A 57,671-nucleotide genomic window follows, 5' to 3' on the forward strand; every position below is an offset into this window, starting at 1 on the left:
GCGAAGGTGCCCAGGTCGAAGTTGGGGTTGGTGAACAGCCCGTTGATCACCTGGGCGAGCAGGATCAGCACGATGATCGACGCGATCCACCGGCCGATCGGGCGACGCTCGACGATCGTGAACGCCTCGGGCTGGGTATCGGGCGGCTCGGCCGCAGGGCTGCGGTCGGAGGTGAGCGAGGCGGTCATGGGCGACCTTTCGGACGACACGAGGGGCGGTCGGCGCGCAGCGGGGAGCGGCGAACCAAGGTGGGTGGCGGTGCGGATCCCGGACCGGCGACGGTTTCGTCGCGGTGGGAGGTGGGGCTGCAGGTTGGGGGCGCCGGGGGCGCAGCGCTGCAGGTCAGGAACGCGGAAGGGCGCGGTGGACCGGTACGGAACATCGACCACGGACTCGTGCGTATGCGCGCGTCGTCGTCATGGGCCCGTTTCCGTTCCTCGGTATCCGTCGACGACATCTGCGGTCGACCGGCGCCTGTGCGCCTCTATCGAGGAAACCCGGTCCGGCCGATTCGGTGAAGGATTCCAATCCGCACGATTCCGATTCGACCATCCAACGCGGGGTTTGCCGGATCAGCATGAACGCTTGCCGCTGCGTCCGGCGGGGAGCACAGTCGAGGCATGAGCGACACCGACGCAGCGACCACCCACCGGCACGGCGACCACCACCACGGATCCGAGTCCGGCGAGCGGGGACATCAGTCCGGTAGCCACGGGCATCACCACGGCAAGGCGAGCCTCGGCGACTTCGATTGGAACGCCGCGGCGGAGATGATCGACGTCGAAGCGCGAGCCTTCGGTCCCTATCCCGTGGAGGCGCTCGGCCCGCTCGACCTGTCGCCGGCGCGGGTGCTCGACGTCGGCTCCGGCACCGGCTGGGCGGCCCTCGAATTCGCCCGGATGTGGCCGAACGCCGAGGTCATCGCGGTCGACGGTGCCCGCGCGCTGCTCGATCACGCCGAACGATCCGCCCGCGACGCCGGGCTCGACCTCACCACGATCGAGGCGCAGTTCCCGGAGGACCTGTCGACCCTCCCCGAGGCCGATCTGATCTGGTCCGCGCAGGTCGTCCACCATGTCGGCGACCAGCTCGACGCCCTGCGCCGGCTGGCGCAGCGGGTGCGCCCGGGCGGCACGATCGCGATCGTCGAGGGTGGCCTGTCCCCCCGCTGGCTGCCGCGCGATATCGGCTTCGGCAGGCCCGGTCTGCAGGCTCGCCTGGACACCGCGGTCACCGACGGCTTCCAGAACATGCGCGCGGACCTGCCGGGGACGGTTCGCGCCGTCGAGGATTGGCCGGCTCTGCTGCGGCAGGCGGGTCTCGTCGACACCCGCACCAGCAACGTCCTGATCGACCGCCCGGCGACCGACGACGTCCGCGCGTGGCTGCGGCATCGGCTCGAGCGGACCCGCGCCGGCATGGCCGACACCCTCGACGCCGAGGACCTCGCGACCCTCGATCGGCTGATCGATCCGACCGATCCCGAGGGAATCGACCTGCGCTCCGACCTCTTCCTACTCGCGGTCAAGTCCGTGCACATCGGCCGTCGACCCACCGGCGAGGACGGATAGCGCCACGACGGTACACATGCGGGGGACGCGTCTATCCGGCCATGCTGCGTGGCTTCGAAAAGGACTGGAAAGCAGCAGCCGGATTCGCCACCGGTGGCGCCTCACCGGCATACCGGTGTCCGGTGGGAGTGGTGATCACGCTTCCATGTCTGCCCGACGGCCCGATCCGACCGCGGGTATGCCAGTTCCGGGCCTGCTTGACGTGGTTGCACGCCACACAGAGCCCCTGGCCGTTGGCGAGCGACGTAGCGCCACCGTCCGCGGCGGGTTGGACGTGGTCGATGTGTCGGATCGGAGCGTCGCAGTAGGGCGTTCGGCAGATACGGTCCCGGATCCGGATCAGTGAGGCCAGGTCCTTCGGGAACAGGCGCGTGCACCGATCCATGGTGACCACCGCGCCCGACTCGGGCACCGAGTACACCTTGCGCAGTCGAGCGAGTCCGGCGGAACCGGCGCGATGGACCAGGTCACGGGCCAGATCCGCGGGTACCGGGCCGTAGCCGTCGACGAATGCGGGATCGGAGCAGTCTCCGAACAGCGCACGGTCCGACACCACCACATTCACCGCCACGGACCCGGTGGGCCGCGATCGAGCGGCGTCGGCGACACCGGCCATGACAACGCGATCGACCCGATGCGGGAATTCGCGGCGGGCGAGCCCGATCTGGGCGGCGATCCCCCGCCCGCGCCGGTCCTCCGGCACGCCGGCGGCCACTGCTTCCACGCGTTCGGCACGATCGAAATCCGCCGCGACCTGCGCCTGAAGACCGGCGGCGGCACAGACCAACCGCTCGAGCCCGCGGATCAGATCGATCCTCTCGGCCACATCGGCAGGTCCGCCGGCCGCGGACAGCATCCGTACCCATCGCCGAACGTCGTCGACGCCCACATCCCCCGATTCGCACATGCGTTCGATTTTACCGGCTCCACGGCTACCGGGAACGCCCAAACCGCAATCTGTGGATAACTCATGACACCCCCGCAATCTGTGGAATTCGGGTGTGCGTCATTCGACTTCGGATGATCGACTGTCACCCATCGACCGGCTGCGAACCGGCGGCGGATCGCGAATCGGCGGCGGGCGGGAGCACATCGCGCCGACTCGGATGGCCCCAGAAACGATGCAGCCCAGCCGTCAACCCGAACGCGATCACGAACCCGGCCAGGAAAGTGAGGTCTCCGATATGCGGCCACCGCTCTGCCACCGGACCGACGTAGAACGACTGATTGGACAGCAGCCAGATCGACAGCACGGCGCCCACCGCCATCGCCACCGGTCCGGCCGGGTTCCGATACGTCCGTGCGGTGTACACCGCAGGGTCGTCGGTGACCCGGCACAACCACAGGTTCGCGAACATCACCCCCAACCACGGGCCGATCCAATAGGCCATCACCAGCAGGAAGTTCTGGAAGGTACCGATATTGGACAGTCCGATCACCGCGATGATCGTGCCGACCACCGCGACGGCGACGGCGAGGATCGCCCGCAGGAAGCGGGTGGAGAACTCGATGCCCAGGGCCGCGAAGGACAGGGCGCTCGAGTAGAGGTTCAGGGCATTGGCGGAGGTCGAGCCCAGGCAGATCGCGATCAAGGTGAGCACCCCCAACCAGACGGGCAGCAGGCCCGCATAGGAGGAGGTGGGGTTGTCGAGGTTCCACAGGCTCACCCCGACGGCGGTGACCGCGGCGGCGCCGGCGATCTGCATGATCGTCGAGGAGACGAATTCCCCCACCGCCGCGTAGATTCCGGCGGCGCGGGAGTCCCGGGGTCGGAAGTATCGCGAGTAGTCCGCGGCCATCGGTGTCCACCCGGCGGTATATCCGAAGGAGGCGCCGACGGCGATCCAGAAGGCCCCCGGCACCGGGTCGCCCGGATCGGTCCAGTCGGCCCGGGTCAACACGATGACGATGCCGATCGCGAAGAAGACCACCAGAACCGGGAAGGCATACCGCTCGAACAGCTGAATCATGTTGTGTCCGAGGACGGCCAGCAGACAGGTCACCGTAGCCGCGAGCACCAGGCACAGTACTGTGCTCCAGCCGGTCAGTTCCGAGAATGCCAGCGCCCCACTGGAGGCGTTGACCGCGAACCACCCGGCGCCGAGCAGCACCGCGTTGAGCCCGGCGGGCAGCAGATTGCCGCGGTACCCGAAGGCCCGCCGACTCTGCATCATCTGCGCCAGACCGGATCGCGGACCGAGCGCGGAGAGCACCCCGTGCGCGAGGCTCGCCAGCACATTGCCCAGCAGGATCGCCAGGATCGCCTGGCCGAGGCCCAATCCGAAGTAGAGCACGCCGAGCGCGCCGACGAAGATCGTCGCGAACTCCATATTCGGCGACGACCAGGTCCACAGCAGTTGAGACGGATGTCCGTGCCGTTGGGATTCCGGGACCGGTTCGGAGCCACCGGGTTCGATCGAGAGGGTCGAGCCGTAGCTGCCGGCGCGGTCGTTCTCGGTTCTCATCGCATCCCCATCCCGGTCACGCGGTCAGCCACCGCGGGCGTTGTAGACGACGACACCGTCCCGATCGACGCCGGTGCGGTAGGCCCGAAATACCTCGAGCGCCTCCTCGCGCAGCACTCCGTCGACCACCCGGATGCCGCGCCGTTCGAACTGTTCGGCCCAGTCGGCGACCATCGGACCCTCGTCGAAGGTGGTGATCTCCTCGAGCTCCGGGCCGGAGCCGGCGACGATCAGCCCGCGCACCCCGGACCACATCGTCGCGCCGTAACACTGGACGCAGGGCCGCCAGTTGACGACCAGTTCGTGGGCCGGCATCCCCGGTCCGCCGAGGTCACGGGAGCCGACGGCGCGCTGCGCGGTGCCGAGGGCGGTGACCTCGGCGTGGGCGGAGGAGACCCCGGACCCGAGCACCACGTTGACCCCGACCGACACGATGCGCCCGGTCTCCGATTCGGCGACCAGCGCCGCGAAAGGACCGCCGTTGCCCTCGCGCCAGTTGCGGTCGGCGAGCCGATGCACCAGGGCCATACGGTCGGCGACGTCGGGGATCGTGTCGGGGACGTCGGACAGTTCGTCGTCGATCCAATCGGGCAATGCGATCGTGTACCCGTGGCTGGTCAGCCGCATGCCGACTCCTTCGCTGCCGTCGTGTGCGCCTCGTCGATCCTCGCCTGTGGTCGGCCGGGGTGCATGTCGAAGCGATGCGGGTCGGGCCCGGTCACCGTGGCGAGACAGGGACGTAACGTGCCGCGCCTAGGGTGGCGCCATGACGACGACCGCGGAGCTCAATCGGCTGCTGGACGTGATCGAGAAGGACATCGCTCCGCTGACTGCGAAGGGTGTCGTCTCCGGCAACAAGCTCTTCGGTGCGGCGATCCTGCGCAAGTCCGACCTGTCGCTGGTGGTCGCCGAGACCAACAACGAGACGCAGAATCCCCTGTGGCACGGCGAGATTCATGCGATCAAGCGGTTCTGGGAGCTGCCCGCAGGCGAGCGCCCGGACCCGAAGGAGTGCTACTTCCTCTGCACCCACGAGCCCTGCTCGCTGTGCCTGAGCGGAATCACCTGGTCGGGCTTCGACGTCTTCGGTTACCTGTTCAGCCATACCGATTCGGCCGAGAGCTTCGCGATCCCGTACGACATCCAGATCCTCAAGGGCGTCTACGCGGTACCCGATCCGGACCGGGATGCGCCGGCGCCCGGCCGGGATCTGTACAACCGGGTCAACGAGTACTTCACCAGCATCAACCTTGCCGAACAGGTCAGCGCCTCGGGCGAACCCGATCTGATCGCCCGGGTGCGGACGATCGGCGAGCTGTACGACGAGTTGTCCGCGACCTACCAGCAGGGCAAGGGCAACGCCGGCATCCCTTTGAGCTGACCGGCCGCGCGGTCGGGGATACCACTGCGTTCCGGGTCGCCGGACACGCCCGTCGAGTGCCCGGCGCACGATCGATGGCGGTGGCAGGCTGGGCACATGGCAACGACGACGCGGGCCACACGACGGGGGTCGTCCACCCGGCGTACGGGTTCGTCCGGACAACACACCCTGATCATCTTCGGCGCCACCGGCGACCTGACCGCACGGCTGCTGCTGCCCGGCGTCGGGAAACTGTTGGCCGACGAGCCGAAACGCGATCTGCTGATCATCGGCGTCGGTCGCGAGGCGTGGAGCGAACAGCAGTGGACCGACCGGATCACGGAGGCCTTCGCCTCCACCCGCAGCCGTTCGCTGCGCAAGGTGATCGCGGACAGCTTCTATCTGCAGGCCGATGTCACCAACGCCGACGACCTGCGCACGGTGCTGGCGCGCGCGTCCGGACCGATCTCGCTGTTCTTCGCGCTGCCGCCGGCGGTGACGATGCGGGCCTGTCGGGCGCTGACGGAGGTCGGGCTGTCGCGGCAGACCAAGCTGGCCCTCGAAAAGCCCTTCGGCACCAACTCCACCGAGGCCACGGATCTCAACGAGCTTCTGCTGCAACTTGTTCCGGAGAACCATATCTTCCGGATCGACCACTTCCTCGGCAAGTCGACGGTGCTGAACCTGCTGGGTCTGCGCTTCGGCAACCGCATGTACGAGCCGCTGTTCTCCTCCGAACACGTCGCCCGCATCGAGATCGTCTTCGACGAGGATCTCGGCCTCGAGGGTCGCGCCGGCTATTACGACACCGCGGGCGCCCTGATGGACATGATCCAGTCCCACCTCCTGCAGGTGTTGGCCCTGACCACGATGGAGCCACCGCCGACATTGGGCGCCGACGATCTGCGGGACCGCACCTCGGAGATCCTGCGGGCGACGCACGTCTGGGGCGACGACCCGGTCACCTACAGTCGGCGCGCCCGATACACCGGCGGCACGATCAACGGCCGGAAACTGCAGTCCTATGCGTCGTCGCCGGGTGTCGATGCCTCCCGCAAGACCGAGACGCTCGCCGAGGTGCTGCTCGAGGTCGATACGTGGCGGTGGCGGGGTGTGCCGATCCTGCTGCGTTCGGGCAAGGCGATCGGTGCGGTTCGCAAGGAGCTGATCGTCACCCTCAAGCCGCCGCCGCGGGTACCGACCGGATTCCGGGGCAAGGCCGAGCCCGAGCAGATTCGCGTCGGCTTCTCCGATCCGGCCGGCGTGGTGATCACCACCAACGTCAACGGTCCGGGCGATCCGTTCCAGCTGGACGTGGTCGACCTGCAGGCGGAGTTGGCGCCGGGTGCGCTGCCGCCCTACGGCGAGGTGCTCGGCGCGGTCCTCGACGGCTCACCCAGTCTGACCGTCCGCGGGGACGCGGCGGTGGACAGTTGGCGCATCGTCGAACCGGTTCCTCGACGCCTGGCGGGCGGACAAGGTGCCGCTCGACAGCTACCGCGCGGGCAGGTCCGGCCCCTCCGCCTGGCGCACCGAACTGGGCGACTGACCACCGGCCATCGCCCCGGCTCTGCACGAAAGGGCCACCCGATTTGCCGGACTCGGTGAGAATGGCTGCAGTTGGAGCCCGAGTACACAAGGAGGCGAACTCGATGGTTCGGAACACCGACGCACGGGTGGCGGAACTGCTGGATCAGTACGACACCACCGACGCCTGCGCCGCCGAACTGCTGTGCGATCGGCATCCCGCCGAGGCCGTCGCCTTCACGGTGATCGAGGACGACCTGTCCTCCCGCGACCTGACCTACGGCGAGCTGCGCGCCGAGTCGACGAAGTTCGCCGCGGCGCTCGCCGATCTCGGGGTCGAACAGGGTGACTGCGTCGCCACCCTGATGGGCAAGTCCGCGGAGCTGGTGGTGGCGCTGCTGGGTATCTGGCGGCGCGGGGCGGTGCACGTTCCGCTGTTCACCGCGTTCGCGGCCCCCGCGATCGCGTTCCGGCTGACCTCGTCCGGGGCCAAGGTCGTCGTCGCGGACCGCAACCAGCTGAGCAAACTCGCGCCGAGTGAGGACATCCCCGCCGACCCGCCGTGGCGGGTGATCGTCGCGGCCGGCACCCCGGAGTCCGAGGATCAGCTGAAGCTGGCGGATCTGCTCGCCGCGCACGCGGCCGACGATCCGGCGGGCGCCGCGGTGACAATCGGCTCGAATGGACCGCTGGTGCAGCTGTTCACCTCCGGCACCACCGGTACCCCGAAGGGTGTGCCGGTGCCGCTGCGGGCATTGGCGTCGTTCCACGGGTACATGGAATTCGGGCTCGACGTGCGCCCGGACGACGTGTTCTGGAATGCCGCCGACCCGGGCTGGGCGTATGGGCTCTACTACGCGTTGCTCGGGCCGTTGGCCACCGGCACCCGCAGTCTGCTGCTGCACGCCGGGTTCTCGGCGGCGCTGACCTGGAAGGTGCTCGACACCTTCGGCGTCACCAACTTCGCGGCCGCCCCGACGGTCTACCGCACCCTGCGCGCCGACACCGGGCCCGTGCCGAAGGGGGTGACCCTGCGGCGCGCCTCGTCGGCGGGTGAACCGTTGACGCCCGATGTGGTGGCGTGGTCGCGTGCGACGCTCGGTGTCGAGGTGCGCGACCAGTACGGGCAGACCGAGCACGGGATGTTCATCGTCAACGCCTGGGCCGACGGCATGCGCGAGGATGTGCCCGCCGGCTCGATGGGTCGGCCGCTGCCGGGTTGGTCGTGTGCGGTCCTGCTCGACGACACCGACGAACCGGCGCCGCCGCGCACCGCCGGTCGGGTCGCCATCGATACCCACAACTCACCGCTGATGTGGTTCACCGGGTACGTCGACGCCCCGCAGAAGACGAAGGAGCGGTTCACCGCGGACGGCCGGTGGTACGTCACCGGTGACGCGGGCAGCACCGACGAGGAGGGGCACTACTTCTTCAGCTCCCGCGACGACGACGTCATCATCATGGCCGGTTACCGCATCGGGCCGTTCGACGTCGAATCGGTGCTGGTCATGCACGAGGACGTCATCGAGGCCGCCGTCGTGGGGCTGCCCGATCAGCTGCGCGGCGAGGTCCTCGAGGCCTTCGTCGTCTTGCGCGACGGTGTCGAGGGCAGCGATCAGCTCGAGACCGACCTGCAGCAGCTGGTGAAGAGCAAGTTCGCCGCGCACGCCTATCCGCGCAGCGTGCACTTCGTCCCGGCGCTGCCGAAGACGCCCAGTGGAAAGGTGCAGCGCTACATCCTGCGCAAGGGCTGACGTCCGGGCGGCTCGGCGCCGGGCCGCCCGGGGGTGCGCCCGTCCGTCCGCCTCGACAACAGCCGGGGACCGGTCAGACGGTGCGCCCCACCTCGGCGACCACCCGCAGATGGTCGAGGGTCGTGCCCATGCCGTCCTCGAGCTCGTCGGCGTGCGAGCCGACCCCACCGAGCAGAACCTTCGAGAACAGCGCCGAGAACCCGCCGAGCGGCTTGCTGGTGGTTCGGGTCTGCACGACACGGGTCCCCGACCCCTGCGGCTCGAGGGTGAAACCCCACTGCGAGGCGCTGGTGGTGGTCGTCCAGACGAGCTGCTGCGGCGCCTCGACCACATCGACGCGGTTGAGGGTCGGCCAGAAGACGACCCCGCGGCGGTTGATGCCGACGTAGCGCTGCCCGGCCCGCAGTCCGCCGGGCCGCAGCGGCACCATCGTCACCAGCTCGGGGCTGGCGTCGGCGAGCACCCGCAGATCGGTCAGCACGGTCCACACCTGCTCCGGGGATGCGTCGATCACCACCTCGGCGACCATCCGGCGGGCCGGGTCGCGCGGCGTCGTGGCGTCCTGCGGTGCTGAAGGAGTCATGGGTCACACCTTGCGGCCCGATCGGGTCGAACACAACCACCCGGGGGTGGATGCCCGACCCTTCGGCGTCCATCCGTGCTGGTTCGGCCGATATATCCGCGCGTTCACGCGAACGGGCACCGGCAGGCAACAGCGACGTTACGGACGCGACCTAGCTTCGGACCCATGCGGATCATCATCATCGGAGCGGGTATCGGCGGTGCCAGCGCGGGAATCGCCCTCGCGCGTCTGGGGCACGAGGTCACGATCTACGACCGGATGCGCGAGAACAAGCCGGTCGGGGCGGCGCTGTCGTTGTGGTCCAACGGCGTCAAGGTGCTCAACTGGCTCGGCCTGAGCGAGCAGGTCGCCGAATTGGGCGGCCTGATGGACACGATGTCCTACGTCGACGGGCTCACCGGTGAAACGATGTGCGCCTTCAGCCTCGCCCCGGTGACCGAGCGCACCGGCCAGCGCCCCTACCCGGTCGCCCGCGCCGACCTGCAGATGCTGCTGATGGAGACCTTCGGTCTGGACAAGATCCACCTGAACATGAAGATGGTGGGCATCGAGGACGACGGCGAGGAGGTCACGGTCACCTTCGCCAATGGGGAGACCGCCACCTGCGACCTGCTGATCGGCGCGGACGGTGCCAATTCGATCACCCGCGACTACGTCACCGGCGGCGGCATCGAGCGCAAGTACTCCGGCTACACCAACTTCAACGGGCTGGTGGCCGCCGACCCGCGCGTCGGGCCGCTCGACCGGTGGACCACCTACGTCGGCGAGGGCAAGCGCGCCGCCGTGATGCCGGTGGCCGGCGACCGCTTCTACTTCTTCGTCGACGTCCCGCAGCCCGACGGCCTGCCCTACGACAAGTCGGAGGGCATCGCCCCGCTGCGCGAGGCGTTCGGCCATTGGACCGGCGGGGTGCAGGCGCTGCTCGACTCGATCGACCCCGCGGTGTCGTTCAACCGGGTGGAGATCTGGGATATCGACCCCTTCCACACCTGGGTGAAGGGTCGCGTCGCGATCCTCGGCGACGCCGCCCACAACACCGCACCCGATATCGGCCAGGGCGCCTGCTCGGCCCTCGAGGACACCTTCGTGCTGTCGATCATGCTCGGCTCGAACACGATCAGCATCGAGGACACCCTCAAGCGGTACGAGCACAGTCGCACCGATCGCGCCGCCGACCTGGTCCTCAAGGCCCGCAAGCGCGGCGAGGAGACCCACGACTACGGCGGCGACCTCACCGAATCCTGGTACGCCTCGCTGCGCAAGGAGTCCGGCGAGAACGTGCTGCGCGGCATCATCGGCAATATCGTCGACAGCCCGATCAACCTCGGCGGCGCCGTCCTCGACTGACCGCATCGGAGTGTTCGGGCAGGCCGGCCACGGCAACACCGTGCGCTACGGGCAGCCCGCTCCCGAGCACCCCACCGGCGCGTCCGGACGCGAATCGAGGGCGTCGACGATCGGGCCGCGCAGCAGCTCGGTCGGGTGATGACCGATTGCGCCGCGGACGGTACGGACCGCCCCGACGGGGCATAGGGTCGGGGCGGTGGAGCGGAATCCGGGCCTGCTCGCTCGGTCGTCGACGCGCGGCCGCCTGACCCTGACGGCGGTCACCCTCGGCACCGGTATCGCGATGCTCGACGGGACGGTCGTCAACATCGCGGTCACCTCGATCGGCCGCGACCTCGGCGCCGGCCTGGCCGCCCTGCAATGGGTGATCAACGGCTACATGCTCAGCCTGGCCGCCTTGATCCTGGTCGGCGGGGCGCTCGGCGACCGCTTCGGCCGCCGCCGCATGTACGTGCTCGGGGTCGCCGGCTTCGCGGTCGCCGGTGGGCTCTGCGCGATCGCCCCGACGGTCGAGATCCTGGTCGCCGCCCGCATCCTCCAGGGCGTCTTCGCCGCCTTGCTGACACCCGGATCACTGGCGATCATCCAGGGCAGCTTCCGCGAACAGGATCGGGCCGCGGCGATCGGCACCTGGGCCGGCGTCTCCGGGGTGGCCTCCGCGATGGGTCCGCTGCTCGGCGGGTGGTTGATCGACAACGCCGGGTGGCGGTGGATCTTCGCGATCAACCTGCCGCTCTGTGCGCTGGTCCTGGTGCTGTGCCTGTGGGTGCCGGACTCGAGGGACAGCGAGGCGCGCGGCGACCTCGACATCATCGGCGCGGTCTGCGGCGTCGTGGCCCTCGCGGGCGCCACCTATCTGTTGACCTCCTGGCGCGATATCCCGATTCCCGCGGCGATCGGCCTCGCCCTGGCGTCCCTTGCGGCCACGGTCGGATTCGTGGCGGCGCAGCGCCGGCCGGGCGCGATGCTGCCGGCGATCCTGTTCCGCTCCCGGGTCTTCGTCGCGGCCAATGCGATGACCTTCCTGGTGTACGCGGCGCTCTCGGCGGTGATGTTCTTCCTGGTCCTGCAATTGCAGGTGACGTCGGGCTATAGCCCGCTGCTCGCCGGGGTCGCGGCGGTGCCGATCACCGTGGTGATGCTGCTGCTGAGCTCGCGGATGGCGGTGCTGGCCGCCCGGACCGGGCCGCGGCTGCCGATGACCGTCGGGCCGCTGATCTGCGCGCTCGGTGTCGTGCTGCTGGCGTCGGTGGGATCGCCCGCGCCCTATTGGACCGCCGTCTTCCCGGGAATGCTGATCTTCGCCCTCGGTCTGACCGCGCTGGTGTCGCCCCTGACCGCCGCGGTGCTGGCCGCCGCTCCGAACCACCTGGCCGGGGTGGCGAGCGGGGTCAACAATGCGGTGGCCCGCACCGGCAGCCTGCTGTCGGTGGCCGCCCTGCCGGCGATCGTGGGGCTCACCGCCCGCGCGTACAGCGACCCGGTAGTCCTGACCAGCGGATATCACCGGGCATTGCTGATCTGTGCGGCGTTGCTCGCCCTCGGCGGGGTGGTCTCCTGGTTCGGCCTCGCGAGCGGGCCGGCCGACCGCGACCATTCTCGCGGCGAGCGGCATCCACAGGTTGGCCACCTACACTGCGGGCCGTGGAGAACGAGCTGATCGCCCGACTGATTCCCGGGGACGCGGTGACACCGTCCGTCCCACAGATTCTGGTGATCTGTGCGATCGCGCTGGTGATCGTGTCGGTGCGGCCGCTGTGGCGGGTCGCTCGGCTGGGCGTGACGCTGGTGCACGAATTGGGCCACGCGATGGTCGGCATCCTGGTCGGCCGCAAGTTCACCGGATTCGTACTGCGCGGGGACGCGTCCGGGCATGCGATCACCGTCGGACGCTCCCGCGGCCCGGGTCTGGTGGCGACGCTGTGGGCGGGTTATCCGGCGCCGGCGCTGGTGGGGGCCGGGTTGATCGCCGCGGCTGCCGCCGGGTGGGCAGCACCGATCATCGCGGTGATGATGGTGGTCCTGCTGATCGCGATGATCCGCATCCGCTCCGGGCTGACCGCGCTGGTGACGATCGGGGTCTTCGCCGGGCTGGCCGCGTTGTGGTGGTTCCGCAACGACGGCCTGCAGATCCTGGTGTTGGCGACGACGGCGGCGGTGCTGATCGTCGGCGCCTGGCGGCATGTGGTCGTCGCCGCACGGGATCGTTCCGGCGACAACGACGCTCGCGTGCTCGCCCGCATCACCGGGGTACCGCGGGTGCTGTGGCTCGCCACATTCGTGCTGGTGTGCACCGCAGCCGCCCTGGTCTTCGGCTGGGCGGTCGTGCCGACCGAAACGATCCGAACGCTGCTGCCGGCCGGCGCCTGAGGCCGCGTCAGGCGGTGACGTCGAGCGCCGCGATCACCTTGGTCGGGTGGACGCGCACCACCAATTCGCCGGGAACACCGTTGCGCCTGCCGTATTCCTCGGCCTTGCCGGGCTCGACGTAGCGTGCCGCGATGCGGGTGGCGGTGTCGATCAGCTCGGCCGGGTCCTCGCTGACCGTCGCGTCACCCTGGACCTGGACGAAGGCGTAGGGCAGCTCCTCGAGGTCGACCACCAGGGTCACGTGCGAATCCCTCAGGATCGAGCGGCCTTTCGCGGTGTCCTTGCCGGTGTTGAAGACGATGTCGTCGCCGTCGAGGATGAACCAGACCGGGGCGACCAAAGCGTGACCGGAGGCGGACAAATACGCCAACTTTCCGGTGCGCGTACCGGTCTCGAGGAACGAACGGACCGCGGGGTCGTCGAGCGTGGTCGTCATTGCTCCGAGAATAGGCGGATCCACGTGCCAGGATGTCCGCATGACCGATTCCGTCCCCGTGTCCGACTCGACGCACGCGACCGAGGCGGGCCCGGCGTCCGACGCGGGGAGCGCCTCGGACTCGGCCCTCTCGTCGGGATATGCCGCCGTTGTGCACAATCCGACGAAGGTCGACCGCGCCGAACTCGAGGCGGTGGTCGCCGCGGCGGAGGCCGGCGCCGGATTCGGGTCCACCCGGTGGATCGAGACCACCGAGGACGATCCGGGGATCGCGATGGCCCGGCAGGCCGTCGACGAGGGGGCGTCGGTGGTGATCGCCGCCGGTGGTGACGGCACGGTGCGGGCGGTCGCGGAGGGTTTGCGCGGCGGCGACGTACCGATGGCGATTCTGCCGGCGGGTACCGGAAACCTGCTGGCCCGCAACCTCGGACTGCCTCTGGACGATCCGGCGGCCGCGATCGACATCGCCTTCTCCGGCACGGACCGACCGCTCGACGTCGGCACGGTCGAGATGGTCCTCGCCGACGGGTCGAGCAGCTCGACCGCCTTCGTGGTGATGACCGGAATCGGTTTGGACGCCGACATGTTGGCCAATACGGACGACGCACTCAAGAAGAAGGTCGGCTGGATCGCCTACGTCAAGGCCGGCGCGACCGCACTGCGGCAGAGCGAGAATCGCACGATCCGCTACCGCATGGATCGCCGCCGGGCGCACGCCCTGCGGGTGCACACCGTGCTGGTCGGCAACTGTGGAAGCGTGCAGGGCAATGTCGCGGTCCTGCCCGACGCGACGCCGGACGACGGTCTGCTCGACGTCGCCTTCCTGCACCCGAGCGGCCCGCTCGGGTGGGTCCAGGTCGCCGCCCACGTCCTGGTGGGCAGTCGGCTGCGGCGCGGGTCGACCACCGGCGGCTCGGCCCGTCGCGCGGTCCGCCACATGCAGGGTCGCACCATCGCCGTGCGGCTGCCGGCGCCGGAGAACCTGGACGTCGACGGCGATCTGATCGAGAACGTCCGGGAGTTCACCTGCTCGATCGAGGCGGGTGCCCTGCTGGTGCGGCTGCCGCACGACTGACGGGCGCCGCCGCTCGAGACGCAGGTCACGGCCCTGTCCGGATATATCCGAACCGTGCCATTCCGGCAAAACGGACGAAACACCCAGATAACTGCTCGCTCCTAGCGTGAGATGTCGGCCTTTACCCCCGCGTCCCACTCACGCACAGCGAGGAGCACACCCATGAACGCTCCGACATCGCAGCAGAGCCCGCTGCACGAACACGACCAGAACATGGCGTCGAAGTACGGCCTCAACGACATGCCGCCGATACCGACCGCCTTCCCGCTGGCGGTACAGCATCTGTTGGCGATGTTCGTCGGCAATGCCACCCCACCCCTGTTGGTCGCCACCGCGCTCGGTTTTGCGACCGGGGAGACGACGCTGCTGGTGCAGTTGGCGATGGTGATCTCCGGAATCACCACGCTGCTGCAGACCATCGGCATCGGCCCGATCGGGGCGCGGCTGCCGGTCATGCAGGGCACCAGCTTCGCCTTCCTGGTGATCGCGATTCCGATCGCGCAGGAATTCGGCCTGGCCGCCGTCTTCGGCGGCGCGCTGATCGCCGGTGTCTTCCAGGTCTTCTTCGGCACCACGCTGCGGTGGATCGCGAAGTTCTTCCCGCCCTTCGTCTGCGGCATCATCATCCTGATCATCGGCATCAGTCTGATCCCCAACGCGATCGACTACGCCGCCGGCGGCGGACCCGCCCGGGCGGCGGGCACCCTCGGCGCCTGGCACCACTTCGCCATCGCCGGCCTGGTGGTCCTGGTGATCATCATCTGCAGCCAGTTCGGCAAGGGCTTCATCTCGGTCGCCGCGGTGCTGATGGGCCTGGTCGTCGGCTATATCGTCGCCGCGTTCGCGGGCATGGTCGACCTGACGCCGATCGCCGAGGCCGGTTGGTTCATGGTGCCCACCCCGCTCGAATTCGGATTGAGCTTCCATACGACGGCGATCATCGCGATCGTGCTGCTGGCGCTGGCCAGCTCCGTCGAGTCGCTCGGTGACCTGACCGCGGTGGCCAAGACCGGCATCGGCCGTTCCCCGACGCCGCGCGAGCTCAGCGGTGGTGTGGTCGCCGACGGTATCGGCACCTCGCTCGGCGCGCTGTTCTCCGCGATGCCGAATACGACGTTCAGCCAGAACACCGGCGTGATCGCCCTGACCGGGGTGGTCAGCCGGTGGGTGGTCGCGATGGCCGGTGGCCTGCTGCTGTGCGCCGGCCTGATCCCGAAGATCGGCGCCATCTTCAGCACCATCCCCTACCCGGTGCTCGGTGGTGCGGTGCTGGTGATGTTCTCGATGGTCGCCGCCGCCGGTATCCAGGTGATCGCCCACGAGGTGCTCGATCGCCGGGCGCTGCTGATCCTGGCGGTGTCGTTGGGACTGGGCCTGGGCCTGTCGCTGGTCAACGACGACGCGATCGCCTCGATCCCGGACGATGTGCGCCTGCTGCTGACCTCGGGCATCGTCCCGGCGATGTTCGCCGCGGTGATCATGAACGCCGTGATCCCCCGCAAGCTCCCGCCGCTCGAGGAACGCGCCAAGGAACTCGCCTGATCCTCTCGCCTCACGTGACCCCGGCCGATTCGGTCGGGGTCACGTGCGTTGCACAAGACGTGCGGGAGCGGAACGCCGTGGACGCATGGTCCTCGGTGATGCTGTGTGGAACGTGTTCGGCGACACCCCGGAATCCGTAGCCGTGGCCCGCCGGCCAACTCCGCAAAAGCGGAAATAGGACGTATCGAGGGCTCGCTCCACCCGATGATGCGGCGGGTACTCGCGGTGTTCGACCGTCGGAAGCACGGCACGAAGTGAGGGATGGACATGAAGATCGCTGATAGCACCCTGGTGGTGACCGGCGGCGGGAACGGGATCGGGCAGCAGCTGGTGCTGGAACTGTTGCGACGCGGTGCCCGGGTCGCTGCGGTGGACCTGCGTGCGGACTCGTTGGCGCAGACCGCAGACCTCGCCGCGGCCGGCGACCGGCTGAGCACTCACCCCGTGGATGTCACCGACCGGGCCGCTGTCGAGGCCCTTCCCGACCTGGTGGTGCAGGCCCACGGGCAGGTGGACGCCCTGGTCAATGTCGCGGGCGTGATCCAGCATTTTGTCCCCTTCGTCGACCTCGACTACCCGGAGATGGAGCGGGTCGTCGCCGTCAATCTCTGGGGCGTGATCCACACCTGTCACGCGTTCCTGCCACTGCTGCGTGAGCGACCCGCCGCTGCTCTGGTCAACGTCTCCAGCATGGGTGGGTTGGCGCCGGTGCCCGGTCAGACGATTTACGGAGCGAGCAAGGCCGCGGTCACCCTGTTCACCGAAGGGCTGTACGCCGAACTGCAAGACAGTTCCGTTGCGGTGACCACGGTGATCCCCGGAGGGGTGGCTACCGACATCGTGGGAAACTCGGGCGCAACCGTGCCGGGCAACCGACAAGAGGGAAGCGAAGACAGGGCCGCCGGCCTGACCAGTGCCCCCGATGCCGCCCGCCAGATCGCCGACGGCATCGAGAAGGGCGCGTTCCGGGTTATCGTCGGCAAGGACGCAAGGATGCTCGATCGAATCTCCCGGCTATCGCCGCAGCGCGCCACCGAGATGATCGCCAAACGCATGGCTTCCCTGGTCAACTGACGGATCGTTGCGGCGGCCGGTTTCGGATCACTCGGCCGGGGCACGATCGGCTCGGTTGTCGTCGAGATCGCGCAGGTGCTCGGCGAAGGCACCGGTGACCCGGTCCATCACCCGCAGCGCCACCGCGAGGTCGGCCTCCGATACGTCCTCGAGGGCCGCGGCGGTGCGATCACCGAGGGGGCCGAAGAAGCCGGCGGCAACCTCGAAGCCGTGGTCGGCGTAGCGCAGGATCACCCGACGACCGTCCGCGCTGTCGCGTTCGCGCAGCAGATGCCCGGAGGCCACGAGGCGCTCGACCAGGTAGGTCATCGCGGCCGAGGACAGGCCCAGATCCCGGCCGAGTTGGGTCGGGGTGAGCGGCCGCCCCTCACGCTCGGCGACCAGGACCGCGAGCAGGGCGCGGAAGTCGTTGGCGCCGAGGTCGTGGTCGGCGGCGAAGCTGCGGCCGATGCGGTCGCCCAGCGACACCAGGGTCTGCGCGCGCATGGCTATGCGCACGCGCGTATCCCGCCGTGCCGACGCGTCCACCGGATCCCCACTCACAGCCACCCGCTCGATACTTCAGTGACTGAGATAGTTTTGCACACGTGACGGACGACAGCCTGAGCCGAATTGCCGCCGTTCTTGCCGGGAAGCGAGGGTGGGTTGTCGCCCTGCTGGTGATCGTCGCCGGCATCGCGATCATCGGCCTCGCCGGGGCGAACGAGTCCGCCGAGTCGGCACCGACGTCGCTGCCGGCGTCGGCCGAGTCCGCCCGGGTCAACGAGATCACCGCGACCTTCCCGGACGCCGACGAAGCGGCCGTGGTGCTGGTCGCGGCCCGCCCGGACGGCGGCACCCTCGAGCCGAGCGACCTGGATGCGCTGGCGGCGGCGCAGGAACGCGCGGTCGCCGTCGACCCGGCGTTCGGGGAGATCGGCGCTCCGGTGATACCGGCGCCCGACGGCTTGGCGGCGATCGCCCCGGTGGGGATCGACGGCACGCTCAACGGCTTCCCGTTGACCGATCGGGTCGATGAACTGCGCGCTGCGGTCGCCGACGGCCTACCGAGCGATCTGACCGTCGACGTCACCGGCGGCCCGGCGTTCGGCGCCGATATCGCGAACTCGTTCTCCGGCGCGAACATCACATTGTTGGCGGTCACGGCCCTGGTCGTCGCGGTCCTGCTGATCCTGACCTACCGGTCACCGGTGTTGTGGCTGGTCCCGCTGCTCGTCATCGGCTTCGCCGACCGGGTGGCCGCATCGGTGGGCACCCTGGTCGCCGAGCTGACCGGGTTGTCGTTCGACGGGTCGACCTCGGGTATCACCAGCGTGCTGGTCTTCGGTGCGGGCACCAACTACGCGCTGCTGCTGGTCTCGCGGTATCGGGAGGAGTTGCACCGGCACGACAACCATCGCGACGCCCTGGCCGTCGCGGTGCGGCGTGCGGCCCCGGCGATCCTGGCGAGCAATGCGACGGTGGTGCTCGCCCTGTTGACCCTGATCGTCGCCCTGCTGCCCAGTACGCGGGGTCTGGGTGTGCTCGCCGCGTGCGGTCTGGTGGTCGCGGCGGTGTTCGTGCTGTTGGTGTTGCCGCCGCTGCTGGCAGTGTGCGGTCGCCGACTGTTCTGGCCGTTCGTTCCGCACGTCGAGGCCGCCGCCGAGGACGGTCCGCGCGGTCCCTGGTACCGCATCGCGGCGACGATGACCGCCCGACCGGTGCCGGTTGTAATCGTGTCGGTGCTGGTCCTGGGCCTGTGCGGGTTGTGGCTGATCGGCACGAAGATCGGGCTCTCGCAGACCGAGCAGTTCCGAGTACAGGCGGAGTCGGTGGACGGTATCGACGTGCTGGCCGCGCACTTCCCGGGCGGAACGTCGGACCCGACGGTGCTGCTGGCCCGGACCGCGGAGGCGGATCGGGTGGCGGCGGCCGCCGAGACCGTCGAGGGGGTGCAGTCGGTCACCGCGGACGGAAACATGGACGGCTGGAGCCGGTACTCGGTGGTGCTCGGCGCGGACCCGGGGACCGACCAGGCCTTCGACACGATCCGGCAACTGCGCGCCGCGGTTTCGGCCGTGCCGGGCGGTGAGGCACTCGTCGGCGGATCGGACGCCCGGGCGCTCGACACCGCCGAGGCCGCGGCCCGCGATCGGATGGTGGTGATTCCGCTGGTCCTCGCGGTGGTCTTCGCCGTGCTGGTCGTGCTGCTGCGCGCCCTGGTGGCGCCGGTCCTGCTGCTGGCGACCACGGTGCTCAGCACGATCGCCGCCCTCGGCCTGGGGCATCTGGTGTCGAAATACATCTTCGGGTTCCCGGCCTTCGACGACCAGGTGCCGCTGTTCTCGTTCCTGTTCCTGGTGGCGCTCGGCGTGGATTACACGATCTTCCTGGTGACTCGGACGCGCGAGTACACCCGCAACCACCACACCGCGGACGCGATCGTGCGGGCGGTCGCCTCCACGGGCGGGGTGATCACCAGCGCGGGCATCGTGCTGGCCGCGGTCTTCTGTGTGCTCGGCGTCCTGCCGTTGATCACGCTGACGCAGATCGGCATTGTGGTGGGCCTGGGCATCGTTCTCGACGCCTTCGTGGTGCGCACGATCGTGGTGCCCGCGGTGTTCGCGCTGGTCGGTGATCGGGTGTGGTGGCCGGGAAAGGCACACCCCGACAAGCCGCAGCGGACGGTCGCCGCCCACGCCGAGTACCTCTAGCCGGAGAGGGCTTCCAGCCGAGACAACCACTGGTCGAACCGCGGGGCATGTGACCTGACGACGGGCAGACCCGCGCTCGCGGTAATCGCGACACCATCGCGCACCTTCGAGTAGCCGCTCCACTCCGACTTCAGGCGTTTCGAAGGTGCGGTGGTCGGGCCGTCGTTGATCGATTCGGCGTTGTGGTCGTATTGCGCAAGTACGCCCGCGCAGTGCTTCCGGACCTTCGCGGGAAGGTCGCTCGCCGCCGAAGCGGCCGCGAAGACCAGAGCCTCGAACTCGTGCAACACGACGAACGGCAGGAATCGATCACCATCGGATATGTCCGCGGCCATGCCGCGCTCCCGGTTGATGACACATTCGTCGGTATGCGGCGCGCTGCAGCGTGCCGGTCCGTCGTCCGGATATCCGTAGAAATCGATCATCGTCGTGACGCAGACGAATTGGCTCGATGTCAGAGTGTTGCCGATGTCCTTGCGCCAGTGTTTCCAGGACCCACCGCCTTTGGCGCTCGCACGTCCCGCCGTGCGACTGGTCTTGACGATGATCGGTTGAATGTGGATCCCGAGAGTCCACAGATGTGGTGCGAGGACATCGCCGACAAACCGATCCTCGGTCTGTCCTTCCACGACGATCGCCACCTGCCTCATAGCAGCCGGCGCGGTCTGCCGCCCAACAGATTCTTCTCCCAGATCTCGCCCACCGAGTAGTCCTCGAGCCACTGTTCGAAGGATGCGGGATCGTGCCGGGTGATGGTCGTTCCCCGTGCGGTGCGATCCAGGACCGCCAGTTCGGAGATATCGAACTGACTGAGCAGCGTCACCGACTGAGTCGCGGCAACCAGACGTCTTCCGGCAGCGGCGCTGCGCATCATGTCGGCGAGTTGGTGGATCGCGAAGGGATGCAGGCCGAGCTCCGGCTCGTCGAGGACGATCGTGTGCGGACGTTCGGGCTGCTGCAGAAGGACCGCCAGGCAGATGAATCGCAGGGTTCCGTCACTGAGTTGATCCGCAGAAAACACATGGTCGAGACCGGTTTCCGACCACCGCAACCGGAGCCCCGACACCTCCGGACGCAGCACGAAGTCTCCGAAGAAGGGCGCGACGTTGCGGATCGACCGGATGATGGCGTCGTACTGCTCCGGGTGTTCGGCTCGCAGGCGCAGAAGAACCGGGGCAAGGTTAGACGCATCGGGATGCAGACTGATGTTGTCGGCCGTGTCGGCGTATCTCTTCACCGGCGCGTCCGCACTCACATCGTCGAAGTGGAAGACCCGACAGCCGGAGACGGCCTTCCGCGCATAGTGCGCAAACGTGTTCCGATCATCGGCGGCCGATACCAGGACCGACTCGCGATGGGTTCCCAAGTCATCCTGGCGCGGATTCGGATATCTGCTCCGATCGTGGAAGAACGTCGTCTCCGTGATGGCGACGCTGTCCTCCGCCGCCGCGATCAGATCGGCTCGGTAGCCATTGGTCAGATCGCCCTCCCAATCGCTCCACGCCTCCAACCGGACACCGTCCGGTGACAACGCCGGATCGACCGGTCGATGCAGAATGCTGCCGAATCCACCCTTCCGAACGATGTACGACTGGAGTTGGCGGTCGATGATCCGACCGAGAAGCTCGAAGGCTCCCACCAGGTTGCTCTTCCCGGCACCGTTTCCGCCCACAAGAAGCGTGACTTCGGTGTTCAGGTCCAAGGTGACATCGGCCAGTGACGCGTATCCGCTGACGCGAAGCTGACGGAGTGGGGTGTCGCCGGCCATGACCTTCACCTCCTGACGGTGTTGTTGCGAAGTTACCTCACACCTCGCGCGAGAACGCCTGCCGGAGGACACGGTTGTGGACAGCCCGCGTTAGCCGCAGACGACGCGTGCGGCCCGCGCGGACTACCTCTGAGTCGGTACCGAGCCGGTACGGTCCGACTCGGTACCGGCTGGGTCAGTACCGTTCGCGCAGGAACTCGTCGATCTGTTCGCCGGCGCCCAGGGCGGTGAACACCCGGTCCTCGTCGCCCGGGGCCGCGGGGTCGTAGAGAACGACCAGCTGCTGACCGTCGAGGGGAACGCCGTACCGCGGGTGACCCTTGATGTAAGGGAAGGCCTCGGTCCGGCTGATCCGGTGTTCGAAACCCTGCAGGTCGGCGAAGGCAAAGGTCCACTCCGCGTAGTAGACGCGCTGACCGGTGGTCGGTTCGGGGTCCGAGGCGACCACGACGCCCGGCACCCGGGCACCGGAGACCATCAGTTCCTCGGCGATCGCCCGCGAGCGGACGGCCTTGCGGCCGCTGCGTCGGCCGATGAACAGCAGGTACAGCGCGACGAGGGTCACCAGCGGCGCGAGCCAGTATTCGGTGGACCACACCGCCCATTGCTGGACTTTCCATTCCACCGCGGGGCCACCGACAAATTCGCTGGTGGCGCCGATCTGGTCGGCCGGCGCCCAGTCGAACAGCCGCGACCACCACAGTCCGGCGGCAGTCCCCAGCACCGTGAGGGCCAGGGGGCCGACGACGAGGTACCTGTCCTTGCGACCCGACCAGAGCCGGTTCGACAGGTGGTACGCGAAGTACGCGACGATCACCAGGATCATCGCCACCGGAATGGGGAACATCATGTCGTCCGAGCCCGGGTTCGGCGAGTCGATGCTGTTGAGCACGCCCCGTCGAATGGCATCGACCAACTGCCCGACCGTCAGGCCCAGGACCACTCCGGCCGCCAGCAGGAGGGCTCCCGTCACGACGGACGCGATCATTCCGCCTCCGCGGGTCGCCTGCCGTCCGATCTCACTTATCGCCACTGAAACGGTTCCTCCGTTGCCACTGCGCGGACCCCGAAGACCCGCGACGGACGGAGGATAGCGGTCGAATTGTCCCGATGAGGATTCGACGTCGCTGCATGCTCGCGACCGGCTCGGTGGAACCACCCCGGGGCCCGTGTACGGCTCGGGATACGGCTGCCGAACATCGCGGTGCAACCGAAACACGGCCGCAGTCGAAAGAAGAAGGCGTCGGATATGAGAATCGAGCGGGGACTGTGTCCAACCGCTCGATACCGGGAGTTCGTGCTGTGGGTGGGCCTACCTGGACTTGAACCAGGGACCTCTTCCTTATCAGGGAAGCGCTCTAACCGCCTGAGCTATAGGCCCTCGAACATCGGCGTGGTCTTCGACCGTGCCGAGCGATGAGGTTACCGCATGCACCGCTCGGGAACCAAAACGGCTCCCGACGACGGTCGACGCGGCCGATCGAGCACACAAAAAACCTCGGCACAGTCGAGTCTGTGCCGAGGTTTCCCGTGAAACGACGACGCTAATCGCGATCGGCGAGGGTGACTTCCACACCGCCGACGAGGTCGGCGCACAGGTTGTAGATGAACGAGCCGATCGTGACGATCGCGGTGAACAGCACGATGTTGATCAGACCGATCACCGAGGAGTACCCGAAGACCTGACCGGCGGTGACCAGGCCGCTACCGGAGGTGTCGGAGACGATGTCGGTGAACGCACTGTTGAGGCGATCCCAGACGCCCATGCCGCCCAGGACCAGGTACAGCGCGGCAACGGCCACCATCCAGGCCAGGAAGCCCGCCACCGAGATGACCAGCGACAGCTTCAGCGCCGACCAGGGGTCGATGCGCCGCAGCTGCAGGACCGCGCGCAGCGGCCCGGTGCTCGGCACCGCGACCGGTCCGGCCACCGCGGCGACCCGCTGGGCTTCCGGCTCGGCGGCGGTGGGCGTGGGATGACGCACCTCGGAGAGGTCGGGCATGTCGACGGGCAGCTCGTTGCGCTCCACCTTGCGGGTGGGGCCGTCGATGACGGCGGCCTTGGTGCGCGCCTCCTCACGGACCGAACGGTCCGGGGTGGGGGTACCCGGCACCGGCCGGTCCCCACCGCGCCGCGCACCGGTCGGGAACTGTCCCGGGCGGGCGGTGACGTTGGTCTGCGGCTGCTGGCGGCCACGATCCCAGGACGATCCGGCAGCCGCGGCGGCGGCCGGGCGGGCGCCGGGGGCGGGCGGGCGCTGCTGCTCCACCCGCTGCGTCTCGGCCGCGGCGGGCTTCGGCGCCGGACGACCGTCGACGGGCGGCTTACCGGCCCCGTTGGTCACCACGGTGCGGTCGGTGGGGACGGCAGGCTGGGGCGGGCGACCGGCACCGTTGCCGGTGGGTCGCGGTGCCGCGGCGGCAGCCGGGCGGGCCGTCTGCTGCGTCGGAGCGGCCTGCTGCGTCGGAGCGGCCTGCGGCGGCGCCTTGGGCGCGGGGCGGTCGGCGGCGGCGGGTCGATCGGCCGGCGCGGGATCGCGCGGTCGACCGACACCGGGCGGACCGGCCGGCGGAGCGGTGGGCGCGGGCGGCGCGGTCGGCGGCTTGGGAGCGCCGGCCGCGGGGGTGGCAACCGTCGGAGCACCGGACGGCGGCGCGGATCGAGGTGGCGCGGCCGGGGGCGGAGCGCTCTGCCCGGGGGTGCGCTGGGGCAGCGGACCGGCGACCGGAGCCGAACCGGGTGCCGCACCGTTGGGCTGCGCCGGTCGAGCCGGGCCGGATCCGGCGCCCTGCTCGGCGGCCGGTCGCGCCGGACCCGACGGGTTGACCGGTCGGGCGGTGGGCTCGCCGGCGGGCCGGGCCGGGGTGACATTGCCGGCCGGGCGCGTCGCCTCGACCGGGCGGACCGCATCGGCTCCGGGGCCCGCATCCGGGCCCTTCGCAGCCGCGGCACCGTTCGGCGCTGCCGGACCACCGGTCGGAGCGGGCGCGGGGCCCGCATCCGATGCGCCCGGCAGACGCGGCTGCCCGTTGCTCGGTGATTCGCCGCTCGCTGAATCGCGCGGAGTGCTCACGTCGATCAGGACCCCTTCGGTGCCGTGGAAGTACCGTCGACGAGCTCCTCGGGCTCGTCGGCATTACGTGCAATAGCCAGCAGAGTGTCGCCCTCTCCGAGGTTCATCAAACGAACACCCTTCGTCTGGCGGCCTGCCCTGCGAACCTGCTTCGCCCCGGTACGGATGACGCCCCCGTTCGAGGTGATGGCATACAGCTCGTCCTCGTCTTCGACGATGAGAGCCCCCACCAGGGTGCCACGTCGGGGGTCGTACTGGATTGTCAGCACGCCCTTTCCGCCGCGACCTTGGGTCGGATAGTCCTCGATCGGGGTGCGCTTGGCGTACCCGCCGGAGGTCGCGACCAGCAGGAACTTGCCGTCGTGCACCACATTGAGCGACAACAGGTGGTCGTCCTCGTTGAAGCGCATCCCCTGAACGCCGGAGGTGGCCCGACCCATCGGCCGCAGCACCTCGTCGTTGGCGGAGAACCGGATCGACTGGCCCTGCTCCGATACCAGCAGCAGGTCGTCCTCGGCGGAGCCGAGCACCGCGCCGACCAGTTCGTCGTCGCCGCGCAGGTTGACCGCGACGATCCCGCCGGATCGGTTGGAATCGAAGTCGATCAGGCGCGACTTCTTGACCAGGCCGCCGCGGGTGGCGAGCACCAGGTACGGGGCGTCCTCGTAGGACTTGAGCTGGATGACCTGGGCGATGCGCTCGTCCGGCTGGAAGGCCAGCAGGTTCGCGACGTGCTGGCCGCGGGCGGTCCGGTTGGCCTCGGGCAGCTCGTACGCCTTCGCGCGGTAGACGCGCCCCTTGGTGGTGAAGAACAGGATCCAGTCGTGCGTCGAGCTGACGAAGAAGTGGCTGACGATGTCGTCCTGCTTGAGCCCGGCACCCTGGACGCCCTTGCCGCCGCGCTTCTGCGAGCGGTACAGGTCGGTCTTGGTGCGCTTGGCGTAGCCGGTCTCGGTGATGGTGACCACCACGTCCTCGCGGGCGATCAGGTCTTCGTCGTTGACGTCGCCGTCGGCGGCGATGATCTTGGTGCGCCGATCGTCACCGTACTTGTCGACGATCTCCTTGAGCTCGTCGTGCACGATCGCGCGCTGCCGCTCGGGCTTGGCCAGGATGTCCTTGTAGTCGGCGATCTCGGCCTCGATCTTGGCCAATTCGTCGACGATCTTCTGCCGTTCGAGCGCGGACAGCCGGCGCAGCTGCATATCGAGGATCGCGGTCGCCTGGATCTCGTCGATCTCGAGCAGGTCCATCAAGCCGGTGCGCGCGGTCTCGGTATCCGGCGAGCGGCGGATCAACGCGATGACCTCGTCGAGCGCGTCGAGCGCCTTGACCAGGCCGCGCAGGATGTGGGCGCGTTCCTCGGCCTTGCGCAGTCGGTACTGGGTGCGCCGGATGATCACTTCGAGCTGATGGCCGACGTACAGCTTGAGGATCTGATCGAGCCGCAGGGTGCGCGGCACCCCGTCGACGATCGAGAGCATGTTCGCGCCGAAGCTGGTCTGCAGTTGGCTGTGCTTGTAGAGGTTGTTGAGCACCACCTTGGCCACCGCGTCGCGCCGCAGCTTGACCACGATGCGCATGCCGACCCGGTCGGAGGACTGGTCCTCGATATCGGAGATGCCGGCGATCTTGCCGTCCTTGTGCTGCTCGGCGATCGAGGCGATCAGGTTGTCCGGGTTGACCTGGAACGGCAGCTGGTTGATGACGATCTGGGTGCCGCCGCGGGTGTCCTCCTCGATCTCGACGACGCCGCGCATGCGGATCGACCCGCGACCGGTGGTGTACGCGTCGTGGATGCCCTGGCCGCCGACGATCAGTCCGTGCGTGGGGAAGTCGGGTCCCTTGACCCGCTCCATCACCGCGGCGAGGGTCGATTCCTCGTCGGCCTGGTGGTTGTCGAGGATCCAGTAGATCGCCTCGGCGACCTCGCGCAGGTTGTGCGGCGGCACATTGGTGGCCATGCCGACGGCGATACCGCCGGAACCGTTCACCAACAGGTTGGGGATACGGCTGGGGAGAACCCGCGGCTCGAGGGTGCGACCGTCGTAGTTCGGGGTGAAATCGACGGTCTCCTCGTCGATATCCCGCAGCATCTCCATCGCCAACGGCGTCAGCCGGCATTCGGTATAGCGCATCGCGGCGGCGCCGTCGTTGCCGGGCGAACCGAAGTTGCCCTGGCCGTCGATCAGCGGATAGCGCATCGACCACGGTTGGGCCAGCCGCACCAGGGCGTCGTAGATCGCCGAGTCGCCGTGGGGGTGATAGTTACCCATCGTCTCGGACACCGGCCGCGCCGCCTTGACGTAGCCGCGGTCGGGCCGGAAACCGTTGTCGTACATCGCGTACAGGATGCGGCGGTGGACCGGCTTCAGACCGTCACGGACCTCCGGCAGGGCGCGTCCGACGATGACGCTCATCGCGTAGTCGATATAGCTCGACTGCATTTCCTGCTGGATGTCGACCGGCTCGATCCGGTCTCCGCCCGAGGCGGGAACGTCCCCGTCCGGAGGCAGCGTGGTGTCTGTCATCGAATGGTCACTTTCTCACGAGAAGTGTTGCGACGGTGGTCGAACGGGCATCGGCGACCGGCGGATACCGGTCGCCGCGCAGCCGAGCGATCACACATCGAGGAAGCGAACGTCCTTGGCGTTGCGGGTGATGAACGAGCGGCGCGCCTCGACGTCCTCGCCCATCAGGATCGAGAACAACTCGTCGGCAGCCGCGGCGTCGTCCAGGGTCACCAGCCGCAGCACGCGGACCGCGGGATCCATGGTGGTCTCCCACAGTTCCTTGGCGTTCATCTCGCCGAGGCCCTTGTACCGCTGGATGCCGTCGTCCTTGTTGATCTTCTTGCCCGCGGCCAGGCCCGCCTCGAGCATGCCGTCGCGCTCGCGATCGGAATAGGCGAACTCCGGGGCCGCACCCTTCTGCCACTTGAGCTTGTAGAGCGGCGGCTGTGCGAGATAGACGTGGCCGTGCTCGACCAGCGGGCGCATGAAACGGAACAACAGGGTCAGCAGCAGCGTCGAGATGTGCTGGCCGTCCACGTCGGCGTCGGCCATCAACACGATCTTGTGATAGCGCAGCTTCGAGATGTCGAACTCGTCGTGGATGCCGGTACCGAAGGCGGTGATGATCGACTGAACCTCGGTGTTCTTGAGGACGCGGTCGATGCGGGCCTTCTCGACGTTGATGATCTTTCCGCGCAGCGGCAGGATCGCCTGGAACATCGAGTCGCGACCGGACTTGGCGGAGCCGCCGGCGGAGTCGCCCTCGACGATGTAGACCTCGCACTTCTCGGGGTCCTTGGAGCGGCAGTCGGCGAGCTTGCCGGGCAGGCCGCCGAGGTCGGTGGCCGACTTGCGACGGACCAACTCGCGAGCGCGGCGGGCGGCCAGGCGGGCCTGCGCCGAGGCGGCGGCCTTGTTGACGATCACCTTCGCGTCGGCGGGGTTCGCGTCGAACCAGTGCGCGAGGTGCTCATTGCAGGCGCGCTGCACGAACGACTTGACCTCGGTATTGCCCAGCTTGGTCTTGGTCTGTCCCTCGAACTGCGGCTCGGCGACCTTCACGGAGATCACCGCGGCGAGACCCTCGCGAATATCGTCGCCGGACAGCTCGCCGTCCTTGTCCCTGATCAGCTTCTTTTCCTTGGCGTACTTCTTGACCACCGAGGTCAGCGCGGCGCGGAAGCCCTCCTCGTGGGTACCGCCCTCGTGGGTGTTGATCGTATTGGCGAAGGTGTGCACCGATTCGGCGTAGCTGGCGTTCCACTGCATGGCCACCTCGACCTCGTGGCCGGTGCCCTTGGCGGTGAAGTCGACGACCGAGTTGTGGATCGGGGTCTTGAGCCGGTTGATGTGCTTGACGTAGTCGACCAGGCCGCCCGGGTAGTGATAGGTGCGGGTCTTGACCTTCGGCGTCGCCGCGGCGACCCGCTCCTCGTCCTCGTTCATCGGCTTGTCGGCGGTATCGGCGACGTCCTCGTCGACCACCTCGGCGGGGGTGACCCGCTCATCGGTGAGCATGATCGTCAGACCCTTGTTGAGGAAGGCCATCTCCTGCAACCGGCGCGCGACGGTCTCGAAGTTGTAGGTCGTCGTCTCGAAAATGGTGTCGTCGGCCCAGAACCGCGTCGTGGTGCCGGTCTTGTCGGTGGCCGCCCCGCGAACCAACTCGCCGGGCTCGCTGTTGAGATACGTCTGCGTCCAGTTGTAGCCGTCGCGCTGGATGTCGACCTCGAGTCGCCGCGACAGCGCGTTGACCACCGAGATACCGACACCGTGCAGACCGCCGGAGACCGCATAGGAATCGGAGTCGAACTTGCCGCCGGCGTGCAGGACGGTCAGCACGACCTCGACGGTGGGCCGCTTCTCCTTCGGGTGCATCTCCACCGGAATGCCGCGGCCGTCGTCGACGACCTGGACACCGCCGTCGGCGAGCAGGGTGACCTCGACCTTGGTGGCATATCCCGCCATCGCCTCGTCGACCGAGTTGTCGACGACCTCCCAGATCAGGTGGTGCAGGCCCCGCTCACCGGTCGATCCGATATACATGCCGGGCCGCTTGCGGACCGCTTCGAGGCCCTCGAGCACCGTGATGGAGGATGCGTCGTACGACGGCTTGCCGGAGGCGTTGTTGTCCGATTCTTGGGCAGCCACTGTCGGTTGGTTCTCCTTACGAACAGGGATCACGCGGTATCGACCACCGGACACATCCCGTCGCGCGTCGGGGCGCGTCGAGCGGGTTACGACCGGATGGTGCTCCCGGTTCGACTCGAACCGGACACTCGTCACACAGTCTACTTGTTGGTAGGGGACAAGTGGTGAGGTGCTGCCCGAAATACCGTCTGAAATCGCCCCTGACGAACTTTCAGGAACTGCGCCATGTCCGATTGTGGGGAGATCAGGCCACGTTCGTTGTGAACGGAACCACGCGCGGACGGCCCGAAGCGGGTCAGCCGTAGGTGTCGCGCGGCCCGCGGCCGGAGATATGCCGATTGCCCTTGCGCCAGCTCGGCGCCTTGGGACCGGTGATCCGCAGGCTCGTGACCACGCCGGGTCCGACGGCCGCGACGATCTTGGCCAGGATCTGCGCCTGCATCAGCCGCAACTGCGTCGCCCACGCGGTCGACTCGGCCGCGATGGCCAGCACCCCGTCGGTCAACGCGGTCGGTTCGGCGTGATCGGCGATCTCGGGACCGACGACGGTCGGCCAACTGCCGAGCACCACGCCCTCCGCGACCTGCTGCGACCATCCGCGCGAGCGGATCAGCGAGGCGGCCAGCGACTTGAGCGATTGGGGATCGCGCGAATCCGGTCCGGAGCCGGACCACCCGCGCCGGGTACGGGTGCGACCGGGTTTCGGCGCGGACGCTCGACCCTGACCAACCGCCTTTCCGGAGGCCAATGCCGCAGCGCGCGCCTGCTCGAGGGCGCGGCGGGCGATGTCGACGCCGTGCAAGTGGGAGCCGTCGTCGGCGAACGTCGGCCGGTCGTCGTCACCGGCGGCGTCGGGTTCGCCCGACGGCTCGGCGGGTTCGCGGTCGACCATCACCCCATCGTAGGCACTCGGGCGCATCCGCATACGCCGTGCCGGTTTTCGGATGCGTGCCACCGAATCGGCGACGGGAGGATCATGGCGGATATGGGACAACTGGTTCTGGTGACCGGCGGTTCGGGATTCATCGCCGGGCACTGCATTCTGCGCCTGCTCGAGCGCGGATATCGGGTGCGCACCACCGTCCGATCACTGCAGCGCGAGCCGGGTGTGCGTGCCGTGCTGCGCGACGCCGGGATGGCCGCGGACGCCTCGCTCGAATTCGTGGCCGCCGATCTGACCGACGACACCGGATGGTCGGCGGCGTTGGCCGACGTCTCGGCCGTGCTGCACGTCGCCTCCCCGGTGGCACCCGGCCACGTCGAGAACGAGGACGACCTGATCGGGCCCGCCCGCGAGGGGACGCTGCGGGTACTGCGCGCGGCCCGCGATGCCCGGGTGACGCGGGTGGTTCTGACCTCCGCCTTCCACGCCGTCGCCTGGGGGCATCCGCACGGGACGCACCGTTTCACCGAGGACGACTGGACGATCCTCGACGGTCCGGGGGTCGACGCCTATGCGAAGAGCAAGACCCTCGCCGAACGCGCGGCCTGGGATTTCGCCGCGATCGACGAGTCCCTCGAGCTGACGACGATGCTCCCGGTCGCCGTGATGGGACCGGTTCTGGGAAACAGTATTTCGGGGTCGAATCAGATCATCCGCTCGATGCTCGACGGGGATATGCCCGGCTTGCCGGACCTCTACATTCCGATCGTCGACGTCCGCGACGTCGCCGCGGCGCACGTCCTGGCGCTCGAAACACCCGAGGCCGTGGGACAACGATTCCTGCTGTCCGACGGTCCGCCGCTGTCGATGCGTCAGATCGGTGCCATCGTGCGCGAGCACCTCGGGTCCGCGGCGGCGTCGGTCCCGACGTTCACGCTGCCGCATGCCGTCGTCCGGCTCGGTGCCCGATTCTCGCCCCAATTGCGCGCGATCGCACCGGATCTCGGCCATGCCCGGTTGAGTTCTCATGCGAAGGCCGGCCGGGTACTCGGCTGGGAGCCGCGCCCGGCGCAGGATGCGATCGTCGCCGCCGCGCACAGCCTGGTCGCCAAGAATCTCGTCCGCAACCGGGACAACGTGCGACGCATGTAGGCACTCGCGCCGGGTGGGCATCCGGCCCGGTGATCAGCCGCCGGTCTCGGGTTCGGCCGGCTCCGGTGGGGCCTCCGCCGGCGCGCCGTCGGGCACCAGTTCCGAGATCCGCACCCCGTCCCGCTCGATCATGCGCACCCCGAAGCGGTGGGCCCGCAAGCGTTCGGGAACGTCGTCCGGCACCGCCGCGGTGATCAGTACCTGCTCGGCGCCGGCGGCGACCTCCGCGAGCGCGGCGCGGCGCGGACGATCGAGTTCGGCGAAGACGTCGTCGAGAATCAGCACCGGATCGCCGTCCTCGGCGCGCTGCAATTCGAAGACGGCCAGCCGCAACGACAGTGCCAGCGACCAGGATTCGCCGTGGCTGGCGAATCCCTTGGCCGGCCCGTCGCCGAGCACGATCTCGAGATCGTCGCGGTGCGGACCGACCAGGCAGACACCGCGATCGAGTTCCTTGCCGCGCATCTGCGCGAGCCGATCGAGCATCGCGGCCTCGATCACCTCCCGATCGCTCTCGTCCGCGGCCGCGTCGTCGGCGCCGGAACCGGCCACCCCGGGGCGGCCTGTTTCACGTGGAACGCGCAACGGATCGGTGATCTCCGCGGGCAACGACGGGGTCAGGGAGGTGACATAGCGGATCGACGCGGGCCGCGACTGCGGCGCGATCGTGGCATAGGCGTCGCCGAAATACGGTGCGAGAGCGTGTACTTCGGCGATCCTGGCCGCGATCAGGGTCGCTCCGACGCGGGCGAGCCGGTCGTCCCAGACGTCGAGGGTCGCCAGTACCTCGCCGCCGTCACCCCGCCGCATCGCCGCGCCGGCGGTCTTGAGCAGCGCGGCCCGCTGCCGCAGCACCTTGTCGTATTCGGCACGCACCGCCGCCCACCGGGGCCGGCGGGCGGTCATCGATTCGTCGACGAATCGACGTCGCTCGCCCGGGTCGCCCCGCACCAACGCGAGGTCCTCCGGGGCGAACAACACCGTGCGCAGGACCCCGAGAATCTCCGCGGGCCGCACGCTCGAGCCACCCAGCCGGGCCCGGTTGGGTCGGCCGCGATTGATCTGCGCCTCGATGGTCAGCTCGCGGCCGCCGTTGACGACCGCCGCCCGCACCGTCGCGGCATCGGCACCGATGCCGATCAGCGGTTGGTCGGACGACACCCGGTGCGAGGCAAGGGTCGACAGGTAGCCCAGGGCCTCGACGATATTGGTCTTGCCGTGCCCGTTGCGACCCTCGAAAACGGTGACCCCGGGGTCGAACTCGACCACCACGTCATCCCACGACCGGAAGTCGCGGAGCGCGGCAGCGCGAACGAACACCCGTGGCCCGCCGCGGTCAGCTGTTCTCGTGGGTGCGCTTGACCGCGTGCCCGCCGAACTGGTTGCGCAACGCCGAGACCGCCTTCATGGTCGGCGAATCCTCCTGACGGGAGGCGAAGCGAGCGAAGAGAGCCGCCGAGATCACCGAGGCGGGCACCGAATGCCGGATCGCCTCCTCGACGGTCCAGCGGCCTTCGCCCGAATCGGCGGTGTACCCGGAGATGTCCTCGAGACCCGGGTGCTCCTCGAGCGCTTCGACCAGCAGATCGAGCAGCCAGGAGCGCACGACGGTGCCCTTGGTCCACGCCTTGAGCACACCGTGCACGTTCTCGACCAGTGGCTCGGCTTCCAGCAGCTCGTACCCCTCGCCGTAGGCGTGCATCAGGCCGTACTCGATGCCGTTGTGCACCATCTTCGCGTAGTGACCGGCGCCGACCGGACCGGCGTGCACGAAGCCGTCGGCCCGATCCCCTTCCGGGCGCAGCGCGTCGAAGATCGGCATCGCCCGCTCGACGTCGACGTCCGAGCCGCCGACCATCAGTCCGTAGCCGTTCTTCAGACCCCAGATTCCGCCGGAGACACCGGCGTCGATGTACTTGATGCCCTTCTTGTCCAGCAGGACGGCATTGAGTTCGTCGTCGGTGAAGCGGGAGTTGCCACCGTCGATCACCAGATCGCCCGGCTCGAGGACCTCGCCGAGGGAGGCGACGGTATCGCGGGTGATCTGCCCCGACGGGACCATCACCCACACGATGCGCGGCGCCGGCAGCGCGGCGACCAGGTCGGCGAGCGATGCAACGTCGGATACCTCGGGCCGCGGATCGAATCCGACGACCGTCAGGCCATGCTCCCGGAGGCGTTCACGCATGTTGAAGCCCATTTTGCCCAGCCCGATGAGACCGAGTTCCATTGCGACAATTCCTCTCCGCGGTCGATGCGCGGATCAGCCCGGCAGGCGGACCGGCATCAGAAGGTAGACGTATGCGCTCAACGGCGCCGGGTAGGTCCCGGACTCAGTTGCCGCAGGCTCATCCTCCCGTGCCGGGCGCAATACCGCAGGCCGACTGGGTGTCGTGAAACCAAATTCCACTTTGTCGGAATGCAACGCTCCGAGGCCGTCGCTGAGGTAACCGGGGTTGAAGGCGATGGTCAGCGGTTCGCCGTAGTAGGTGGCCTCGAGGACCTCCTCCGCCCGTCCGGCGTCGTCGCCGCCCGCGGAGAGCACCACCGAATCGGCGCCGAACTCGAGCCGCACCTGGGCGCCGCGGTCGGCGACCAGTGCGACGCGCTTGATCGCCTCGATCAACGGGGCGGTCTGCACGAACGCGACCGAGGTGTGCTCGGCGGGCAGCAGCTGCCGGAACTTCGGGAATTCGGCATCGAGCAGGCGGGTGGTGGTGCGCCGACCGCTGCCGACGATGCCCAGCAGGCCCTCGCCACCGATCCGATCGCCGGCGCCGAGCGCGAGCTCGACGTCGGTGTCGCCGGTGGAGCCGATCGTGCGGGCGGACTCGGAGAGCGTCTTGGCCGGCACGAGGACCGCGGCGGTCGCATCGCTGTCGGTCTTCCATTCGAGCTCGCGGACCGCCAGGCGGAAGCGATCGGTCGCGGCCAGGACCACCGACGTGCCCTCGATCTCGACCCGGATGCCGGTCAGCATCGGCAGGGTGTCGTCCTTACCGGCCGCCACCGAGACCTGTCCGATCGCCTCGGCGAAGACGTCGACCGGGATCGAGCCGGTGCGCTGGGGAACCTCGGGCAGCTGCGGGTAGTCCTCGACCGGCATCGTCGGCAGGGAGAACTTCGCTGCGCCGCAGGTGATCTGGACACGATTGCCGTCGACGGCGACGTCGACCGGCTTGTTCGGCAGCGCGCGGGTGATGTCGGCGAGCAGTCGACCGGAGACCAGGACCGAGCCGGATCCGGCGATCTCGGCGGGCACCTTCACGCGGGCGGAGACCTCGTAGTCGAAGCCCGAGATGGTCAGCCCGTCCTCATCGGCCTCGAGCAGCACACCACCGAGCACCGGCACGGACGGGCGCTGCGGGAGGCTGCGCGCGACCCATGCGACCGAATCGGCGAAGTCCTCACGCGGAACCCGGAATTTCACACCGCCAAGGTCCATAGCGATCGTGATTCCCTCCGGTCGATCGGGCAGAGCTTCGGTAGGGGAACACCGTAGCGCCTGACGCCTCGGCGTCCCGACCGGGGGCCGTTCGATCCGAGGCCCCGATGGCGGTGTCCTCGATGTCATTCGGGTCGGTGTGCGCGTGGATCGTTCGGCGAATCTCCTTGTCCACACACCTGCTTTGAAAGAGCTTCTCTGAAGAGATAACCCAGTATCAGTAATAGGTCCTGTGGAGACTGTGGACAGCTGCCGTCGTCGCAGGTGGGGCGGGAGAGTCCGATGTGGACGCAGCCCGGGGAGGACCGAGTTGTTCACCGCCGGCCCGGGGATCGACGATCGTTGGTCATGTGGAGTTCACCGGTTCTCCCCGGGCTCACACGGTTGTCCACAGCGTTTTCCACAGATGTGCATGTCTACAGTTCACCTTGACCCTCGGACTGTGAACAACCGGCCGAAACGCCTTCGACCAGCACAAATAAGCGACGGCCCACCCGAGGGGATGGACCGCCGCGTGAACGATGCGGGATGACGGCGCCGCCGCCGAGGGGATCGACCGACCGATCCGCTCCGGCAAACGCCGAGGTCAGCGCTTGGAACGCTGCTTGATACGGGCTGTGAGTTCCTGCACGTGGGCGTACACCTTGTGACGTTCGGTCATCTCCTTGCGGATCTTCTTGTCCGCATACATGACCGTGGTGTGGTCGCGACCGAAGGTCTGGCCGATCTTGGGCAGGGAGAGATCGGTGAGCTCGCGGCACAGGTACATCGCGATCTGACGGGCCTGCGCGATCGGTCGGGCCTTGCCGGGCCCACAGAGCTCGTCGATCGACGTGCCGAAGTATTCGGCGGTCACGGCCATGATCGTGGCCGCACTGATCTCCAGGGTGCTCGAGTCGGGGATCAGATCGCGCAGCACGACCTCGGCGAGGGTGGTGTCCAGTGTCTGCCCGTTGAGCGAGGCGAACGCGGTGACGCGGATCAGGGCGCCCTCGAGCTCACGGATATTGCGTTCGATACGACTGGCGATCAGCTCGAGCACATCGTGCGGGACGTCCAGGCGGTCGATCTTCGCCTTCTTGCTCAGGATCGCGATGCGGGTTTCCAGTTCCGGCGGCTGAACGTCGGTGATCAGCCCCCACTCGAACCGGGTGCGCAGCCGCTCCTCGAGCGTTGCGAGCTGCTTCGGTGGCCGATCGGACGAGACGACGATCTGCTTGTTCGCGTTGTGGAGGGTATTGAAGGTGTGGAAGAACTCCTCCTGGATACCTTCCTTGCCCTCGATGAACTGGATGTCGTCGACCAGCAGCACATCGGTCTCGCGGTAACGGCGCTTGAAGGCGACCTTGCGGTCGTCGCGCAGCGAGTTGATGAAGTCGTTGGTGAATTCCTCGGTCGAGACGTACTTCACCCGCATGCCCGGGAAGAGGCGTTTCGCATAGTGACCGGTCGCGTGCAGCAGATGTGTCTTGCCCAGACCGGATGCGCCCCACACGAACAACGGGTTGTAGGCGCGGGCGGGAGCCTCGGCGATCGCGACCGCGGCGGCATGTGCGAAGCGGTTCGAGGCACCGATGACGAAGGTTTCGAAGGTATAGCGCGCGTTGAGATTCGCCTGGGCCGGCTGGTCACCGGTGGCCGCGAAGGCGACCGGCTGCAGGTTGGGTCGGTGGTCCGAGCCGCGGCCGTAGGTATCGCGATCGTCCTCGAACTCCTCGGGCTCACCGTGGCCGGAGACCTCGGAGTCGCCCGGTTCGGCGGCGGCGGTGGTCAACACCCGACGTCGATAGACCGGATTGCTCGGGGTGTCGGGAAGATCATCGGTTTCGGGACGCGGTTCGACCGCTGCCTGCGGCGATGCCAATCGCACGCCGAGGCCTTCCACCCCCTGACCGAGGTGCCGACCGAGCGCGCCGAGGATCGGTTCGCGCAATCCGCGCTCGACCGCCTCCTGGACGAAGACCGAGGGAACCGAGAGCAACGCGAAACCCTGGGTGAACGTCAGCGGCTGGACCAGGGCCAACCAGGCCTTCTGGCCGCGCGTGAGCGGATCACCGGGATGGGAGTCGGAGACGAGTTCGGCGACGACATCGGGCCAGACGCGGGACAGAACACTGGGGTCGTCGGTCACAGGTCGTTACTCCAGGAGTCCGGTCCGGCGGGTCGGCCTCGCCGACCGGCGTGCCGGTGGCCGGCAGTCGGGGACGATGTCGGGAAGTGCACGAGCCGGACCATACCGCTCGTTGTTCCACATAGGTATCCACAGGTGTGGATAGACCACTCACAGGTTCTTCCACACGTGTGATAGCGGGAATCGTGTCGGTCCCTCGATCGGTGGGACCGGGGCAGGCGCGGACACGGAATTCCCCCCGCATACGTCGTGCCCGAATGTGTCGCTCCGGTTGAGTGACTTCCGGTTGAAGAGACGACAAATTCACTCCCTGGCCCAGTTAACAACTCGAGGGCGGAGCCGTGCAAGGCCGGGCACCTAATTACACCCCTGTTATCTGTTGACCAGCGGTTTGACCGACCCGGCATCCGATCAGTAGTCTGGTTCGGTCGCCGTTGTGCTGCCGCGCGCCATCGAGTCCCTCGAGGCAATGCCAGGCATGTCGGCTTTGCGAATGGGCTGACCACAGCCCACCACAAGCAACCAATGTTGTGCCGCGCGCATCCGTGCGCGCCGTATTTGAGGGAGAGTCGACCGTGGCCAAGGGCAAGCGGACGTTTCAGCCGAACAACCGCCGCCGGGCGCGTGTACACGGATTCCGGCTGCGCATGCGCACTCGGGCCGGCCGCGCGATCGTCGCCGCTCGTCGCCGCAAGGGACGCGATTCCCTCACCGCCTGATTCGGCCGTTCGGAGGCCGCCGGTGCTACCCGCGCAGAACCGACTCCACAATTCCCGCGAGTTCGGTGCTGTCGTGCGGCGCCGTCGCGGCATCGGACGTGATGACGTCGTCGTCTATCTGAGGCAGACGACCGATTCCGGTAGTGAACGCACAGCCCCTTCGGGTGTCGAGGGTGGGCGCGAACCCGCGGTGGATACCGCTCCGCGGTTCGGCTTCATCGTCGCGAAGTCCGTCGGGTCCTCGGTGGATCGTCACCGAGTGACTCGGCGGCTTCGTCATGTCTGCCGCAGCTTGATTTCGGAACTTCCGGACAACGTCGACATCGTGATCCGCGCCCTCCCCGGCGCGTCGAGCGCGACCTCGGCTGTCCTGGACCGACAGATTCGATCCGCTTTGACGCGACTGCGCGTTCTGTCCGTACCGAGCACTCCGGTCGGCAGGACCGGCGAGCGATCGGTAGGACCGGTAGTCACACGATGAGCTCCTTGCCAACACGGATGTTGGTCGCGGTGATCGATATCTATCGCGCGTACATCTCCCCCACCAGAATGCCGACCTGTCGTTTCACTCCCACGTGCAGCGAATACGCGGTGACGGCTCTGCAGGAGCGGGGATTGATCGTGGGCGTCGGGCTCAGCGTGGTCCGGTTGCTCAAGTGCGCGCCCTGGCATCCCGGAGGATGGGATCCGGTGCCGCCGCGGCATCCGCATACTGTGCATGACGACGTTTCCGAGGGAGTGCAATAGACGGTGTTGGATTTCATCTATTACCCCGTGTCCTGGATCCTATGGGTCTGGCACCGGGTATTCGGCTTCGTGCTCGGTCCCGACAACGGGTTCGCCTGGGCCCTGTCGGTGATCTTCCTCGTGTTCACCCTGCGACTGCTGCTCTACAAGCCGTTCGTGAAGCAGGTGCGGACCACGCGGCAGATGCAGGAGCTGCAGCCGCAGATCAAGGAACTGCAGAAGAAGTACAAGAACGATCGCCAGCGACAGGCGGTCGAGATGCAGAAGCTGCAGCGCGAGCACGGCTTCAATCCGTTGATGGGCTGTCTGCCCGTGCTCGCCCAGGCGCCGGTCTTCCTCGGTCTCTACCACGTGCTGCGGTCGTTCAACCGAACCGCCGAGGGCATGGGCCAGCTCGGTCTGAGCCCCGAACGCAACCGCGAACTGCCGAACTACGCCTTCAGCGTGGAAGACGTCAACTCGTTCCTGGATGCCCGTATCTTCGGTGCCCCGATCTCCGCGATGATCTCGATGCCCGAGCATGTGATGCAGGGCTTCGTGAACGAGGCGGCCGGGCTGGGAATGCCCTCCCGATGGGCGATCATCGCCGTGTCGGTCCCGCTGATGATCATCGCCTCGATCGCCACTCACTTCAATGCTCGCGCCTCGGTCCAGCGCCAGACGGACGTGATGAAGGCCAACCCGCAGACGCAGATGATGAACCGGCTGTCGCTGTGGGTCTTCCCGCTCGGCGTGCTCGCCTTCGGTGCGTTCCTCCCCATCGCGATCCTGCTGTACTGGGTCGCCAACAACGTCTGGACCTACGGACAGCAGCATCTGGTCTTCGGCCGCATGGAGAGAGAAGAGGCCGAGAAGAAGCGCGTCGCCCTGGAGAAGAAGGCGAGCAACGCTCCCAAACCGGGGGCGAGGCCGAAGAAGCGGAACGCTTCCGCTCGACAGAACGATCGGGCGAACGACTCGGCGGCCTCCGAGACGACCGATGCTTCCGATTCCGATACGACGGACTCGACCACTGCGACCGAATCGACCAATGGCAGCCGACCGAAGGGCTCGGGTACGAACGGTTCCCCGGACTCCGCTCGCGCGGCGTCGGGCCGTACGGTGGCCGGCTCCGGATCGACTCGACCGAAGAAGTCGGCGTCCGGTAACGCCGGACGCAATCGACGCAGCGGCTCGCGCAAGCGGCGTTGATCGCAGCGCCACACCGGACGGCGCTGACGGGTCCGGTAATTCATACATCGGTGTAGGAACGGCGAACGGAGACGATCTCGTGGGCGTGGAGACGGACGAGCACACGGCGGAGACGGCGGCGGACAGCGCTGCCGTCGGGGGCGCGGATGCGGTTGACGCCACGGCGGCGGACGCGGCGGTGAGCGACACCGCGGGCGACGCGGCCGCCGACGACGCGGCGGCGGAAGGGACCGGGGCGGACGCGGCGTCCTCGGTCGGAGGGTCGGCGGACGATGTGGACGATCTCGTCGAAGAGGGCGAGATCGCCGGCGATTACCTCGAGCAGTTGCTGGACGTGCTGGACTACGATGGCGACATCGATCTCGATGTCGAGGGCGACCGCGCGGTGGTCAGCATCGACGGCGGCAAGGATCTGAGCCGTCTGGTGGGTCGCCGGGGCGAGGTCCTCGACGCGCTCCAGGAGCTGACGCGACTCGCCGTCCAGCAGTCGACCGGCGAGCGGAGCCGGCTGATGCTGGACGTCGCCGGATGGCGTGCGGGCAAGCGGACGGAGCTGGCGAAGCTCGGTCGTTCCGCTGCCGAGCGCGTGGCGGGATCCGGGCAGCGCGAGGAGCTCGAGCCGATGACCCCGTTCGAGCGCAAGATCATCCACGACGCGATCGCGACGATCGACGGGGTGACCAGCGAGAGCGAGGGTGTCGAACCCAAGCGCTTCGTGGTGATCCTTCCCGCATGAGTTTCACGTGAAACATCGCTCCGTGGAGGAGATCGCCCGGGAGGTGTTCGGCGACCGGTTCCCGCTCGCCGAACGCTACCGGGAACTCCTCGCTACCGAAGGAACGACCAGAGGGCTGATCGGCCCACGCGAGGCCGATCGCCTCTGGGAGCGGCACATCCTCAACAGTGCCGTCGTACAGGAACTGATTCCGCCGGACGCGGCGGTGGTGGACATCGGCTCGGGTGCCGGTCTGCCGGGGATCCCGTTGGCACTGGCCCGACCGGATCTGAGCGTCACCCTCGTTGAACCGCTCGCCCGCCGCACGGTCTTCCTCGAAGCCGTGGCCGCGGAGCTCGAGCCGTCGATCCGCGTCGTGCGCGGTCGGGCCGAGGCGCCCGATGTCCGCAAGAAAGCCGGCAATTGCGATGTCGTTGTCTCGCGCGCGGTCGCTCCCCTGGCCAAGCTCAGCGGGTGGTCACTCCCCCTGTTGCGGGCCGGCGGCGAGATGCTGGCCATGAAGGGATCCTCCGCCGCAGAGGAAATCGAGCGCGACCGTGCCGAGATCACGCGAATCGGTGGACGTGACCTATCGATCCTGTCCTGCGGTTCGGGTTTGTTGGACCCGCCGACTATTGTTGTTCGAGCAGTGCGCGGTGCGCGCGGGGTGTCGGCTCCCAAGAAGTGAGGCCCGCGCTCCGGCTGCATTCACGTCCAAGTGCAAGGAGTGCCCAGATGCCGCATGAGCCTCTCGCCGATGTTTCACGTGAAACGGATCCGGCGAGTACGCCCACGGAAACTGCGATCGGAAGTCTCGGGGCAACCTTTCCCAATCCGGAGGAGGACACCCCCATCGCAGCCGCAGCCCAACGAGCCAGCCAAGTTTTGCACCGCGAGGGTCCGCAGATCCCGAAGCCCATCAACCGCCGCATCCTGACGATCGCCAATCAGAAGGGCGGCGTCGGCAAGACCACCACCGCGGTCAATCTCGCCGCTGCGCTCGCGATCCAGGGACTGACGGTGTTGGTTGTCGATCTCGATCCCCAGGGCAATGCCAGCACGGCGCTCGGTATCGACCACCAGTCCGGCACGACGTCGACCTACGAGATCCTGCTCGGCGACGTTCCGATCGGTGAGGCGATACAGCAGTGCCCGGCCCACGAGAAGCTGTACTGCATCCCGGCGACGATCGACCTCGCCGGCGCCGAGATCGAACTGGTCTCGCTCGTCGCCCGTGAGACGCGTCTGAAGACTGCGTTGTCGGACGAGGTACTCGACGCCTACGGGATCGACTTCGTCCTCGTCGACTGTCCCCCGTCGCTCGGACTGCTCACCGTGAACGCGCTTGTTGCCGGCGACGAAGTCCTGATCCCCATCCAGTGCGAGTACTACGCTCTCGAGGGCGTGGGGCAGCTGCTGCGCAATATCGATCTCGTGCAGTCGCATCTCAACCCGCGCCTGCACGTCTCCTCGGTCATCCTCACGATGTACGACGGCCGGACCAAGCTGGCCGATCAGGTCGCCGAGGAGGTGCGTCGGCACTTCGGTGACATCGTCTTGCGGGCGGTCATCCCCCGCAGCGTGAAGGTGTCCGAAGCGCCGGGCTACGGCCAGACGGTGCTGGACTACGACCCCGGCTCGCGCGGTGCGCTGAGCTACCTCGACGCGGGTCGCGAGCTTGCCGCTCGCAGCGCGCACCTCACGACGAACGGTGACGCTCATGGGTGACCAGTCCCGACGTGGCGGCCTCGGCCGCGGCCTGGCCGCGTTGATTCCCACCGCTCCGCCGGCCGCCGCAGCGGTTCCACGTGAAACCACCGCCCCCGCGCCGAATGCGACGTCGGGCGCCGCCCCGGCCGCCTCCGGGCCGTCCCCGGCGGTTCCCACCGACAAGCCGGCCCTGGCCGTCGTCGGCAGCGAGAGCGTCACCGCGGACGTTGTCGAGGATGGCTTCGCCGATGCCGGCGCGGTCTATCGGGAGATCGATCCGTCGTTGATCGACCCGAATCCGCGCCAGCCGCGTCAGGTCTTCGACGAGGACGCGTTGGCCGAGTTGGTGCATTCGGTTCGTGAGTTCGGACTGATGCAGCCGATCGTCGTTCGGGATACCGGCAACGGGCGCTACCAACTGGTCATGGGTGAACGTCGCTGGCGTGCGGTCCAGCAGGCGGAGCTCGCGACGATCTCCGCGATCGTCCGCGAAACCGCGGACGACAACCTGCTGCGGGATGCCCTGCTCGAGAACATCCACCGCGTGCAGCTCAATCCTCTCGAAGAGGCGGCGGCGTACCAACAGCTTCTCGAGGAGTTCGGCGTCACCCACGACGAACTGGCGACACGAATCGGTCGCTCTCGACCGGTGGTGACCAACATGATCCGCCTCCTGAAGCTGCCGATCGCGGTGCAACGGCGGGTCGCCGCCGGTGTGCTGTCGGCCGGTCACGCCCGCGCGCTGCTGGCCCTCGACGCCGGCGCCGACGCTCAGGAAGCGCTCGCCGCCCGCGTGGTTGCCGAAGGGATGTCGGTCCGGGCCACCGAGGAAGCGGTGCTGCTGGCCAATCGGAGCGACGATTCCTCCCCCGGGCCGGTCGCCAAACGCAAGCCGATCCAGATGCCGGGGCTGCAGGATGTGGCAGAACGCCTCTCCGACTCGTTCGATACCCGCGTGACGGTCAGCCTGGGCAAGCGCAAGGGCAAGATCGTGGTGGAGTTCGGATCGGTCGAGGACCTCGAGCGTATCGTGGAAATTATGGAACGAACGGCTCCGTCGGAGGCCTAACCTTGGGCTACGGGCGTAATTCGTCACTGTGACAGAATCCGATTACGCTCTCGAAATCTGTTGGTAGACAAAAGTTTCCGCAATCCATGCGGAATCACTGATACCGACGCCGCCGAGACGGCCGCGGTGGCCTATTGTTGATGGGGAATGATCGGCGGGGGCCGACGTCGATTCGTGTGGACCGGGGTTTGGGAGGCGAGACGGGACATTGTCGACCATCGTCTCTCCGGTAACCCTGCAGAGTTTCGAAGCGCTGCCCCCACACGAACGCCGGTGCACCTTCTGGACCATGGACCCCTCCGCGATCGAAACGTCGGGGCGTTTGAGTGATCCGGAATTCGAAAAGGAAGCCTGGCTGTCGATCCTGCTCCTCGAGTGGGGTACCTGCGGCCAGATCGCCACCGACAAGGGTGAGACCCTCGGTGCCGCCATGTACGCCCCGCCCGGCGACGTTCCGCGATCGCGCACCTTCCCGACATCGCCGGTCAGTCCGGATGCGGTTCTGTTGACCAGCATGTGGGTACGCGATGGCTCCCCGGGTCGCATCGAAGATCTCCGCGCGATGCTGATGCGCGCGGTTGTCGCCGATCTGGTCAACCGCGGTGTGCGTGCCATCGAGTCCTTCGGCATCCGTCACAACGACGATGATCTGCCGCAGCGCCACGCCACGGACGAGTGCACCGAAAGCACCTGCATGATCGACGCCGACTTCCTGGAGAAGGCCGGCTTCGAAGTGGTGGCCGAGCATCGTCGCTTTCCCCGCCTGCGGCTCGAGCTCGACCGCGACCACGGCTGGAAGCAGGACGTCGAGGCCGCCCTGGAAAGTCTGCTCGCGGCAGCGGTTCTGACGATGTCCTCCGCCACCGAGAATCAAAAGTCGCTCGCACACTGCTGACTCGGCTTTCGTCGATATCAGGCCACCGGCGACGGTTGTGCCGCGTGAAACAATCAGCGACCCCGGGCGGTGAAGCAGTGCCGGGACGCGTCCATGTCTCGAGGAGGGCCGGAAAGAGCGGTTCTGTCCGTTCTCATCTGATCTGAAACACAGCCGCCTCGTCTGCTCCCGCGTCCACCCAGCGGCTGCCAAAGACGCCCGGGGATGCAGACACGGCCGAGTCGCTGATGCTGCCGGCCACGTCACCGTGTGGCCGCACGTCCTGTACCCGACAATTTCGCGCATGGATCATCGGGCCTTTCCGAGCGAATTTTCGTAGCGTCGATTGCGTTGGGAAGGTGAGTATGGAGCGACTGAACGAAGCGATGGCGCTCGTCGAGCGGCAGCTGGAAGGCGAGGTCGACGTGCGTCGGGCAAGCCGGATCGCGTTGATGTCGGAGCACCACTTCAGGCGAATGTTCTCTGCGCTGGCAGGGATTTCACTCTCGGAGTACGTGCGGCGCCGTCGTATGACCATTGCCGCAGCATCCGTTGTCTCGGGTGCAGAGCCGCTGCAGGACATCGCGGTGCGCTTCGGTTACGGATCAGCCGACGCGTTCTCGCGCGCATTCCGGAATGTGCACGGAGTCGGTCCCGAACGCGCACGTCGTCCCGGCGTGGTTCTTCGGTCGCAGCCCAGGCTCATCTTCACCATCACGATCGAAGGGAGCACGACGATGGAATACCGCATTGTCGAGAAGAATGAGTTCACACTGGCGGGATTGCGGACTCGCATACCGCTGATCTACGAGGGGGTCAACCCGACCGCTGCGCACTTCGTAGAGCAGATCGACGAAGAGCAGTGGGCGCGGATCGCTGATCTCTCCGACCAGGAACCGGTTGGTGTCCTCAGTGTGCACAACGCAATTTCAGAGTCGCGCACGGAGGGGACCGAACTCGACTACTACGTCGCTGCCGCGACGAACAAGTCCGTTGCAGACGGCTTCGATACGCTTACGGTGCCGGCGTCTTCATGGCTTGTTTTGGAGTCGAGTGGTGCATTCCCTGTGGCGCTGCAGGAACTGTGGCCGAAAGCGTTTCGAGAATGGTTCCCCGCCAATCCGTATCAAAGCATTCCCGGCCCAGAGATGGTCGTGACGGAGTACACCGACGACGAGCAGACCCATGGTCGGTATGAGCTCTGGCTCCCCGTCGAAAAGGTGGCGGACGTCTACATCACCGCAGGCGTGTCGGGCACATGATGACGGCCATCGGGAAACGACCGCACCGGCTCACAGTCGACATCGAACCGGATCCCATGAGCCAACTCCAACGGAGGGACGCGAGGTCCCATCCGCATCGGCGACCTCAAACACCGCATCGCACCAGCCTGTATCAGATCAAATGAGAATGCTCCACATCAGATGAGAACTGACAGGTTCGATGGATATATGCGGGCGGGGTGCCGCCGGGTGGATCAGGCGGAGCGACCCGCAGCCAACTCCTCGGCGAGCAACTCGGCGAAGGTATAGGTGCCGGTGGGCTGATCGTCCTGGCCGAGGAGATACAACCGCTTGACCGCCACCAGGATCGAGTGGGCGAGAACATCGCGGTAGTGCGGATCGGTAAGGATCGCAGCATCTTCGGGGTTCGTGGTGTACCCCAGGTCGACCTGAACGGTGGGCATCCTGGTCAGCCGCAACAGATCCCAGGTCCGGCCGTGCGTGCGGCAGTCCTGAAGCGGTGTACGAGCGACGATTTCGCGCTGAATGTAGCCGGCGAGGACCTGCCCGATCAGCGACTCCGAACGATGACTGTTGCCGTAGTGGAAGCTCGCGACACCATGGGCCGCCGCCGTCGAATGCCGGGCGCAGCGCAACGAGATCGTCAGGTCGGCACCGATCGAGTTCGCGATCTCGGCGCGATCGCTCTCGCGGGGATCCGCGGCGCGCGAGCGCGACAGATGCGTCTCCATACCGGTGGCGGCCATCCGGCCCTCGAGCCGGCTGGCGACGTCCCAGAGGATGAACTCCTCGGTGATCGGTCCGGAGTCGGTTTCGATGATCGGGCCGGTGTCGTCTCCGCCGAGGCCCGGGTCGATGACGATGCGCTTACCGGTCAGCTGCGGACCGGCACTGCGCACGAGTTCCTCTTCGCTCATCGCGTGGGGCGAGCCGCCGGTGACGTGCGATCCGAGCAGATCGAGCGAACGGATGGTCGCCGGACCGCAGATGCCGTCGGAGGACAGCCCGATCTCGTACTGGAAGGCGCACAGGGCCGAGTGGGTATCGGGTCCGAAGTAGCCGTCGACGCGACCGATGTAGAAGCCGAGTTCCTGCAGGCGCGACTGCAACATGCCCACGTCGTCGCCGAACATCGGCGCCGACAGCTGATAGCACAGGGTGCGGGCGCCGAGGCGGTACGACGCCTCCTTGAGCGCGCGATAGGTCGTCGGTCCGACGATCCCGTCGACCAGGAGTCCGCGCTGCTGCTGGAAGGCACGAACAGCGCGGTCGAGGTCGGCGTCGAAGAGGGTGTCCGCAGCGATCAGGACGCCCTCTTCGGACCGTCGTGGCTCACCGCCGCCTTCGGGCTCGAGTATCCCGAGAGACTCCACTGCCGCCTTGACCTCGGCGACGATCGCCCCTCGATCACCGATCCGAAGTCGATTCATTCGCGATCCCTTTCACCGAACCCCCCCGGGACACCGGGTGTCAGTTTGCCCCGCAATCATACGGAGTCTAGGACAGCAGACGTCCCGATACCCACAAGGGTGGCGCGGTCGACAGCGGGAATGTCCAGCGTGTGACGGGCGTCAGCCCAGTTCGGGCTCGATTTCGCGTAGGAGAGCGGCCTTGCTCTTGGCGCCGACGATGTGCTTGACCGGCTGGCCACCGCGGAAGAGAACCAGGGTCGGCAGACCCAGGATCTTGTAGGTGCTCATCGCCTCCGGGTTGGCATCCGCGTCGAGCTTCGCGACGACCATGCGGTGCGAGTTGTCCCGGGCGACCTCCTCGAGGACCGGTGCGAGCATCTTGCAGGGACCGCACCAATCCGCCCAGAAGTCGACCAGGACGGGCTTGTCGTTGGCCAGGACGTCCGCCTCGAAGGAGGCGTCGGTCACGGTGACGGTGGTGGCGCCGGCCTCGGTGCTGTCGGACATGGGGTTCCTCCCGGTGATCGTGATGTGCGAGGCGTACCGCCGCACGTGCGGCGGTACGTCGTGGTGGACCGTCAGCCGGCGGTGGCGACGCTCTGTTCGGCGTGGTGATGCTGGTTCTCCAGCCACCGCTGGGCGTCGAGGGCGGCCGCGCAACCGGTACCGGCGGCGGTGATCGCCTGCCGGTACGTGTGGTCGACCAGGTCACCTGCGGCGAAGACACCCGGCACCGAGGTCGCGGTGGAGGGGGCCTGGACGCGCACGTAGCCCTCGTCGTCGGTCTCGACCTGTCCGACGACCAGGTTGCTGCGCGGGGTATGTCCGGCGGCCACGAACAGGCCGGTCACTTCGAGCGAGGAGCTCTTGCCGGTCTTGGTGTTGCGCAACGACAGCGAGGTCACCGACGGATCGCCGTGCACCTCGGTGACCACGGTGTCGGTCAGGAAGGAGATCTTCGGGTTCGCCCGTGCCCGGTCGAGCATGATCGGCGAGGCGCGGAACTCGTCGCGGCGGTGAATGATAGTCACCGTCTCCCCGAACTTGGTGAGGAACAGCGCCTCCTCCATGGCGGAGTCGCCGCCGCCGACCACCGCGATGTGCTGGTTGCGGAAGAAGAAGCCGTCACAGGTGGCGCAGGCGGAGACGCCGCGGCCGAGCAGCCGCTCCTCGCCGGGAACGCCGAGGTAGCGGGGGGCGGCGCCCATCGCCAGGATGATCGAATGCGCCCGGTGCACCTCGCCGCCGACGGTGACCTCCTTGACCTCGCCGGTCAGGTCGATCGCGTCGACATCCTCGGTGCGCAGGTCCGCGCCGAAGCGCTGCGCCTGCTCGCGCATGCCTTCCATCAGGTCCGGGCCCATGATGCCCTCGCGGAAGCCCGGGAAGTTCTCCACCTCGGTGGTCGTCATCAGCGATCCGCCGAACTGGGTGCCCTCGAAGACCACCGGTGCGAGATCCGCCCGCGCCGCGTAGATCGCCGCCGTATATCCGGAAGGTCCGGATCCGACGATGATCAGATCGTGAATCTTTGAGGTGGTCATGACACCCTTTCGGGGAGACTCCGAGCCGGGGCCGGAGGCGGATACGAGCAACAACCTACTCAACAACAGGGTAGATGCGGGTTGTTCCCGTTCGCTTCCCGAGTGCGTCGGAGGTCCGCCGTCGGCGCCGTGATCAGCCGATATCGGTGCGGCTGAGCAGAGCGGGAACGCCGGGACCGCAGTCCGAGCCCACCACCAGGGCGGTCATCAGGGCCGGATCGGCGTTCGGCAGGACGAACAATGTGCCGGCGGTATCGCCCAGGGTGACCTCCCGCGAGCCCAGAACGGGCGTATCGGCGCTCACGCCGTTGGCGACGAGGCATTGCTCGCGAGCGGCGGGGTCGGCGAAGCGCCCCTCGATCGGGCGGCCCAGGCTCCCGGCGATCAGGGCGGCGGTGACGGTGTCACCGGTGGCCGAGTCGGACGGCGCGCCCGAATCCGACGACCTGCCGGAGTCCGATGGAGAGTCCGGGTCCGATGGAGAGGCGACCGACGCACCGGGATCGCTCGACGAGTCGTCGGCGAACAGTCCGGCAGCCACCGGCACGGCGATCGCCACGGCGGCGACCGCGGCTGCCGCCGCCAGTAGCCCCCGCCCGCGCGTCGAGAGCGCCGAGAGGCCCCTGCGGGGTCCCGCTGTGGGTGCGGCCGGCTCGAAGGCGGGAGCGGCCGCGTCGTGATCGCGGGCCCGGGACAGATAGGCGAGGGTCTGGTCGAGCCGGTCGGCGACCGCGTCGGGGATCGGCTCGGACAGCGCGTGGTCGCGGTCGTGGCCGGCGATCACGCGACCGACGGCATCGAGGGCGTCCCCGGTCGCCTCCCGGTCGGAAGCGGACTCGCGGACGGAGGCGCCCGCGGCACGACGGATGTCATCGGTCACGGCGGACGGCACCTCCCTTCGATCGGAGCGGTCGATACCGCCGGGCAGACGGTACTCGCGAGGCGACGCCGACGACCCCGGGACGTGCTCGATGACTCCCAGTTGTGATCGGACGATCATCGGGACACGGCTCGAGCAGGCGCGGGGCCGGACGGTGTTCGGCCTACACCTCGTTCGACGGACCGGACCTACTCCAGGTTCCCGGACGGACGTAGATATCCCAACTGCTGGGCGAGCCGCAGCCGGCCACGGGCGCATCGACTCTTGATCGTCCCCTCGGGGACCCCGAGCATCCGGGCGGTCTCCGAGACCGAGAAGCCGTGCATATCGACCGCCACGATCGCCGCCCGCTGATCGAGTGGCAGCTCGCGCAGGGCGTGTTCGACCGCCATGGTCGTCTCGGCGGCGGCGATCCGATCGCGCGGCTCGATCGGTTCCTGGTGTTCCCCCTCGCCCAGCGGGATCGCCGGGCGGCTGCGATTGCGGCGGATCCGATCGAGGCAGGCGTTGACCACGATGCGATGCAGCCAGCTGCGGACCGCCGCGTCGTGCCGGAAACCCGACGCCATCCGATGCGCGGACAGCAGGGCCTCCTGCAGGCAGTCGGCGGCGTCCTCGGTGGTGGCGCTGGTGCGTCGGGCGATCACCCACAGATGCGCCTGGTGGCGACGGATCAGGATCCCGAAGGCGTCGGGATCGCCGGCGACGTGTGCCGCGATCAGCTCGTGGTCGGATCGGGCGTCGCCGTCGCCGTCGACACCGGTCGCGGGCTCGCGCAGCCCACCCGGACTGCCGAATCCACCCGGACTGCCCAAGCCGGCCGGCGGCTCCGGTCTGCCCACCCCCGGTGCGACGTCCGGACCGGTCCCCACCGCCGCGACGGACACATCACCCGGTGATGTGCGCGCCCCCCCGGCGCCCCCCCTGTTTGTACGCACACGCGGATGGTAGACGATTTGTACCATTGCCGAACGGGAGTGGTCTCCGAATCACCCCAAACAAAAAGCGGACCGAATGACCAGTCGCTGGTCGATTCAGCCCGCACAGGTGGTGGTACGTCAGGTTCCGGAAAGTCCCAAATCGCTGATGGTGCTCTGGTTTCGGCCGTCCGCGGTCGACAGTCGGGTGATCCACACGAGGACGTGGTCGGTGGGCCCGTTGCTCTGGAGGGGGATGGTCGTCACCCCCTCACCCAGGGTGGCCGACCCGATTTGTGTCGTCTCATCCAGGGTGGGGTCGGCGGACGGGGCCGCTCGGATCGATACCTGCGTGCCCGGACTCGGCGAGGAGATCCAGGCCTCGGTGGGCGTCCGGTTGCCGTCGAGCGTGAGCATCAGGCCCACGCCCTCCTTCAGTGCCGGGAACTGCTGAAAGTAGCTGTCGGTCGCCCACACCGTCGCCGGGTTGTTGTCCAGGACGTTGGTCGCGTCGGCGGCGCGGTCCGGGGTGCCCTCCGGGGAGAACACCGCCGCGCCCGTGACGGTGACCGGTGACGACTCGGCGGCGCTCGGCTCCGCCGGAGGAGTCGTCTCGGCGGTGGTCAAGCCGATGTCCTGCTCGGTCAGCGGCTCACTGGAACCGCCACCCGCGAGCGCGGTGGCCAGCCACCAGCCGAGCAGGCCGAGGATCAGCACGGTCGCGATACCCAGTCCGACCATAGCGACCAGCGTGCGATTGGAGGTCGGTCGGCGATCGCTGCCGTCCTGTGGTTCGGCGAGGGCGTGGCCGGTCGAACCCGGTGCGCGCTGTCCGAGTCGCAGCGCGGGCATCAGGTCGGTCTGGACGTTGATCACCGACGCCTGGTCGAGGATGTGGGCCACGGTGGCGGCGGTACGGATACCGCTGTCCTGGTCGAGGGCGCGCACCGCAACCGCGGAGATCTCGAAGGGGACCTCCGGGCGGATCGCGCGCGGCTCGAGGACCGTGCCGTCCCGATTGCGCGCCGCCGCCCGCATGCCGCCGACCGGTCGCCCGGTGGGTCGCGGATTGCGGTCGGTGGGGGTCGGATCGCCGAGCGGCCAACGCGCGACCATCAGCGCGTAGAGCATCGCGCCGAGCCCGCGGACGTCGGCGGCGGAATCGGCGTCGCCGAGGGTTGCCGGGAAGGCGAGCACCGCGTCGCCGTTGGTGCTGATGCGGATGCGGTCGGGGTGGTCGATCGACAGCGCGCTGCCCGCCCGATGCGCTTCCTCGGCGGCCGAGGCGAGCGCCTTGATCGCGTTGGCGGCGCCGGTCGGCGAGGGGACGGTGTCGGCCATCTCGCGCAGCGACCGGCCACGGGTCCATTCCGCGACGACGATGCCGCCGGAGCTGGCGCGCACGACGTCGAGGACGCGGGCCAGGCCGGGCGAGTTGATCTTGCCGAGGCGCAGGGTGCGCGACAGGATCGCCTGCGGCCCGTGCGGATCGTTGGGATCGTTGCCGCGCTGCTGCTCGGAATCGACGAAGGTCAGCGCGACCTCGCGATCGAGCTTGACGTCCATCGCCTGCCAGAACCGCAGGCCGCGGGCGCCGCCGTGCGAGGCGAGCAGCCGGTAGCGGCCACCGGCGACCGAGGCGCCGGGGATCAGCTGAGGGGCGCGGGGACGCGCCGAGCCGGAACGGCCGCGCGGCTCGTCGGCCGCGCGGGTGACGACGGTGCGCTCGTCGCCGGTCGGCGGAGCCGGCGGACCGGACGGAGGCGTCGCGGAGGGAGCCGGGACGGCGTCGCTCGGCTTGGGCGCGGCGGGAGCGGGGTTCGCGCCGCGGGCCGCGTTCGGCGCCTGCGGGCGTTCGGCGGGGATACCCGGACGACCGGTGGGCGCCGGGCCGGCGGGCGGCGGGGTCACCGGGGTGGCCGGCGCCGCGACGGGACGCTGGACGCGCGTCGTGCCGGCGTCGATGCCACCGTTTGCGCCATTGCCGTTGGCCGGCGTCGGGCGCGGCGCCTGATCGGCGCGCGCCGCATCGGCCGTCGGCTCCTTCTTGACCACGGACGGCCGCAATGTCGCGGTGGTGCGGTCCTCGGAGTTGGTGGAGACAGCGCCCGATCGAGCTTCCGAACGGTCCGCGTCCGTGGACGGCCGACCTCCGGAGGCGTTGTCCTCGGTCACTGCTTCTCCTTCGTTCCAATCCGGCGCAATCCGCGCAGGGGACGGCTGATCGCCGTCGAGACCTTCCGCCGGAATCCGCCCCGCACCAGGGTACGGGACGCTCCCGGCCCCGGTCCCGGCGTGCGGAGCCGCCTCGCGCTTTCCCACTCGAACGATTGGTAGAACCTCTGTCACGGCGGACATCGGATCCATCGGCGGAGCCACCCGCGGGGTGTTGTCCGGGGGCGCTGCGTCGCCGAGCTCCCGCAGTCCGAGCCGACGTTCCACGGCGACGGTCAGAGCCATCACATCCGGAAGTCGGGCAGCCCGGAGCAGGCCGACCGTTGCTGCAACCATTATCAGCCCGCAGACGGCGGGCCGTAGCAATAGACCGATACCGTTATCGAGCCGTTCCAAGCCGAGGAAGCGATCGACCAGGATCGTCAGGGCCAGCGCCAGCAAGGATCCGCCCACGACCACCACCGATGTGCGGGTGACGCCGGTCAGCGGCATGCCGGCCAGCGTGCGCCGAATCAGCAACCAGCCCACGACCGCTCCGGCCATGTGTGCGACGCCGTTCGCGGCACCGAGCAATAGGACGACCTGCTCGGGGGTGCTGGCGAGCTGCGGGGCGAGCAGGGACAGCACGATCTTGACCGCGGTGATCCCGAGGATGATCCACGTCGCCGACCAGGCCTGTTCCCGGGCGTAGAAGACTCGCAGGTAGACCATGACCAGCGCGTACGGGATCAGGGTGAAGGCCGACCAGCTGATCGCCATGCCGAGGCGGTCGGCGTTGCCGGCGCCGAAGTTGCCGTAGCCGTACAGCGCGACGCCGACCATGGGGCCGGCGTAGGTCAGGAAGACGATGATCGGCACCAGCGACAGGACCGTCAACCGCAGGGCGGTCGACAGGTCGTCGACGACGCCGGGGGTGTCGTCGTCGGCCGCGTTGCGGCTCAATCGAGGCATGATCGCGGTGAGAATTGTCACCCCGAGCACGCCGTACGGCAGCTGCAACAGGATCCAGGCCTGCTGATAGATGATCGGTCCGGACGCGTCGTAGTGTCCTGCGACCCGAAGCGCGACGGTCAGTCCGGCCTGGCTGATCAACACGTAGAGCACGACGGCCACCGCGCTGCCGGCGAACGCCTTGAGGCGGTCGTCGATGCCCCACAGCGGCTTGAGGCTGAAGCCCTCCCGGCGCAGGGCGGGAAGCATCGAGGCGGCCTGCACGACAACGCCGAAGGTGACCCCGAGCCCCAGGGTCAGCAGCTTCGGGTCGCTCATCCGCAGCGGATCGAGGGTCAGCTCGCCCGGCGTGACCAGGTAGACCCCGAGGACGACCAGGACGACCAGGTTGTTCAGGACCGGCGCCCAGGCCGCGGGTTTGAAGTTCTGCCGGCTGTTGAGGATCGCCATGAACAGCGCGGACATCCCGTAGAACAGGATCGCCGGCAGCAGCAGATAGATCAATGCCTTGGTGAGGGTGCCGTCGACCTGGCCGTCCTCGGCCACGAATATTCGGGTGAGGATCGGCGCCATCAGGATGGCGGTCAGCGTCGCCAGGCCCAGGGTGACCATCGCCATCGTGAACAGCCGGCGCACGAAGTCGTGCCCGCCGTCGGGATCCTCCTTCTCCGAGCGCACCAGGGCCGGGATGACGATCGCGGTCAGCACGGCGCCGAGGATCGCCTCGGCGATCATGTTCGGGATCGTGTTGGCGATGGCGAACGACGACGCGATCGCACCACCGAGCACGGTCACCAGCAGGACCTGCTTGACGAACCCGGTGATGCGACTGACCAGCGTGGCCAGCGCGATCGAACCGGTCGCGGCGAGCAGGCGACTGCCGGCGGCGCCCGCGGGTGCGGGGTCGTCGCGGATCTCGCTCGCCGGGTCGTCGGGATCGATCGGCTCCGGGGGGGCGGCCGGCGGCGCGGTCGGCGGGGGAATCACCCGGGCGGTGGCGGACGGTACCGCCGCCGGGGGGAGCGGATCGGACGAAGCGACGGCCGGCGTCGGACCGGGCGGTGTCGGACCGGGCGGTGCCGGTGGAACCACCCGATCGACGGGCGCCGCGGGGACCGGGCGAGCCTGGCCGGGGCGCCCACCGGTGCGCCGGGTCGGCGCCTCGACCGTCCGCAGCACCCGGGTCGGCGCCTCGGCGAGCTCGGAACGAGGCACCTGCGGCATCGGACCGCTGAGTCCGGGAGCCGGGCGACGATGCCTGCGGACCCACGGCCGACGGGTGGGTACGGACAGATTCCGCTCCCACGGTGCGACGGGAGCGGGCGTCGTGAGGCCGGTCATGTGCGATCCGCCGGGTCGGGGGTGCCGCGGAAGCGATGCCACAGCCGTCGTCCCACCAGCAGCAACAGGACACCGCCCGCCAGGACGGTGATCACGGTGAAGGCGGTCCCGTAATTGCTCGACCGCACGGTCACCGTGCTCGCCTGGCCCAGTGGCGTTCCGCTGGGGGTGGTGACCGCGACCTCGACCTGCAGGCTGCGGGAGTCCGCTATCTGCACCGGCACCTGGAGCGAGCGGCTACCACGGGCCGGCAGCTGCTGGAGGCCGATATCGCCCACGGTGATGCCGTCCGGCGTTTCGAAGCGCAGCGCCACCACGATCGGCACCGGCAGATCGTTGCGGGCGACCAGCAGCATCGGCGACTGTTCGGAGGCGAGGGTGAACACCCCGCCGGGGGCGACGACCGAGACCGAATCGACGATCGTGCCCAACTCGGCGTCGACCGCGTCGATGCGGCGGTCCCCCTCGGTGGCGTCGGTACCGTCGGCTCCCGCCCGGCCGGCCAGCGCCCGCACCAGGTCCTCCCAGAGCGGGGCCACGAACTGGTCCGGCGTCGGCGGAACCTGGGTATCGGAGGTCAACGCGGCCCGCAGGTCGGTGATGCGCGAGCCGATCTGCGCCACGCGGCGAATGTCCGCGTCGACGCCCCCGGCCTCGTCGGTCGCCGTACCCCCGTCGGTGGCCGTACCCCCGTCGGCTGTGGTGCCCCCGTCGGTCGGCGAACCGCTGCCGGTCGCCGCGGCGGAACCGCCATCGGTCGAGTCCGACCCGTCGGTGCCGGTCGTCGAGGGGGTCGTGGCCGCCGCCAGAGCGTCGTCGAGGGATCGGGGGGCCATCCGAGCGGATGTGAACTGCGCGGTGACAGCGCCGAGCACCGCGGCGGCACCGCTGCGGTCGGCCTCCCAGATCTGCGGAGGCGCGATCACCAGCTGCGGGTCGGGGTTCGCGGCGAAGATATGCCAGTACGTCGCGGCTGTCGCGGACTGAATCCGCGCCGCGAGGGATTCCGGCGTGACATCGGTGGACGAGTCCGCCGGAGCCAACGGAATCACACCCATATCGGCCAGTGTGGTCGAAAGAACGCGATCGTACGAGGCGATCCGTCCGGTAGCGGTGCCGACGGTGTCGGTTCCGGCGACCACCAGGCCGGCATCCGGGCGTTCCGAGGCCACCGCCGCCAGCCCCGCGGCGTCGAGCGAGCCGTCGGTCGGCCAGACGACATCACTGCTGCTGACGTTGAGCTCGGAGTTGATCACGTCGACCGGGGTACGCAGCGCACTGGCCAGCAATTCCGGGTTTCCGGCGGCGGCGACCCGGTTCAGATCGGTCTGCCCGAACGGCAGCGCGATCACACAGCGGCCGGCCGCCAGCGTTCGCAGCCGGTCGAGCCAACTGCTCGCCGACGCGGCGCCCACGCCGGCGACCGTGCTCGAGTCGGGGTTGTCGGGCTCGGTCAGAACGCGGTAGCCGCGGGTCATATTGACCACCGTGACCAGCAGGTCCGGGTCGATCGCCAGGCAGACCGAATCGGCCAGGGGCGTCGCCGCGCCGCGTCGGCTCTCGGCGTCGAGGGCATCGGACAGCGCGCCGACCAGGTCGTCGAGGCGTCCGCCCGAGGCCAGGGAGCCGGCCAGCGAATCGTTGGTCAGGGTGACCTCGTCGGTGGTACCCGGCACGCCGCCGACCAGCGCGGCGGGCGCGGCCAACGGCCACAACAGGGTCGTCGGCATCGGTCCGACCGACTGTTGGGCGCCGAAGGGCGTCGAGATGACCGGCAGCAGGAAACGCGAATCGTCCAATCGGGCGGGTCCACCGAAGTCGGGGGTGCCGTTGACGTTGACCAGCAACGGGTACATCCCGGTGGTCGTGATCGCCAGTGAGCCGTTTGTCGACACGCCGGTCGGATCGGCGAACAGCGGCAGGGCCAGGGTGAACGTCGAGCTCTCCCCCGGCATCAGGGTCTGCGAGATGTCGATGAAGGGGCCGACGGTGTCGAAGGCGGCCTGATCGCGCAGCAGGCTCGAGCGCAGTTCGTCGGTCGAGTTCAGGCTCGGACCGCGCTGCAGCCGCACCGAGATATCGCTGACCCGTCGATCCCCGACATTGCTGACCGTGCCCGTGACCGACACCCGGTTGTTGGTGGTCGAGCCGATTGTCGGGGTGATCGAGTCGATCGACAGGTCGAGGAATCGGGTGGTGGCCGAGCCGTCCGGCTGCGCGCCCACCGGCGCCGCGGCGGTGACCATCGTCAACGCCGACCAGCTCAGCACCATCGCGAGGGCAAGCAGCATCGCCGGCAGGGCCGACAACGGGTACGCGAGGCGGGACCGACGTGTCATTCGGGAGCGGGGGCCGTTTCCGGTCCGCGTTCCATCCGTTCGATCAGTTCGCCGGCCAGACCGGCGAGACGGCGTTCGTCGGCGTAGGCCAGTCGCCGGTCGAGTTCGTCGAGCGGGACCCAGGCGACCTCGGTGACCTCGACATCCTCGTCGGACAGTTCGCCGCCGGTGCGCCGCATCAGATAGTGATGCACCGTCTTGTGGATACGCCGACCCTCGGTGACGAACCAGTAGTCGATACTGCCGAGCGAGGCGAGGACCGTCCCCTCGATGCCGGTCTCCTCGCGCACCTCGCGCATCGCGGTCTGCTCCGGGGTCTCACCGGACTCGATATGTCCCTTGGGCAGCGACCACAGCAGCCGACCACGACGATCGGTGCGACCGATCAGGGCGACCCGCAGGTTGTCCCGCGGCCCGTCGAGACCCGCGACGACCAGGCCGCCGGCCGAGGTCTCGCGCACCGTGCGCAGGTGGGGTTTGTCGGCCGAACGCGCCTTGCGCCGCCGCTGCGTGGAGCGGCCACTCGGGGCATCGTCGGAACCGGACACGAATCGATAATAGGACGAGATGATCAGCCGACCGGTCGGCCAGGCGCGTGAGCACACCACTTCGGGGCGGCGTCCGCGGTCGATGGCGAACCTCGGCCGGTGATCGGTGAGCGGGATACCGACGGCGGCGGTGCGGCGGCGGCCGGTAGGCTGCGGCAACGTGTTCGACTCGTCCGTTTCCGCCGGTCGCCGGGAGAGACTGCTCGCCGCCGCGGAGGTCACCCTGCGAACGTACTCGCCGGTGCTCACCCCACTCGGCGCGCGGTTCGCCGAACGCGGCCACCGTCTCTATCTGGTCGGCGGCTCGGTGCGCGACGCCCTGCTGGGCCGGATGGGTACCGATCTCGATTTCACCACCGATGCTCGTCCGGAGCAGGTCCA

General features: G+C 68.4%; 49 protein-coding genes and 1 tRNA gene (2 of these 50 running past the window's edge). 23 read left to right on the forward strand and 27 right to left on the reverse strand.

What is annotated here, in order from left to right; translation table 11 throughout:
- A protein-coding gene (locus MB1_RS02085) for an amino acid ABC transporter permease (RefSeq protein WP_066903148.1) crosses the window boundary here: on the reverse strand, positions 1-188 show its 5' end (the start). Its footprint begins 793 nt before the window's first position; only the first 188 of its 981 coding nucleotides appear in the window; the start codon lies at positions 186-188; the stop codon falls past the left edge of the window.
- Between the two features lie 432 nt (positions 189-620).
- Between MB1_RS02085 and MB1_RS02090 the strand changes: the two genes are divergently transcribed.
- On the forward strand, positions 621-1,571 hold the full coding sequence (locus MB1_RS02090) for a class I SAM-dependent methyltransferase (protein WP_084350638.1): 951 nt from the start codon (positions 621-623) through the stop codon (positions 1,569-1,571).
- A gap of 31 nt (positions 1,572-1,602) precedes the next feature.
- Here the strand turns inward: MB1_RS02090 and MB1_RS02095 are convergent, their stop codons facing one another.
- The 3 genes from MB1_RS02095 to MB1_RS02105 form a co-directional block, all read right to left on the reverse strand.
- A complete protein-coding gene (locus MB1_RS02095) occupies positions 1,603-2,478 on the reverse strand; it encodes an HNH endonuclease (RefSeq protein ID WP_245649982.1) in 876 nt (291 codons plus the stop codon).
- 124 nt (positions 2,479-2,602) lie between these two features.
- Positions 2,603-4,036, reverse strand: coding sequence for a purine-cytosine permease family protein (locus MB1_RS02100; RefSeq protein WP_066903151.1), 1,434 nt, complete (start codon positions 4,034-4,036; stop codon positions 2,603-2,605).
- Between the two features lie 24 nt (positions 4,037-4,060).
- The gene (locus tag MB1_RS02105; RefSeq protein ID WP_066903153.1) at positions 4,061-4,663 is read right to left on the reverse strand and encodes a nucleoside deaminase; all 603 of its coding nucleotides are present in this window, start codon (positions 4,661-4,663) and stop codon (positions 4,061-4,063) included.
- Between the two features lie 139 nt (positions 4,664-4,802).
- Between MB1_RS02105 and MB1_RS02110 the strand changes: the two genes are divergently transcribed.
- The 3 genes from MB1_RS02110 (at position 4,803) to MB1_RS02120 (ending at position 8,677) form a co-directional block, all read left to right on the forward strand.
- Positions 4,803-5,417, forward strand: a complete 615-nt coding sequence (locus MB1_RS02110; RefSeq protein WP_066903156.1) for a cytidine/deoxycytidylate deaminase family protein — start codon at positions 4,803-4,805, stop codon at positions 5,415-5,417.
- A gap of 96 nt (positions 5,418-5,513) precedes the next feature.
- Positions 5,514-7,004 (forward strand): glucose-6-phosphate dehydrogenase, encoded by a 1,491-nt coding sequence (locus tag MB1_RS02115; RefSeq protein ID WP_245649983.1) that lies wholly within the window; start codon positions 5,514-5,516, stop codon positions 7,002-7,004.
- Between the two features lie 44 nt (positions 7,005-7,048).
- Positions 7,049-8,677, forward strand: coding sequence for an AMP-binding protein (locus tag MB1_RS02120; RefSeq protein WP_066903158.1), 1,629 nt, complete (start codon positions 7,049-7,051; stop codon positions 8,675-8,677).
- Between the two features lie 73 nt (positions 8,678-8,750).
- Here MB1_RS02120 and MB1_RS02125 read toward each other — a convergent pair whose 3' ends face one another.
- Positions 8,751-9,260: an SRPBCC family protein gene (locus MB1_RS02125; protein WP_084350640.1), complete on the reverse strand. Its 510-nt coding sequence runs from the start codon at positions 9,258-9,260 to the stop codon at positions 8,751-8,753.
- A 165-nt stretch (positions 9,261-9,425) separates the two neighbouring features.
- Between MB1_RS02125 and hpxO the strand changes: the two genes are divergently transcribed.
- The 3 genes from hpxO to MB1_RS02140 all read left to right on the forward strand — a co-directional run bounded on the left by hpxO (position 9,426) and on the right by MB1_RS02140 (position 12,977).
- Positions 9,426-10,607 (forward strand): FAD-dependent urate hydroxylase HpxO, encoded by a 1,182-nt coding sequence (gene hpxO / locus MB1_RS02130; RefSeq protein ID WP_066903163.1) that lies wholly within the window; start codon positions 9,426-9,428, stop codon positions 10,605-10,607.
- A gap of 196 nt (positions 10,608-10,803) precedes the next feature.
- Positions 10,804-12,267: an MFS transporter gene (locus MB1_RS02135; protein WP_066903165.1), complete on the forward strand. Its 1,464-nt coding sequence runs from the start codon at positions 10,804-10,806 to the stop codon at positions 12,265-12,267.
- Positions 12,252-12,977, forward strand: coding sequence for a M50 family metallopeptidase (locus tag MB1_RS02140; RefSeq protein WP_084350642.1), 726 nt, complete (start codon positions 12,252-12,254; stop codon positions 12,975-12,977). The genes MB1_RS02135 and MB1_RS02140 overlap by 16 nt, the downstream gene beginning before the upstream one ends.
- A 7-nt stretch (positions 12,978-12,984) precedes the next feature.
- Here MB1_RS02140 and MB1_RS02145 read toward each other — a convergent pair whose 3' ends face one another.
- On the reverse strand, positions 12,985-13,413 hold the full coding sequence (locus tag MB1_RS02145) for a PPOX class F420-dependent oxidoreductase (protein WP_066903167.1): 429 nt from the start codon (positions 13,411-13,413) through the stop codon (positions 12,985-12,987).
- Positions 13,414-13,453: 40 nt separating this feature from the next.
- Here MB1_RS02145 and MB1_RS02150 point away from each other — a divergent pair, with 40 nt between their 5' ends.
- The 3 genes from MB1_RS02150 to MB1_RS02160 all read left to right on the forward strand — a co-directional run bounded on the left by MB1_RS02150 (position 13,454) and on the right by MB1_RS02160 (position 17,104).
- Positions 13,454-14,488: a diacylglycerol/lipid kinase family protein gene (locus MB1_RS02150; RefSeq protein ID WP_084350644.1), complete on the forward strand. Its 1,035-nt coding sequence runs from the start codon at positions 13,454-13,456 to the stop codon at positions 14,486-14,488.
- A 162-nt stretch (positions 14,489-14,650) separates the two neighbouring features.
- Positions 14,651-16,030, forward strand: a complete 1,380-nt coding sequence (locus MB1_RS02155) for a uracil-xanthine permease family protein (protein ID WP_169801581.1) — start codon at positions 14,651-14,653, stop codon at positions 16,028-16,030.
- 261 nt (positions 16,031-16,291) lie between these two features.
- Complete coding sequence (locus MB1_RS02160) at positions 16,292-17,104, forward strand: SDR family NAD(P)-dependent oxidoreductase (protein ID WP_369406837.1); 813 nt, start codon at positions 16,292-16,294, stop codon at positions 17,102-17,104.
- 27 nt (positions 17,105-17,131) lie between these two features.
- On the opposite strand, the gene MB1_RS02165 is transcribed toward MB1_RS02160, so the two are convergent.
- The gene (locus MB1_RS02165; RefSeq protein WP_245649984.1) at positions 17,132-17,602 is read right to left on the reverse strand and encodes a MarR family winged helix-turn-helix transcriptional regulator; all 471 of its coding nucleotides are present in this window, start codon (positions 17,600-17,602) and stop codon (positions 17,132-17,134) included.
- 89 nt (positions 17,603-17,691) lie between these two features.
- Between MB1_RS02165 and MB1_RS02170 the strand changes: the two genes are divergently transcribed.
- Positions 17,692-19,797 carry an MMPL family transporter gene (locus MB1_RS02170; protein WP_245649985.1) on the forward strand — a complete coding sequence of 702 codons (2,106 nt, stop codon included), beginning with the start codon at positions 17,692-17,694 and terminating at the stop codon, positions 19,795-19,797.
- Here the strand turns inward: MB1_RS02170 and MB1_RS02175 are convergent.
- The 8 genes from MB1_RS02175 to MB1_RS02210 all read right to left on the reverse strand — a co-directional run bounded on the left by MB1_RS02175 (position 19,794) and on the right by MB1_RS02210 (position 30,195).
- Positions 19,794-20,426 (reverse strand): DUF4276 family protein, encoded by a 633-nt coding sequence (locus MB1_RS02175; RefSeq protein ID WP_169801582.1) that lies wholly within the window; start codon positions 20,424-20,426, stop codon positions 19,794-19,796. The two genes, MB1_RS02170 and MB1_RS02175, sit on opposite strands and share 4 nt — an antisense overlap.
- A gap of 17 nt (positions 20,427-20,443) precedes the next feature.
- Complete coding sequence (locus MB1_RS02180; RefSeq protein ID WP_066903173.1) at positions 20,444-21,565, reverse strand: AAA family ATPase; 1,122 nt, start codon at positions 21,563-21,565, stop codon at positions 20,444-20,446.
- Between the two features lie 175 nt (positions 21,566-21,740).
- A complete protein-coding gene (locus tag MB1_RS02185; protein WP_066903175.1) occupies positions 21,741-22,553 on the reverse strand; it encodes a DUF3592 domain-containing protein in 813 nt (270 codons plus the stop codon).
- Positions 22,554-22,872: 319 nt separating this feature from the next.
- Positions 22,873-22,946, reverse strand: a tRNA-Ile gene (locus MB1_RS02190).
- A gap of 163 nt (positions 22,947-23,109) precedes the next feature.
- On the reverse strand, positions 23,110-24,639 hold the full coding sequence (locus MB1_RS26425; protein ID WP_066903177.1) for a DUF3566 domain-containing protein: 1,530 nt from the start codon (positions 24,637-24,639) through the stop codon (positions 23,110-23,112).
- 5 nt (positions 24,640-24,644) lie between these two features.
- On the reverse strand, positions 24,645-27,170 hold the full coding sequence (gyrA, locus tag MB1_RS02200) for a DNA gyrase subunit A (protein ID WP_066903179.1): 2,526 nt from the start codon (positions 27,168-27,170) through the stop codon (positions 24,645-24,647).
- 90 nt (positions 27,171-27,260) lie between these two features.
- Complete coding sequence (gene gyrB, locus MB1_RS02205; RefSeq protein WP_066903181.1) at positions 27,261-29,303, reverse strand: DNA topoisomerase (ATP-hydrolyzing) subunit B; 2,043 nt, start codon at positions 29,301-29,303, stop codon at positions 27,261-27,263.
- Positions 29,304-29,598: 295 nt separating this feature from the next.
- A complete protein-coding gene (locus MB1_RS02210) occupies positions 29,599-30,195 on the reverse strand; it encodes a DUF721 family protein (protein ID WP_084350717.1) in 597 nt (198 codons plus the stop codon).
- 93 nt (positions 30,196-30,288) lie between these two features.
- Here MB1_RS02210 and MB1_RS02215 point away from each other — a divergent pair, with 93 nt between their 5' ends.
- Positions 30,289-31,338: an SDR family oxidoreductase gene (locus MB1_RS02215; protein WP_066903500.1), complete on the forward strand. Its 1,050-nt coding sequence runs from the start codon at positions 30,289-30,291 to the stop codon at positions 31,336-31,338.
- Positions 31,339-31,371: 33 nt separating this feature from the next.
- On the opposite strand, the gene recF is transcribed toward MB1_RS02215, so the two are convergent.
- The 4 genes from recF to dnaA form a co-directional block, all read right to left on the reverse strand.
- Positions 31,372-32,658 carry a DNA replication/repair protein RecF gene (gene recF, locus MB1_RS02220; RefSeq protein WP_066903183.1) on the reverse strand — a complete coding sequence of 429 codons (1,287 nt, stop codon included), beginning with the start codon at positions 32,656-32,658 and terminating at the stop codon, positions 31,372-31,374.
- A gap of 16 nt (positions 32,659-32,674) precedes the next feature.
- A complete protein-coding gene (gnd, locus tag MB1_RS02225; protein ID WP_066903185.1) occupies positions 32,675-33,568 on the reverse strand; it encodes a phosphogluconate dehydrogenase (NAD(+)-dependent, decarboxylating) in 894 nt (297 codons plus the stop codon).
- A gap of 33 nt (positions 33,569-33,601) precedes the next feature.
- Complete coding sequence (dnaN, locus tag MB1_RS02230; RefSeq protein WP_066903187.1) at positions 33,602-34,783, reverse strand: DNA polymerase III subunit beta; 1,182 nt, start codon at positions 34,781-34,783, stop codon at positions 33,602-33,604.
- Positions 34,784-35,369: 586 nt separating this feature from the next.
- Positions 35,370-36,914 (reverse strand): chromosomal replication initiator protein DnaA, encoded by a 1,545-nt coding sequence (gene dnaA, locus MB1_RS02235; protein ID WP_066903189.1) that lies wholly within the window; start codon positions 36,912-36,914, stop codon positions 35,370-35,372.
- Between the two features lie 575 nt (positions 36,915-37,489).
- Between dnaA and rpmH the strand changes: the two genes are divergently transcribed.
- The 10 genes from rpmH (at position 37,490) to MB1_RS02285 (ending at position 45,201) form a co-directional block, all read left to right on the forward strand.
- Positions 37,490-37,633 carry a 50S ribosomal protein L34 gene (rpmH, locus tag MB1_RS02240; protein WP_066903191.1) on the forward strand — a complete coding sequence of 48 codons (144 nt, stop codon included), beginning with the start codon at positions 37,490-37,492 and terminating at the stop codon, positions 37,631-37,633.
- 22 nt (positions 37,634-37,655) lie between these two features.
- Positions 37,656-38,114, forward strand: coding sequence for a ribonuclease P protein component (gene rnpA / locus MB1_RS24825; RefSeq protein WP_084350650.1), 459 nt, complete (start codon positions 37,656-37,658; stop codon positions 38,112-38,114).
- Positions 38,115-38,131: 17 nt separating this feature from the next.
- A complete protein-coding gene (gene yidD / locus MB1_RS02250) occupies positions 38,132-38,380 on the forward strand; it encodes a membrane protein insertion efficiency factor YidD (RefSeq protein WP_439646917.1) in 249 nt (82 codons plus the stop codon).
- A 3-nt stretch (positions 38,381-38,383) separates the two neighbouring features.
- The gene (yidC, locus tag MB1_RS02255; protein ID WP_066903198.1) at positions 38,384-39,571 is read left to right on the forward strand and encodes a membrane protein insertase YidC; all 1,188 of its coding nucleotides are present in this window, start codon (positions 38,384-38,386) and stop codon (positions 39,569-39,571) included.
- A 79-nt stretch (positions 39,572-39,650) separates the two neighbouring features.
- Positions 39,651-40,307, forward strand: coding sequence for a Jag family protein (locus MB1_RS02260; protein WP_245649986.1), 657 nt, complete (start codon positions 39,651-39,653; stop codon positions 40,305-40,307).
- 7 nt (positions 40,308-40,314) lie between these two features.
- Positions 40,315-40,974: a 16S rRNA (guanine(527)-N(7))-methyltransferase RsmG gene (rsmG, locus tag MB1_RS02265; RefSeq protein WP_066903200.1), complete on the forward strand. Its 660-nt coding sequence runs from the start codon at positions 40,315-40,317 to the stop codon at positions 40,972-40,974.
- 47 nt (positions 40,975-41,021) lie between these two features.
- Positions 41,022-42,014: a ParA family protein gene (locus MB1_RS02270; RefSeq protein ID WP_084350654.1), complete on the forward strand. Its 993-nt coding sequence runs from the start codon at positions 41,022-41,024 to the stop codon at positions 42,012-42,014.
- A complete protein-coding gene (locus MB1_RS02275) occupies positions 42,007-43,065 on the forward strand; it encodes a ParB/RepB/Spo0J family partition protein (protein ID WP_066903202.1) in 1,059 nt (352 codons plus the stop codon). Before MB1_RS02270 ends, MB1_RS02275 begins: the two co-directional genes overlap by 8 nt.
- Positions 43,066-43,273: 208 nt before the next feature.
- Positions 43,274-43,960: a hypothetical protein gene (locus tag MB1_RS02280; protein ID WP_066903204.1), complete on the forward strand. Its 687-nt coding sequence runs from the start codon at positions 43,274-43,276 to the stop codon at positions 43,958-43,960.
- Positions 43,961-44,304: 344 nt separating this feature from the next.
- Entirely contained in the window at positions 44,305-45,201 is an 897-nt protein-coding gene (locus tag MB1_RS02285; protein WP_066903206.1) for an AraC family transcriptional regulator, read from the forward strand.
- Positions 45,202-45,416: 215 nt separating this feature from the next.
- On the opposite strand, the gene MB1_RS02290 is transcribed toward MB1_RS02285, so the two are convergent.
- The 8 genes from MB1_RS02290 to MB1_RS02325 all read right to left on the reverse strand — a co-directional run bounded on the left by MB1_RS02290 (position 45,417) and on the right by MB1_RS02325 (position 57,290).
- Positions 45,417-46,613 carry an N-acetylmuramoyl-L-alanine amidase gene (locus MB1_RS02290; protein ID WP_066903208.1) on the reverse strand — a complete coding sequence of 399 codons (1,197 nt, stop codon included), beginning with the start codon at positions 46,611-46,613 and terminating at the stop codon, positions 45,417-45,419.
- A 141-nt stretch (positions 46,614-46,754) separates the two neighbouring features.
- On the reverse strand, positions 46,755-47,102 hold the full coding sequence (gene trxA / locus MB1_RS02295) for a thioredoxin (protein WP_066903211.1): 348 nt from the start codon (positions 47,100-47,102) through the stop codon (positions 46,755-46,757).
- Positions 47,103-47,173: 71 nt separating this feature from the next.
- Positions 47,174-48,139 (reverse strand): thioredoxin-disulfide reductase, encoded by a 966-nt coding sequence (gene trxB, locus MB1_RS02300; RefSeq protein ID WP_066903213.1) that lies wholly within the window; start codon positions 48,137-48,139, stop codon positions 47,174-47,176.
- Positions 48,140-48,272: 133 nt separating this feature from the next.
- Positions 48,273-49,019, reverse strand: coding sequence for an RsmA family anti-sigma factor (locus tag MB1_RS02305; RefSeq protein ID WP_157083857.1), 747 nt, complete (start codon positions 49,017-49,019; stop codon positions 48,273-48,275).
- A 188-nt stretch (positions 49,020-49,207) separates the two neighbouring features.
- Positions 49,208-49,798: an RNA polymerase sigma factor SigM gene (gene sigM, locus MB1_RS02310; RefSeq protein WP_066903506.1), complete on the reverse strand. Its 591-nt coding sequence runs from the start codon at positions 49,796-49,798 to the stop codon at positions 49,208-49,210.
- A 279-nt stretch (positions 49,799-50,077) separates the two neighbouring features.
- On the reverse strand, positions 50,078-54,286 hold the full coding sequence (murJ, locus tag MB1_RS02315) for a murein biosynthesis integral membrane protein MurJ (protein WP_066903217.1): 4,209 nt from the start codon (positions 54,284-54,286) through the stop codon (positions 50,078-50,080).
- 113 nt (positions 54,287-54,399) lie between these two features.
- Positions 54,400-56,742 carry a DUF6049 family protein gene (locus tag MB1_RS02320; RefSeq protein WP_066903219.1) on the reverse strand — a complete coding sequence of 781 codons (2,343 nt, stop codon included), beginning with the start codon at positions 56,740-56,742 and terminating at the stop codon, positions 54,400-54,402.
- Positions 56,739-57,290: an NUDIX hydrolase gene (locus MB1_RS02325; RefSeq protein ID WP_066903511.1), complete on the reverse strand. Its 552-nt coding sequence runs from the start codon at positions 57,288-57,290 to the stop codon at positions 56,739-56,741. The genes MB1_RS02320 and MB1_RS02325 overlap by 4 nt, the downstream gene beginning before the upstream one ends.
- Before the next feature lie 160 nt (positions 57,291-57,450).
- On the opposite strand from MB1_RS02325, the gene MB1_RS02330 reads away from it, so the two are divergent.
- Positions 57,451-57,671, forward strand: partial view of a CCA tRNA nucleotidyltransferase gene (locus tag MB1_RS02330; protein ID WP_066903513.1) — the beginning only. It continues 1,270 nt past the right edge of the window; 221 of the gene's 1,491 nt are visible here — the first part of the coding sequence; it begins with the start codon at positions 57,451-57,453; the stop codon falls past the right edge of the window.

It is taken from the genome of Millisia brevis NBRC 105863, assembly GCF_001552615.1.
Taxonomy (GTDB): domain Bacteria; phylum Actinomycetota; class Actinomycetes; order Mycobacteriales; family Mycobacteriaceae; genus Millisia; species Millisia brevis.

What these genes read in the sequence shown, in the direction of transcription:
- MB1_RS02090 (WP_084350638.1), top strand. Translation starts at nt 621, where the DNA reads ATGAGCGACACCGACGCAGCGACCACCCACCGGCACGGCGACCACCAC.
- MB1_RS02095 (WP_245649982.1), bottom strand. Translation starts at nt 2,478, where the DNA reads ATGTGCGAATCGGGGGATGTGGGCGTCGACGACGTTCGGCGATGGGTA.
- MB1_RS02100 (WP_066903151.1), bottom strand. Translation starts at nt 4,036, where the DNA reads ATGAGAACCGAGAACGACCGCGCCGGCAGCTACGGCTCGACCCTCTCG.
- MB1_RS02105 (WP_066903153.1), bottom strand. Translation starts at nt 4,663, where the DNA reads ATGCGGCTGACCAGCCACGGGTACACGATCGCATTGCCCGATTGGATC.
- MB1_RS02110 (WP_066903156.1), top strand. Translation starts at nt 4,803, where the DNA reads ATGACGACGACCGCGGAGCTCAATCGGCTGCTGGACGTGATCGAGAAG.
- MB1_RS02115 (WP_245649983.1), top strand. Translation starts at nt 5,514, where the DNA reads ATGGCAACGACGACGCGGGCCACACGACGGGGGTCGTCCACCCGGCGT.
- MB1_RS02120 (WP_066903158.1), top strand. Translation starts at nt 7,049, where the DNA reads ATGGTTCGGAACACCGACGCACGGGTGGCGGAACTGCTGGATCAGTAC.
- MB1_RS02125 (WP_084350640.1), bottom strand. Translation starts at nt 9,260, where the DNA reads ATGACTCCTTCAGCACCGCAGGACGCCACGACGCCGCGCGACCCGGCC.
- hpxO (WP_066903163.1), top strand. Translation starts at nt 9,426, where the DNA reads ATGCGGATCATCATCATCGGAGCGGGTATCGGCGGTGCCAGCGCGGGA.
- MB1_RS02145 (WP_066903167.1), bottom strand. Translation starts at nt 13,413, where the DNA reads ATGACGACCACGCTCGACGACCCCGCGGTCCGTTCGTTCCTCGAGACC.
- MB1_RS02150 (WP_084350644.1), top strand. Translation starts at nt 13,454, where the DNA reads ATGACCGATTCCGTCCCCGTGTCCGACTCGACGCACGCGACCGAGGCG.
- MB1_RS02155 (WP_169801581.1), top strand. Translation starts at nt 14,651, where the DNA reads ATGAACGCTCCGACATCGCAGCAGAGCCCGCTGCACGAACACGACCAG.
- MB1_RS02160 (WP_369406837.1), top strand. Translation starts at nt 16,292, where the DNA reads ATGGACATGAAGATCGCTGATAGCACCCTGGTGGTGACCGGCGGCGGG.
- MB1_RS02180 (WP_066903173.1), bottom strand. Translation starts at nt 21,565, where the DNA reads ATGGCCGGCGACACCCCACTCCGTCAGCTTCGCGTCAGCGGATACGCG.
- MB1_RS02185 (WP_066903175.1), bottom strand. Translation starts at nt 22,553, where the DNA reads ATGATCGCGTCCGTCGTGACGGGAGCCCTCCTGCTGGCGGCCGGAGTG.
- gyrA (WP_066903179.1), bottom strand. Translation starts at nt 27,170, where the DNA reads ATGACAGACACCACGCTGCCTCCGGACGGGGACGTTCCCGCCTCGGGC.
- MB1_RS02210 (WP_084350717.1), bottom strand. Translation starts at nt 30,195, where the DNA reads ATGGTCGACCGCGAACCCGCCGAGCCGTCGGGCGAACCCGACGCCGCC.
- MB1_RS02215 (WP_066903500.1), top strand. Translation starts at nt 30,289, where the DNA reads ATGGGACAACTGGTTCTGGTGACCGGCGGTTCGGGATTCATCGCCGGG.
- gnd (WP_066903185.1), bottom strand. Translation starts at nt 33,568, where the DNA reads ATGGAACTCGGTCTCATCGGGCTGGGCAAAATGGGCTTCAACATGCGT.
- dnaN (WP_066903187.1), bottom strand. Translation starts at nt 34,783, where the DNA reads ATGGACCTTGGCGGTGTGAAATTCCGGGTTCCGCGTGAGGACTTCGCC.
- yidD (WP_439646917.1), top strand. Translation starts at nt 38,132, where the DNA reads ATGTTGGTCGCGGTGATCGATATCTATCGCGCGTACATCTCCCCCACC.
- MB1_RS02270 (WP_084350654.1), top strand. Translation starts at nt 41,022, where the DNA reads ATGCCGCATGAGCCTCTCGCCGATGTTTCACGTGAAACGGATCCGGCG.
- MB1_RS02275 (WP_066903202.1), top strand. Translation starts at nt 42,007, where the DNA reads ATGGGTGACCAGTCCCGACGTGGCGGCCTCGGCCGCGGCCTGGCCGCG.
- MB1_RS02285 (WP_066903206.1), top strand. Translation starts at nt 44,305, where the DNA reads ATGGAGCGACTGAACGAAGCGATGGCGCTCGTCGAGCGGCAGCTGGAA.
- MB1_RS02290 (WP_066903208.1), bottom strand. Translation starts at nt 46,613, where the DNA reads ATGAATCGACTTCGGATCGGTGATCGAGGGGCGATCGTCGCCGAGGTC.
- trxA (WP_066903211.1), bottom strand. Translation starts at nt 47,102, where the DNA reads ATGTCCGACAGCACCGAGGCCGGCGCCACCACCGTCACCGTGACCGAC.
- trxB (WP_066903213.1), bottom strand. Translation starts at nt 48,139, where the DNA reads ATGACCACCTCAAAGATTCACGATCTGATCATCGTCGGATCCGGACCT.
- murJ (WP_066903217.1), bottom strand. Translation starts at nt 54,286, where the DNA reads ATGCCGCAGGTGCCTCGTTCCGAGCTCGCCGAGGCGCCGACCCGGGTG.
- MB1_RS02320 (WP_066903219.1), bottom strand. Translation starts at nt 56,742, where the DNA reads ATGACACGTCGGTCCCGCCTCGCGTACCCGTTGTCGGCCCTGCCGGCG.